This is a genomic window from Streptosporangium nondiastaticum, from assembly GCF_003011965.1.
Taxonomy (GTDB): Bacteria; Actinomycetota; Actinomycetes; order Streptomycetales; family Streptomycetaceae; genus Streptomyces; species Streptomyces nondiastaticus.
This window is the reverse complement of the sequence record NZ_PXWG01000009.1, coordinates 1-56,558: the sequence shown is the minus strand read 5'-3', so window position 1 is coordinate 56,558 and position 56,558 is coordinate 1. Positions and strand designations below refer to the sequence as shown.

Below are 56,558 nucleotides of genomic sequence, written 5' to 3'. Positions count from 1 at the left end.
CTGGGAGATCTACAAGGACACGGTCATCGAGCAGGCCGAACAGGGCGTCGACTACATGACCGTGCACGCGGGCGTCCTGCTGCGCTACGTCCCGCTCACGGCCCGCCGCAAGACCGGCATCGTCTCCCGCGGCGGTTCGATCATGGCCGCGTGGTGCCTGGCCCACCACAAGGAATCGTTCCTCTACGAGAACTTCGAGGAGCTCTGCGAGATCCTCGCGGCCTACGACGTGACGTACTCGCTCGGCGACGGCCTGCGCCCCGGCTCCATCGCGGACGCCAACGACGAGGCGCAGTTCGCCGAGCTGAAGACGCTCGGCGAGCTCAACACCATCGCCAAGCGGCACAACGTCCAGACGATGATCGAGGGCCCGGGCCACGTCCCGATGCACAAGATCAAGGAGAACATCGACCTCCAGCAGGAGATCTGCGAGGAGGCGCCGTTCTACACCCTCGGCCCGCTGACGACGGACGTCGCACCCGCGTACGACCACATCACCTCCGGCATCGGTGCCGCGATGATCGCGTGGTGGGGCACGGCGATGCTCTGCTACGTCACGCCCAAGGAGCACCTGGGCCTGCCGGACCGGGACGACGTCAAGACCGGTGTGATCACCTACAAGATCGCCGCGCATGCCGCGGACCTCGCCAAGGGGCACCCGGGGGCGCAGGAGTGGGACGACGCGCTGTCGGACGCCCGCTTCGAGTTCCGCTGGGAGGACCAGTTCAACCTGGCCCTCGACCCGGAGACGGCGCGGGCCTTCCACGACGAGACGCTGCCCGCCGAGCCGGCGAAGACCGCGCACTTCTGCTCGATGTGCGGGCCGAAGTTCTGCAGCATGAAGATCTCGCAGGACATCCGGCGCGAGCACGGCGGTGACCTGGCCGTCGACGCCGAGGCGGGCATGGCGGAGAAGTCGAAGGAGTTCGCGGCGGCGGGCAACCGCGTCTACCTGCCGATCGCGGACTGACCGCAGGCACCCGGAACCCCCGGACCACCGCCCGGACCCTCACTCCGGGTGGTGGTCCGGGCCGCCGTAGTCGGGGCTGGTGAAGTCGGGGCTCGTGTAGCCGGCCCGGCGGCCGGCGGACGAATCGCCGTCGGGGCTGGTGAAGCCGGGCCGGGAGTACCCCAGCTGCGGCGTACGGCCGTTGCCCTCCCGGCGTCCGGGGACGAACGAGGCGGACGGATCGTGGCCGGCACCCGGGCGGGGGCCCGGGCCCTCAGGAGCATGGGCCAGGGCATCGCGGACAAAGGGCAGCAGCCCGCGGTGGATCAGGGCCTGCCGCCACGCCTCTCTGGCACGGTCGGCATCCTCCTGGACGTGCACCCCTCGCGCATCACTCCCCTCGGAGGAACCGTTGCGCACCGCCGTGAGGACGATGCCGACCATGGCGATGAACACGCCGGCGGCCGTGAGCCCGGCGAACCACCAGCCCACACTGATCATCGGGTCCGCGACGGCGGTGTCCGATCCGATGGACCGCAGGACGTAGCCGATGGCCAGGAAGATCAGTGCGGCGATCCCGGCGAGGACCGGCGCCAGCACGGCGAGCACCGCTCCGGCGCCCGCGCCCGAGGACTCCTCCGGATCGTCGTCCGGTGCGGCGGGGGCGGCCGCACCGGAGGGAGCGCTTTCATCATCCGGAGCGCCCCCGGCGCCTACGGTTTGGGGGCGTGCCGTGGCGGAGAGCGCGCGCAGTGCGTCGCGCGCCCTTACGTAGTTCTGGTATTCGACCGCCGCGCAAGCCGTGATGGCGGACATGGAGCCGAGCGCCATCTCGCGCAGCTGTTCTGTATTGAGCCGCTGTCCTATCGCAGCGGCAAGTTCCGGGTCATGGTTCGCGGTACGCAGCGCCTGGTCGAGAACCCGCTCGAATTCCGGGCGGTCCTCGGCCAGCAGATGCGGAGCGCTGTTCATGTGCATCCCCCGATGCTCCGTAGGGCCGTGTAGCCGGCTTACACCGGGCAGTGGGCGGAAACGGAGGAGAGCCTGCTACGGATAAGCCGATGGTAGAGCCGTACCGGCGCGGGGTGACAGCGTGTTTCCCGAATTACCCCCGCGGCGGTGGAACTCCCTACCTGCCCCTCCGCCTGCCCGCTGAACCCTCAGTCAGCCAGCGGAAGTTGCACGACCAGCAGTTTTCCGGCCATCGTGACGCCGCCGTCCATGGCGAGGGCGAGCCCGTCCGCGTACAGGTGCGGGCCGCTCACCAGCGGCGCTCCGTCGTCCTCGGCGTCCGCGTCCTCCGTGCCGACCTCTCCCAGGAGGTAGGGGATGGGGCTGTGGCCGTGCACGATCCGGCCACCGCCGTAGGTGTCCAGCAGCTCGCGCACGGCCATCGGGCCGGCCGCCTCGTCACGGAAGGCGAAGCGCTTGGTGAACTTCCGGAAGAGGTCCCAGACCTCGTCCGGGTCGTTGCGCTGCAGGGCCTCGGTGATCGCGTCGTTGACGTCCTCGATGGAGTCGCCGAACTCCAGGTAGGCGGTGGTGTCGGAGTGCACCAGCAGGTGCCCGTCCTCCTTCGCCATGGCGTCGAGCCGCGACATCCACTGCAGGTGGTGGTCCTCCAGGCGCTCCATGTCGGAGCGCTGGCCGCCGTTGAGCAGCCAGGCGGCCTGGAAGGAGGCCGTACCGGCGCCGGAGTTGACCGGCGTGTCGGCGAACCGCTTCGCGCCGATGATCAGCAGCTCGTGGTTGCCCATGAGGGCCTTGCAGTAGCCGCCGGCGGCCGCGGCCTCGGCCGACAGGCGCATGACGAGGTCGATCACGCCGACGCCGTCGGGGCCGCGGTCGGTGAAGTCGCCGAGGAACCACAGGCGGGCGTTGCCGGCCGCCCAGTGCCCGGTCTCGTCGATCAGCCCCTCGGCCTGGAGGGCCTCGTAGAGCTCGTCCAGATAGCCGTGGACGTCGCCCACGACGTAGAGCGGGCCCAGGGCGGGGTGCTGCGGGGCCGGCGGGTGCGGGTCGGCGAGCGGGGTCAGCTCGACCGTCGGGACGTCCTGGGGGAGCGTCCGGCGGGCGCTATGGCCGATCACCGGCAGGTCGCGCGCGGTCGGGGTGTAGCCGTCGGGAGCGTCCATGGGCGGCTGCACGGGGGGCGCGGACTGGGCGTACGGCGACACGGGGCCGGAGGCCGCGGGAGGCGCCGCGTAGCCGGGGAAGGGCGGGATGCCCGCCGTGTGCCGTGCCGCGGGTCCTTGACCGGCCCCCTGAGTCATCGACCCCTCCACCATTGCGCCGCCGTGCACCTTGTGGACCTTGCCTGGTCGACGGCGGTCCGTGGTGTCGTGCGCCCATCATAGGAATGACCGTCGCGGCTTGTGACGCACCAGGGGCCGCGAATCGGGGCAGGAGAGTGCGCACGACGGGTTTTTCTCCCCAATTGAGCCATTCGCCCGGGGGCTGTGCGCCCCCCGAGCGCCCTCCCGGCGGCCGGTTGAAGGCGGTGGAGGCGGCGAACGGCGCGTTGACCGCCCGGGAGCGGGCACCGCACGCCCGCCCGGCGGACCCCGTCGTGTCGTGCCGGCCGCCGCGGCACCGGGATCTCCGGTGCCGCGACGCGCCGGGGATCAGCCGGAGGGGCCGCGCGGCGCGCTGACCGTGGTGCGTGGCGGGCGGCGCTGCGAGGAGGTCCGGACGATCAGCTCGGTCGGTATCACCTGCTCGACCGGCCGGCCGCTGTCCAGCCCCTCGATGGCGTCGATGAGGAGCTGGACGACCGCGGTGCCGATGCGCCGCGGCTTGAGGGAGAGCGTGGTGATGGGCGGCTCGGTGGTGGCGTAGACCGTGGACTCGCTGCAGCAGACGAGCAGCAGGTCGTCCGGGACGCGCAGCCCGTAGCGGCGGGCGGCGGCCAGCAGGTCGGTGCCGTTGGGGTCGAAGAGGCCGTAGACGGCGTCGGGGCGGTCGGGGCGGGCGAGCAGCCGGTCGGCGGCGACGGCGCCGGCGCAGGGGTCGTGGGCGGGGTACTTCTCGTAGACCGGATCCTGGCCGACCCGCTCGCACCAGTGCAGGTAGGCGTGGGTGGACAGACGGGTGTACGTGTCGGTGCTGGTGCCGGTCAGCAGGCCGATCCGGCGGGCGCCGGCGGCGGCGAGGTGGTCGAGGATGCCCAGGACGGCGGCCTCGTGGTCGTTGTCCACCCAGGCGGTGACGGGCAGCGTGCCGGCGGGGCGCCCGTCCGAGACGACGGGGATGCCCTGGCGGACGAGGTCGGAGACCACGGGGTCGTGGTCGGAGGGGTCGATGACGACGGTGCCGTCGAGCGCCACGTTGGACCAGACGTCGTGGCGTGAGGTGGCCGGGAGGATGACCAGGGCGTAGCCGCGGGCCAGCGCGGCGGAGGTGGCGGCTCGCGCCATCTCGGCGAAGTAGGCGAACTCGGTGAAGGTGAAAGGTTCATCCCCGTACGTGGTCACGGTCAGGCCGATGAGCCCCGACTTGCCCGTACGGAGGGTGCGGGCCGCGGCGGACGGGCGATAGCCCAGCCGGTCGGCGACCTCGCGGACATGGCGGCGGGTCGCGTCCGGTAGCCGGCCCTTGCCGTTGAGCGCGTCGGAGACGGTCGTGATCGAAACCCCGGCGGCGGCGGCCACGTCGCGGATGCCCGCGCGTCCATGCCGGCTGCCCCTGCGGGATGGTTCCGCCCGGCTCACCTGATGCTTCCCTGCTGCTGTCATGGCGAGCCGATAGTAGGGCTCGGGTGGTCCGTTGGCAGGGCGGCATATTTGACTGTTGACAGAGACGTTTCTGCAAGAGGAATTACCTTCAATGACCATGGAAACGCAGCCAGTTGTGGGTGCCGGCGGTAGGCCGTTGGCCTGTGGCATATCCGCACCTGGTGAATGGTCCAGGTCTCGAAGAGGTCTCAACTCACCTTCATGGGGGATGCGCGCCACGGCGCCCGCCACCGGCGTGCGGCTTTTCCGGAAGCGCCCCCCCTGCTTCCGCGGGAGACTTCCGACTGCTTCCGCGGGAGGCTTCCGGCTGGTTCCCCGGGGGAGCTTCCGGCGCGGGTGTGATCCACGGCTTCGGTGAGCGGGCGGCGGGAAGCCGGGTGGGCGGGCTCACTCCCGTCTCTGGACGCGGCCCGGGTTAATCCTCTTAAGGTGTGCAGTATTCATGTCCGCTATTCGTGGAGGACCTGCGGTGACCGAGAAGACCCCGAAGCTGCGTGCCGCGCTGGACGACGTGCCCACCTACAAGCCGGGCAAGCCCGCCGCCGCCGACGGCCCGGTCGCGTTCAAGCTGTCCTCCAACGAGAACCCGTATCCGCCGCTGCCGGGCGTGCTGGAGCAGGCCGTCGCCGCGGCCGGCTCGCTCAACCGCTACCCCGACATGGCGTGCGCCGGGCTGATGGCCGAGCTGGCCGAGCGCTTCTCCGTGCCCCTGACGCACCTCGCCACCGGCACCGGCTCGGTGGGCGTGGCCCAGCAGCTGGTGCAGGCCACGGCCGGCCCCGGCGACGAGGTGATCTACGCCTGGCGGTCCTTCGAGGCGTACCCGATCATCACCCAGGTCTCCGGGGCCACGCCGGTGCAGGTCCCGCTGACCGGTGACGAGGTCCACGACCTGGAGGCGATGCTGGCGGCGATCACCGACCGGACCCGGCTGATCTTCGTCTGCAACCCCAACAACCCCACGGGCACCGTGGTGCACCGGGCCGAGCTGGAGTCCTTCCTGGACCGGGTGCCCTCCGGCATCCTGGTGGTGCTCGACGAGGCGTACATCGAGTTCGTGCGCGACCCGGAGTTCCCCAACGGCCTGGAGCTCTACCGCGACCGGCCCAACGTCTGCGTGCTGCGCACCTTCTCCAAGGCGTACGGCCTCGCGGGGCTCCGGGTGGGCTTCGCCGTGGCGCACGAGCCGGTGGCCGCGGCGCTCCGCAAGACGGCCGTGCCGTTCGGCGTGAGCCAGATCGCGCAGGAGGCGGCGGTCGCCTCGCTGCGCAGCGAGGACGCCCTGCGCGAGCGGGTCGACGCGCTGGTGGCGGAGCGGGCGCGGGTCGTCGAGGGGCTGACGGGCCAGGGCTGGACGCCGGCGGTGACCCAGGCGAACTTCGTGTGGCTGCGGCTGGGCGAGCGGACGCTCGACTTCGCGGGGGCGTGCGAGCGGGCCGGTGTGATCGTGCGGCCGTTCGCGGGCGAAGGCGTACGGGTGACCATCGGTGAGACCGAGGCGAACGACATCTTCCTGCGGGTGGCGGAGGAGTTCCGCAAGGAGCTCTGACCGGCGGCCGGCCCGGCGGCCGGCAGGCAATTGCGCGTCGAACGCCGCATGTCCCTGACGGGGACGTGCGGCGTTCGTGCGTCAGGGCGGGGCGGGGCGGGGTGCAGGCGCGGCCGGGGGACCGGGGGCCGGGCCGCACTAGGGCCGAAGGGGGTACCCCCCTGAGTTGTCCGAAAAGCTGGTGCGCCATAATGCTTGTGAATGTGAACGCGTTCACAAGCGCGCCCTATTGCCCTGCTTTACCTGGGGCATACAGGTGCATAACGCCGGGGACCTGTGTTGCCGGCGATGCGAGAGGCAAGGAGAGACCGAGTGAATCTGGCTTTGGCTCCTGAGACGCTGGCCCGCTGGCAGTTCGGCATCACGACCGTCTACCACTTTCTCTTCGTCCCGCTCACGATCAGCCTCGCCGCGATCACCGCCGGGCTGGAGACCGCCTGGGTCCGCACGGGCAAGGACAAGTACTTCCACGCGACGAAGTTCTGGGGAAAGCTCTTCCTGATCAACATCGCGATGGGTGTGGTCACCGGCATCGTGCAGGAGTTCCAGTTCGGCATGAACTGGTCGGACTACTCACGCTTCGTCGGTGACGTCTTCGGCGCCCCGCTCGCGATGGAGGCCCTGCTGGCCTTCTTCTTCGAGTCGACCTTCATCGGCCTGTGGATCTTCGGCTGGGACAAGCTGCCGAAGAAGATCCACTGTGCGTGCATCTGGATCGTCGCCGTCGGCACGCTGCTGTCCTCGTACTTCATCCTGGCCGCGAACTCCTGGATGCAGCACCCCATCGGCTACGCCGTCGACAAGGCGACCGGCAAGGCGCACCTGACGGACATCTGGGCCGTGCTCACCCAGAACACCACCCTCGTCGTCGTCTTCCACACCCTCACCGCGGCCTTCCTCACCGGCGGCGCCTTCATCGTCGGCATCGCCTCCTTCCACCTGTGGCGCGCCAAGCGCAAGCAGCTGCGCGGCGAGGAGCTCGGCGAGAAGCAGCGCAACCAGGTCGGCGCGATGCGGGCCTCGCTGCGCACCGGCCTCGTCGTCGCGGTGATCGCCGGTCTGGGCACCGCGGTCAGCGGCGACGAGCTCGGCAAGGTGATGTTCGAGCAGCAGCCGATGAAGATGGCCGCTGCCGAGGCCCTGTGGGAGACCAAGGCACCGGCGCCGTTCTCGGTCTTCGCGGTCGGCGACGTCTCCAAGGGCCACAACAGCGTCGAGATAGAGATCCCGGGCCTGCTCTCCTTCCTCGCCCACAACAACTTCTCCGAGGCCGTCCCCGGCATCAACGACATCGCCGCCCGCGAGGCCGCCCAGTACGGCGGCAAGCCGGAGGACTACATCCCCAGCATCTTCATGACCTTCTGGGGCTTCCGGCTCATGATCGGCTTCGGGATGACCTCCTTCGTCGCCGCGCTGATCGGGCTGTGGACCACGCGCAAGAAGTTCTGGCTCGCGCCCGAGTACCGCACGGGCGAGAACGAGGTCCCGCGGCTGATGCTGACCAAGAACCGCGAGATGAGCCCGTTCTTCACCACCTGGTCGTGGCGGATCGGCATCCTCACCATGGGCTTCCCGCTGATCGCCAACTCCTTCGGATGGATCTTCACCGAGATGGGCCGCCAGCCCTGGGGTGTCTACGGCCTGATGAAGACCGCCGACGCGGTGTCGCCCGGCGTCAGCCAGGCCGAGGTGCTCACCTCCATGGGTGTCTTCACCCTGCTGTACGGGGTGCTGGCCGTGGTCGAGGTCAAGCTGCTCGTGAAGTACGGCAAGGCCGGACCGGACACCGACGAGAAGCCGCCCGCGAAGGACCCCCGGCTGCGGCTGCCCTCCGGCGGCGCGGCCGAGCACCCCGAGGACGCCGACAAGCCGATGACCTTCGCCTACTGACGCGCCGACCGACGATTTCGTCCGACGCCCTCGTCTGCCGACGCGGCGGAACGGAACGGAGAACCGACCATGCACCTCCACGACTTCTGGTTCCTGCTGATCGCCGTCCTGTGGACCGGCTACTTCTTCCTCGAAGGGTTCGACTTCGGCATAGGCGTGCTGACCAAGCTGCTGGCCCGCGACCGCACCGAGCGCCGGGTGCTGATCAACACGATCGGCCCCGTCTGGGACGGCAACGAGGTCTGGCTGATCACGGCGGCCGGCGCGACCTTCGCGGCGTTCCCCGACTGGTACGCGACCCTGTTCAGCGGCTTCTACCTGCCCCTCCTGGCCATCCTGGTCTGCCTGATCGTGCGCGGCGTCGCCTTCGAGTACCGCCACAAGCGCAGCGGTGAGCGCTGGCAGCGCAACTGGGAGCACGCGATCTTCTGGTGCTCGCTCCTGCCGGCCTTCCTGTGGGGCGTCGTCTTCGCGAACATCGTGCGCGGGGTGCCGATCGGGCCGGACAAGAACTTCACCGGGACCCTCGCCGACCTCTTCGGCCCGTACGCGCTCCTGGGCGGCCTCCTGACCCTCGTGCTGTTCACCTTCCACGGCGCGGTCTTCGCCGCGCTGAAGACGGTGGGCGACATCCGCGACCGGGCCCGCTCCAGGGCCACCGTGCTGGGGATGACCTCGGGCGTCCTCGCCGTGGCCTTCCTCGGCTGGACGCAGATCGAGTCCGGCAACGGACGCAGCCTGCCCGCCCTGATCGTCTCCCTGGCGGCGCTGGCAGCCGCGCTGGTCATGAACCACTACGGGCGCGAGGGCTGGGCCTTCGCGTGCTCCGGCGTGGCGGTCGCCGCGGCCTTCGCGCTGGTCTTCCTCGCGCTCTTCCCGGACGTCATGCCCTCCTCGGCCAACCCGGCCTGGAGCCTGACCGCCGCAAGCGCGGCCTCCAGCCCGTACACGCTGAAGATCATGACCTGGGTCGCGGTGCCCATGACGCCCCTGATCATCGGCTACCAGGCGTGGACGTACTGGGTCTTCCGCAAGCGGATCGGCACGCAGCACATTCCGGCACCCGCCGCCCACTAGGGCGCACGGACCCCCAGCGACGACGGACGGAGGACAGGCAGCCATGAAGCCCGTCGACCCCCGACTGCTCAGGTACGCCACGGCGACCCGCCTCTTCCTGGCCGCCTCCGTCGCGCTGGGGCTGGCGGGCGCCGGCCTCGTCATCGCCCAGGCGATGCTCGTCGCGGAGATCGTCACCGGCGCCTTCCGGCACGGGCGGTCCGCCGGGGACCTGGGCACGGCCCTCGCGCTGCTGGCCGCCGTGGCCGCCGGCCGCGCCGCCGTGTCCTGGCTCACCGAACTCGCCGCGCACCGCGCGAGCGCGGCGGTCAAGTCCGAGCTGCGCGACCGCCTGCTGACCCGCGCCACCCGGCTCGGCCCCGCCTGGCTGGACGCGCGCCGGACCGGCGAGCTCACCACGCTCGCCACCCGCGGCGTCGACGCGCTCGACGACTACTTCGCCCGTTACCTGCCCCAGCTGGGCCTCGCGGTCGTCGTCCCCGTCGCCGTCCTCGCCCGTATCGTCTCCGCGGACTGGGTCTCCGCGCTGATCATCGTCCTCACGCTGCCGCTCATCCCCCTCTTCATGGTCCTCATCGGCTGGGCCACCCAGTCGCGGATGGACCGCCAATGGCGGCTGCTGTCACGGCTGTCCGGGCACTTCCTCGACGTCGTCGCCGGGCTGCCCACGCTCAAGGTCTTCGGCCGGGCCAAGGCGCAGGCCGAGTCGATCCGGGCGATCACCGCCGACTACCGGCGGGCCACGCTGCGGACCCTGCGCATCGCCTTCCTCTCCTCCTTCGCCCTCGAACTCCTCGCGACCGTGTCGGTGGCCCTCGTCGCCGTCGGCATCGGCATGCGGCTCGTGCACGGTGAACTCGACCTGTACACCGGGCTGATGGTGCTGGTGCTCGCGCCCGAGGCGTATCTGCCGCTGAGGCAGGTGGGCGCGCAGTACCACGCGGCGGCCGAGGGCCTGGCGGCCGCCGACGAGGTCTTCGCCGTCCTGGAGACCGAGCCGGCCCCGGCGGGGACCGCTCCGGCCCCCGACGCCCGGCGCGCCGGTGTGACCGTCGACCGGCTGGTGGTGCGCCACGCGGGCCGCTCCGAACCCGCCCTGCCCGAGACGTCGTTCGAGGTCCGGGCCGGGGAGACGGTCGCGCTCGTGGGCCCCAGCGGCTGCGGCAAGACCACCCTGCTGAACGTGCTCCTCGGCTTCGCCCGCCCGGCCGCCGGCCGGGTGCTCGTGGGCGGTACGGACCTGGCATCGCTCTCCCCCGAAAGCTGGCGGGACCAGGTGGCCTGGGTCCCGCAACGACCCCGTCTCTTCGCCGGGACGGTCGCCGAGAACGTACGGCTGGCGCGGCCCGGCGCCACGGACGCACAGGTGCGCGACGCACTGCGCGCTGCCGGTGCGCTCGACTTCGTGTCCATGCTGCACCACGGCACTGACACCCGGCTCGGCGAGAACGGAGCCGGGCTCTCCGCCGGGCAGCGCCAACGCCTCGCGCTGGCAAGGGCGTTCCTTGCCGACCGGCCGGTCCTGCTGCTCGACGAGCCGACGGCGAACCTGGACGGCGAGACCGAGGCCTCGGTCGTCGAAGCGATCCGGAGGCTCGCCGCCGGCCGCACCGTGATCATGGTCGTGCACCGGCCGGCGCTGCTCGCCGTGGCCGACCGGACGGTACGGGTGGCCGGGCCGATCCCGGGTCCGGCCTCCGGCCCCGCCCCCGGCCCGGACGCGGTGCCGGCGCAGCGGGCCGGCGAGCCGGAACCGCATGCGGCTCCGCAGCAGGCTGCCGATGCCCGAGGCGGCGCCCCGGAGCCGAAGGGCCCGGGCGGGCAGGAGCCGGAGAGCCAGGGCCCGGGCGGGCCGCGCCCGGCACCGGGGGCCTCGGAGACGGCCGCCGGCGAGCGGGCCGGAGTCCTGAGCGGTCGGCGGACTCCCGGCGTCCTGCGGCGCGTGCGCGCCGCCGGGCGCCCCCTGCGGGCGCGGTTCGCCCTGGCACTGCTGCTGGGCGCTCTCGCCCTCGGCAGCGCCGTGGGGCTGATGGCCGTGTCCGGCTGGCTCATCTCGCGCGCCTCGCAGCAGCCGCCCGTGCTCTATCTGATGGTCGCCGTCACCGCGACCCGCACGTTCGGCATCGGGCGCGCCGTCTTCCGCTACGCCGAGCGCCTGGTCTCCCACGACGCCGTCCTGCGGGCCCTGGCCGGCCTGCGCGTCGGGGTGTACCGACGGCTGGAGCGCCTGGCGCCCGCCGGGCTGCGCGACACCCACCGGGGCGACCTGCTGTCCCGGCTCGTGGCGGACGTGGACGCCCTGCAGGACTACTTCCTGCGCTGGCTGCTGCCGGTCGGTTCGGCCGTCCTCGTGAGCGGCGCGGCCGTCGGCTTCACGGCCTGGCTGCTCCCGGAGGCCGGCCTCGTGCTCGCCCTCGGGCTGCTGGTCGCGGGCGTGGCCGTGCCGCTGCTGTCCGGGGCGGTCGCCCGGCGAGCTGAGCGGCAGTCCGCGCCCGCCCGCGGCGAGTTGTCCGTCCAGGTGGTCGATGTCCTCGCCGGCACGGACGAGTTGACCGTGGCCGGCGCCCTGCCGGAGCGGCTGGCCGGACTGCGTGCGGCCGACGGCCGGCTCACCCGTATCGCCCGGCGCGCCGCGGCGGCCACGGCGCTCGGCTCGGGCCTCTCCGTCCTCGCGTGCGGTCTGACGGTGGCTGCTGCCGCCTGGACGGGAGTGACGGCTGTGTCCACAGGCCGCCTGGACGGCCTGTGGCTGGCCGTGGTGGTGCTGACCCCGCTGGCTGCGTTCGAGGCGGTGGCCGGTCTCCCGCTCGCGGTGCAGTACCGGCAGCGCGTACGGCGCTCCGCGGAGCGCGTGTACGAGGTGCTGGACGCGCCTCCGCCCGTACGGGAGGGGACGGCCGACGCGCCCGGAACACCCTTCCCGCTGCGGCTGACCGGCCTGACGGCGCGCTACCCGGGGCAGCCCGCACCCGCCCTGGAGGAGTTCGGCCTGGAGCTCGGAGCGGGCCGCAGGGTGGCCGTGGTGGGCCGGTCCGGAGCCGGTAAGACGACGCTCGCGCAGGTGCTGCTGCGCTTCCTGGACGCGGAGTCCGGCGCGTACACCCTGGCCGGCAAGGACACGGCGCCCATGGCGGGCGAAGCGGTGCGCGGGCTGGTGGGGCTGTGCGCCCAGGACGCGCACATCTTCGACAGCTCCCTGCGCGAGAACCTGCGCCTTGCCCGCCTGGACGCGAGTGAGGCCGATCTGCGCGAAGCCCTGCGGTCGGCGCGTCTCCTGGAGTGGGTCGACGGCCTTCCGCAGGGGCTCGACACGCTCGTGGGGGAGCACGGGGCGCGTCTGTCCGGCGGGCAGCGGCAGCGGCTCGCGCTCGCCCGCGCGCTGCTCGCGGACTTCCCCGTGCTGGTGCTCGACGAGCCGGCCGAGCACCTCGACCTGCCGACCGCGGACGCGCTGACCGCGGACCTGCTGGCGGCCACGGAGGGCCGCACGACCGTGCTCATCACGCACCGGCTGACGGGTCTGGAGGCCGTCGACGAGGTGATCGTGCTGGAGCGGGGCCGGACGGTCCAGCGAGGCCCGTACGGGGCGCTGGCGGGCGCGGAGGGGCCGTTCCGCCGGATGCTGGAGCGCGAGGCCGAGGCGGAGACCGGGGCGGACACCCGCCCGCAAGCGCTTTCCCTGACAAATGGGGCTTACTAGGCTCTTGGGTATGGCAGCCACGGCAGACGCCCCCCGCCCGCGGGACGCCGCCGGCCCCGGACGGGCCGGCGCGCCCGGACGCGGGCCGGGCCCGATGGACCCCCTGGCCATCGCCACGGAGGCCACCCGCAGCCTCCAGGGCATGTCCACGGAGCTCACCGCGCGCATCCCGCAGCTGCTGGAGGCCATGCGCTCGGTCGGCACGGGCCTGGAGCTGCACAGCACCCTCGACCGGATCACACGGATCGCGGCCGAGCTCACCGACGCCCGCTACGCGGCCATCGGCATCATCGACTCCACCGGTAAGGGCCTGGCCGACTTCATCACGTACGGCGTGACGAAGGAGCAGCACGAGCGCATCGGCGCGCTCCCCGACGGCCACCACGGGCTGCTCGGGGCGCTCATCCACCAGCCCGCGCCCGTGATGCTCACCGACCTCTCGTCGGACCCGCGCTCGGCCGGCTTCCCGCCGGAACACCCGCCCATGCGCACCTTCCTGGGCGTGCCCATCCGTGTGGGCGCCGAGATCTTCGGCAACCTCTACCTCACCGAGAAGCGGGACGGCCGCGAGTTCAGCCTCGCCGACCTGAACATGGTGAAGATCCTGGCGACGGAGGCCGGCATCGCGATCGGCAACGCGCGCGTGCACGACGAGGAGCGCCAGCGCATGCGCTGGATCGACGGTTCGGTGGCCGTCACGACGGCCCTGCTGTCGCGCGGTGACGCCGAGGACGCCCTGTCGGTCGTCGCCGAGCAGGCGCGCCGCCTCGCGGACTCGGCCGCGGGCATCGTGCTGCTGCCGGACGGCGACGGCGGGCTGGAGATGGTGGCCGTCTCCGCCGACGACCCGTCCGGCCTGCTGGGGACGGTGATACCGCCGCACAGCCCGGTGGTCTCGCACCTGCTCGCCGGCGAACCCGTCTTCATCGACGACTCGGCCACCGACCCCCGCATGATCACGGAGGTGGCGCCCCGCTTCGGCCCGAGCATGCTGCTGCCGCTCAAGAGCGGCGACCGGGTGCTGGGGACGCTCGCGACGCCGCGGGCGCGCGGGGCCCGCAGGTTCACGCCGGCCGAGCGCACGCTCGCCGCCCAGTTCGCCGCCCAGGCCGCCCTCGCGCTCGTCATGGCCGAGGCGCAGCGCGACCGCGAGCGGCTGGCCGTCTACGAGGACCGCGACCGGATCGCCCGCGACCTGCACGACCTGGTCATCCAGCGGCTGTTCGCCACCGGGCTGATGCTGGAGAGCGCCCAGCGCAACGCCGTCGTCCCCGACGTGAAGGTGAAGGTCGGGCAGGCCGTCGACGAGCTGGACGTGACCATCCAGGAGATCCGTACGGCCATCTTCGCGCTGCAGCAGGGGCCCGCCGAGGCGCCCGCGGGGCTCCGTACGCGCGTCCTGCGCGAGCTGGGAACGGCAGCGGTGCCGCTGGGCTTCCAGCCGTCCGCGAACTTCGTCGGCCCCGTCGACGCGAAGGTCGGGGAGCTCACCGGCAAGAACCTCATCGCGGCGCTGCGCGAGGCCCTCTCCAACGCGTTCCGGCACGCCCGCGCGTCCCGGATGGAGGTGGTCGTCGATGCCACGGTCACTCTTCCGGACGGCAGGCCGGCGGTGCGGCTGACCGTTGCGGACGACGGGGTCGGCATCCCGGAGGGCGGCCGGCGCAGCGGGCTGAGGAACCTCGCCAAGCGCGCCGAGTCGCTGGGCGGCTCCAGCTCGTACGGGCCCGGGCTCGGGGAGGACGGGGGCGGCACCCGGGTGGTGTGGGAAGCGCCTCTGTAGAGGCCCGGTCGCCCGTCCGGCCGCAGCGGGTCCACCGAACGGACCTCAGCGGGCGCGCGCGCCCTGGACCCGCGACAAGATCGCGTCCATGCGACGCCTGTGCCTACCGATACGCGGGCCGCGCCTGCTGCCGAAGGCCGGTGCTGCGGCCCTCGCCGTCCTGTGCGTGCTGTGCAGCGTGTGCGCGCTCGGATTTCCGTCACTCCGCTCCGGACCGCCGGAAGCGGTGCGCGTGCCGGACCGCGCGAGCCGGGTCACCTCCGAGGTGCTCCGGCTGACCGTGGAGGCCGAGGAGGCGCGGCACCGGTACGAGGAGGCGCAGCATGTGGCCCGGGCGCACAAGGTGCGGGCCCAGGAGATAGACCGCCGGCTGCAGGGCCGGAGGGCCGTCTCGGACACGTTGCGCGAGGATCTGGGGTCGGCCGCCCGGGCGCAGTACCGCACCGGGGGCTTCACGACCGTCCCTGCCGACGATGCAGAGGCCGACGATCCGTTCGAGCTGATGGCCCTGCAGCTGCCGGACGCGCGCCGCCGCGCCCGGCTGGCCTGGATGCTGGACGAGGACGACCGCAAGAGCCGGAGCCTGGTCGCGGAGGAGCAGGAACTGATCGCCGAACAGGTCAGTGCCGACAAGGACAGGGCCCAGCTGCAGGCGCACGTGCGGGCCGTCGAGGCCCGCCTCACGGCGGCCCGGGCGGACCTCGACACCATGGCGCAGGGAGCGGTCGAGAGCGGCCGCTGCACCCCGCTCCCGCTCGACCGCGCGGCCGCCGGCGGCGGGACGGCCAAGGACCAGGCCGTGGCGCAGGCGAACGGGCGCTGGACCCGCCCGGTGACCTCGTACCAGCTGACCGCGGGCTTCGGCGGCGTGGGCGCCAACTGGGCGAGCACGCACAGCGGCCAGGACTTCGCCGTGCCCTCCGGGACCCCTGTCCGGTCGATCGGCGCGGGGACGGTGGTCGCGACCGGCTGCGGAGGGGCGTTCGGCATCAGCCTGGTCGTGCAGCACGACGACGGCTGGTACTCGCAGTACGCGCACCTGGCGGCGATGTTCGTGACGCCCGGGCAGCAGGTGCGCGCCGGCCAGTGGATCGGGATGTCGGGGACGACCGGCAACTCCACGGGGCCGCACCTGCACTTCGAGATCCGCACCTCGCCCGAGTTCGGATCGGCGGTCGATCCGGTGCCGTGGCTGAACGCGCGCGGGGTGCGGCTGTAGGCCGCCCCCGGGCACCGGCCGGGAGAGCCCTAGCGGAGCTCTTCTGCGGCCCGGGCCTCCAGGATCCGCTCGATGACGGCGGCGACGCCGTCCTCGGTGTTGGCCGCGGTGTGGTGCGTGGTGACCGCCAGCACGTCGGGGTGTGCGTTCGCCATGGCGTACGCCGTGCCGGCCCAGCCGAGCATCTCCAGGTCGTTGGGCATGTCGCCGAACGCCACGACCTCCTCCGGGGAGATGCCGCGCTCCGCGCAGCACTGCGCCAGGGTGCTGGCCTTGCTGACCCCCGGGCCGCTGATCTCCAGCAGCGCGGTCGGGCTGGACCGGGTGAAGGAGCCGTGCTCCCCCGCCGCGGCGCGGGCGATCGTGAGGAACTCGTCCGGGCCGAGGTCGGGGTGGCTGGCCAGCAGCTTGAGGATCGGCTCGGTGTAGCCGCTGTCCTCGGCCAGCAGCTTCTCCGCCGGGGCGACGACGGCGCCCGGGTCGAGGAAGAACGGCGGGTACTCGGGCTCGTAGTGGATGCCCGTGGTGCGCTCCACGGCGAACGAGGAGCCCGGTGCGGCGGCGCGCACGGCGTGCACGACGGCGAGGGCGTCGGCGCGCTCCAGAGGGCGGACGTCGACGAAGCGGGCGCCGTCGCGCAGGTCGACGACCGCGGCGCCGTTGGCGCATATCGCCAGGCCGTGACCGTGGACGTGGTCGCTGACCACGTCCATCCAGCGGGCCGGGCGGCCGGTGACGAAGAAGACCTCGATGCCCGCCGCCTCGGCGGCGGCGAGGGCCGCCACCGTGCGCTCGGAGACCGTCTTGTCGTCCCGCAGCAGGGTGCCGTCCAGGTCGGTGGCGATCAGGCGGGGCACGGCGGCGGGCCGCCGTGCGGCGGAGGTCTCGGGCTGCTCGGTAGCTGAAGTCACGGATTCCATTGTGAGCCACCGGCATATGCGGTGCACGGGTGTGCGCAAAGTCGCGCATGCGTTCAAGCCGGGGGTGTGTCCGTTGTCACGGGGGGTGTGCCGGTCCCACGGCCTAGGCTCGGTGTCATGCGACTGAGCACCGTGATCCTTCCCGACCGCCGCTGGTCCGAGGGCGGCCGGGCCGCCTGGCAGCGTGCGGAGGAACTGGGCTTCCACACCGCCTACACCTACGACCACCTGTCCTGGCGGACCTTCCGGGACGGCCCGTGGTTCGGCGCGATCCCCACGCTGACGGCGGCCGCGACCGCCACCTCCCGGATGCGCCTGGGCACGCTCGTCACCTCGCCCAACTTCCGGCACCCGGTCACTCTGGCCAAGGAGCTCATCTCCCTGGACGACATCTCGGACGGCCGCATCACGCTCGGCATCGGGGCCGGCGGCTCCGGCTTCGACGCCACCGCGCTGCTGAAGGACGGGCAGGAGCCGTGGACGCCGCGGGAGCGGGCCGACCGCTTCGGCGAGTTCGTCCCGCTGCTGGACCGCCTGCTCACCCAGGACGTCGTCACGCACGAGGGCGAGCACTACTCCGCCTTCGAGGTGCGCAACATCCCCGGCTGCGCGCAGCGCCCCCGGCTGCCCTTCGCCGTGGCGGCCACGGGCCCGCGCGGCATGAAGCTGGCCGCCCGGTACGGGCAGGCGTGGGTGACCACGGGCGACCCGAAGCTCTTCGAGACCGGCACGCCGGAGCAGTCCCGGGCGGCCGTGGCGGGCCAGATCGAGCGCCTGGGAGCGGCCTGTGAGGAGCTGGGCAGGGACGTCTCGGAGCTGGGGAAGACGATGCTGACGGGCTTCAGCCCGGACCGCCCGCTGGACTCCGTCGACGCCTTCGTCGACTTCGCCGGTTCGCACGCGGAGCTCGGCATCGACGAGATCGTGGTGCACTGGCCCATCGCCGACTCGGTCTTCGCGGCGGACGTCGCGGTCTTCGAGAAGATCGCCACGGACGGGCTCGCCCAGCTCGCCGGCTGAGCGGTGCGGTGATCGCGCAGGGGTCTCCGGGCTGCGGGCATCCCTCCGCGGCCGGGAACCCTCCGCAGCGGGATCCCTCCCCCGCAACCGGTGCACCCTCCGTAGGCGGTGCTCCCCTCCGTAGCCGGTGCCCTCCGCGCGCCCGGGGATTCCCCGCACGATCGGTGAAGAGGGAGAATCGGGGCATAGGCAACCACCGGGGACGCGTTCCCCGGAGAGCCGGCCCGGGAGGTTTCCCATGCACTCTTCGAAGAGCACCCGATTCGCTCCGGACCGCGGGCTGACCACCCGCATGGTGAGCACGATGTTCTTCATCGGGCTGCTCTACGTGGTCTTCGTGGGAGTGCTCCTGGCGCTGCTGCGCGGCGCCTGGCCGCTCATCCTGCTCCTCGCGGGAGGCCTGTTCGTCGCGCAGTTCTGGTTCAGCGACCGGATCGCCGCCTTCAGCATGGGGGCGCGCGAAGTCACCCCCGAGGAGGCGCCCGAGCTGCACGGTGCCGTCGACCGCCTGTGCGCGCTCGCGGACATGCCCAAGCCGCGCGTGGCGATCGCCGACAGCGACGTGCCGAACGCCTTCGCCACCGGCCGCAACCGGAAGAACTCCCTGGTGTGCGCGACCACGGGCCTGCTGCGCAGGCTGGAGCCCGAGGAACTGGAGGGCGTGCTCGCCCACGAGCTCTCCCACGTCGCCCACCGCGACGTCGCTGTCATGACCATCGCCTCCTTCCTGGGCGTGCTGGCCGGGATCATCACGCGCGTCGGCCTGTGGGGCGGCTTCCGCCGCGTGGGCGGGCGCGACAGCAACACGGCCGTCCTGGTCGTGCTGATCCCGCTGATCAGCGCCGTCGTCTACGCGATCAGCTTCCTGCTCACCCGCCTGCTGTCGCGCTACCGGGAACTGTCCGCCGACCGCGCGGGAGCCCTGCTGACCGGCCGGCCGTCCGCGCTGGCCGCCGCCCTGACCAAGGTCACCGGTGAGATGGCGCGGATCCCCACACGCGACCTCCGGCAGGCCGAGCCGTTCAACGCCTTCTACTTCGCGCCGGCGTTCTCCAAGGAGAGCTTCAGCCGCCTGCTGTCCTCCCACCCGACGCTGGAACAGCGGCTGGAGCAGCTCGGCCGGATCTCGGCTCAGCTCGGCCGCCCCTGACCGCCCTCCGCCGGCCTCCGCCGACCGCCTTCACCCGCCCGGAAGGAGCGCGTGCCCGTGGGCTTCCTGGACGTCATCCTCGGCCGCAGCAAGCCGGTCCGCCCGGACCTCGACCAGCTCTTCGCCCTGCCGTCCGCCGCCATCACCCTCCAGGCGGGCGCCGGCCTCACCCCCACCGGGCTGGGCTCGGTCTGCTTCGCGAGCGTGGAGGGCGGGGCCTTCGGTCAGCTCCAGCAGGACGTACGGGCCTTGCTGGACGCGGACACGGAGCGCGGCGGGCAGCCCGTCGAGTTCAGCCGGGACGCGTACGGCTACACGTGGCTGCTCGCGAGGCAGCCGCCCGAGGACACGGCCGCACTGGTCAACGACCTGCACGCGGTCAACACCCTCCTCCAGGAGGGCGGGTTCGGGCCCCAGCTGCTCTGTTCCCTGATGGGCTTCCGCGGTGCGGACGGGCGCTCCCTGGCGCTGGTCTACCTCTACAAGCGCGGCACTTTCTACCCCTTCGCGCCCGTGGCGGGCGCGGGGGACAAGCGGGACAACGGCCTGGAACTGCAGGTGCGGGCGCTGCTGGCGAACGACCTGCGGATCGAGGAGGACCTGGCCCGGTGGTTTCCGGTGTGGGGCGCGCCCGGCCTGTGAGCGGCGCGGGGCACGCCGACCCCGGGGGTGCCGGGCCCGCCGCCACGGCGGGCCCGGCACGGGAGCGGATCGGCGCCGGGGCTCAGCCGGGGAACCGCAGGAACTCGGCCGGGACGCGCTCCACCAGCCACACCCCGTTCTCGCTCATGCGGAAGACGTGGCCCGCCCGGTGCATCCCGTGCGCGTCCACGGTCAGCACCACCGGCTTGCCGCGGCGGGCGCCCACGCGCATCGCCGTCTCGCGGTCGGGGGACAGGTGGACGGCGTGCCGGGTCATGGGGCGCAGGCCCTCGGCCCGGATGGCCGCGACCGAGCGCGACACCGTGCCGTGGAAGAGCACCGCGGGCGGCTCGGCGACCGGCAGGCCGAGGTCGACCGGCACGGAGTGGCCCTGGTCGGCCCGGATGCGCTCGCCGTCGAGGGTGTAGCGCTGCTTGTCGTTCGAGGCGACGACCTCCTCCAGCTCGGCCCGGCTGAAGGGCAGGCCGTGGGCGGCGCTCGCCTCCAGCAGGGCGTCGACGGACGTCCAGCCCCGGGCGTCCAGGGTGATGCCGATCCGGCCGGGATCGTGCCGCAGGTGCCTGGCCAGGTGCTTCGAGATGCGGGTCGCGCGCTGGACGTCCATTACTTGCGGGTCTTCCCGAGCTCCTCGACGGCCCAGCGGGCCCATTCCTCGCGCATGGCCATGAAGCGCAGCCCGTACTCGAGGGCCAGCCGGCCGTTCACGGACAGCGGGTCGTCGCCCCAGTCCACGTTCCGCTCCACTTCCTCCAGCACCCTGTGCTGTCCCGCGGCGCGCTCGGCCTCGCCCATGAGGTAGGCCGTCGCCTCCACGGGCGTGAGGTGGTTGAGGAAGAAGACCCGCAACAGGACCTCGCTGCGGCGCACCGGGTCGGGCTTGGCTTCGGTGAGCCAGCGGCGCAGCTCGGCGCGGCCCTCGTCGGTGATCGCGTACTCCTTGCGGCCGCGCGGGCCCTCCGCCGCGACCTCCAGCAGGCCGGCCTTCGTGAGCTTGCCCAGCTCGCCGTAGACCTGGCTCTGTGTCGCCGGCCAGACATTGCTGAGCGAGGTCTCGAACCGCTTCATCAGGTCGTACCCGCTGGCCGGCCGGTCGGCCAGCAGGCCCAGCATCGCGTGTCTCAGGCTCATGCGCCCCAGCCTACATTCCACTGTTGACATGTCGGGCGGTGACCTTCTACTTTTGACATGTCAGAGTTGGAATGTCGGCGGGACGGCCGGCACCCGTCCGAGGAGACCTTTCGATGAACTACGTGCGCGGCTTCATTCCCTGGATCGTCTTCGCGGTCGCCTCCCCCGCCGGCTGGCAGTGGACCGCCGTGGCCGGGCTCGTCACCGGCATCGCCCTGCTGATCAAGGACTACAAGTCCGGCGTCGCGGGGGAGTCGCTGATCCTGGAGGCCAGCACGGTCTGCTACTTCGCCGCTCTCACGGCCCTCGCCTTCGCCCTTCCGCACAGCGAGCTGCGGCACTACGGCGGGGCCATGTCCTTCGGCTGGCTGGCGATCACCGCCTGGGCCACGCTGGCCATCGGCCGCCCCTTCACGATCGGCATCGCCAAGCGGCAGACGCCGCCCGAGGTGTGGCACACCGCGATCTTCCGCCGCGTCAACGTCGTGATCACTTCCGTCTGGGCCGCCTCCTTCACCCTGACCGCAGTCCTGATGGCGGCGGTGAGCGTCGAGGGCCTGGGCAACGGGGTGTCCATTCCGGTCCAGGTCGTGACCTTCGCCCTGCCCGCCCTCTTCACCGCCCGCTACCCCGACCGCGTCCGCGCCCGCCACATGCAGGCAGCGCGGTAGGGCCCGCCACCGCCTCCACCGCCCCCGGCCCCCGGCCCCCCGGCCACCAGGCCTCCGCGCCACCACCCATCGCAGTCACCGCAGCCACCGCAGAGGAGCCCCCGCGCCATGACGACGGCCCAGCCCGCCCACCTCGCCGGCAACTTCGCCCCCGTGAAGGAAGAGCTCACTGCGCACGACCTCCCGGTCACCGGAGCGATCCCGCCGGAGCTCACGGGCTGGTATCTGCGCAACGGCCCCAACCCGCAGGACGCCGCCTCCAGCCACTGGTTCTTCGGGGACGGCATGGTCCACGGCGTGCGCCTCGAAAGCGGCCGGGCCACCTCCTACCGCAACCGCTGGGTGCGCACCTCCACCTTCGCCGACGGCGCCCGCATCTACGACGAGCGCGGCAGACGTGACCTGACCGCCGGAGCCGCCAACACCCACGTCGTGCGGCACGCGGGCCGCACCCTGGCCCTGGTCGAGTCCTCCTTCCCGTACGAGCTGGACGCACGGCCGGGCCACGAGCTGGAGACCGTCGGCCCGTACGACTTCGGCGGCCGGCTCACCACGCCGATGACCGCCCACCCCAAGACCTGCCCGGAAACCGGAGAGCTGCACTTCTTCGGCTACGGAGGGCTCTCCGCGCCCTTCCTGACCTACCACCGGGCCGATGCGAGCGGCGAGTTGGCGGTCAGCCGGCCCGTCGAGGTGCCCGGGCACACGATGATGCACGACTTCCACCTCACCCGCTCCCACGTCGTCTTCATGGACCTGCCCGTCGTCTTCGACCTCGACCGCGCCCGAGCGGCCGGCGGCGGCATGCCGTACGCGTGGGACCCCGGCTACGGCGCCCGGCTGGGCGTGCTGCGGCGCGATGACCCCCACGGCGAGGTGCGCTGGTTCACCATCGACCCCTGCTACGTCTTCCACTCCCTCAACGCCCACGACGAGCAGCATGCCGACGGCACGCGCATCGTCCTGTACGTGACCCGCTATCCGCACTACGGCAGCGAGGACGGCCGGAGCCGCGCCCACGCCACCCTCTGGCGCTGGACCCTCGACCTGGCGGCCGGGACGGTGGCCGAGGAGCAATTGGACGACCAGCCCTGCGAGTTCCCCCGAGTGGACGACCGGCTCGCCGGGCTCGCGGCCCGGTACGGCCACGTCACCACCACCCCACTGCCCGGCAGGCCCCTCGACCGCGGCGCCCTGCTCCGCTACGACCTGAGGACGGGGTCCGTCGCCCGCCACGACTTCGGGCCGGGGAGGACCCCGGCCGAGGCGGCGTTCGCCCCCGCCGACGACCGGCCCGGCGGCCCCGGATGGCTGCTGACCTACGTCCACGACGCCGCCACCGACCGCAGCGACCTCGTCATACTCGACGCCGACGACCTCGCCGCGGAGCCGGTCGCCACCATCCACCTGCCGCAGCGGGTGCCCTACGGCTTCCACGGCAACTGGCTCGCGGACCGCTGAGCGGACGGGCCTATCCGGCCGTCTGCCCGGCCTCGGGCCCGATGACCAGCGCGTCCATGGTGCGGGCCTGCACCTCGCGCTCCACCGCGGCGGCGACGAAGGCGGCGACGCTCTCCGGCCCGACGAGCGCTTCCACGGCCCGGAAGGTCCGGTCGGGGAGCCGGACGGATCCGGGGCGGGGGAGGGAGTGGTCAGGCGCGTCCGCCGGGACGGCCTCCTCCGCGGCCATGGCGCCGACAGCACCGGAAGCCTCGACGGCTCCGGCATCAGCGGCTCCGGCATCAACGACCTCGGCGTCCAGGTGCCGGCGGAGGTGGCGGGTGGCCATCGTGCGCATGGCGCGGGCGAGTTCGACGTCGATGGCCTGCTGGGCCAGCGGCCGCAGCCGGCGCACCAGCGAGGCGGCCTCGGTGGCCTCTTCCTCGGTGGGCGGGTGGTCGAGGTACTGCTGGAAGACGTGTTCGGTGGTGAAGTCCAGGAACCGGCCCGCTATGTGCTCGACCTTCGTGCGCAGTTCGCGCAGGTGGCCGGTGATGGCGAGCAGGGGCACCCCGGCGGCGTGGAGCTCCGCGGCGACGGCCAGTTCCTGCGGGCTCGGCACGAGGAACTCCTCGGGCGCGTCCGGCACGCGCACGAGGACGCCGAGCTTCACCGCCTCCTCGATTGCGTCGTCGTCCTGGGCGCCGCCGAAGCGGTCGCCGAGCTCCGCGCGGGTGATCCGGCCCGCCTCCTCGTCCGACCACGGCGCGGTCACCTCGGCGACCAGCCCGAGGACGCCGCCCAAGCCGCGGCCGGTGTCCCAGGCGTCCAGGAGCTCCTTGATGCTCGCGAGGGTGTAGCCGCGGTCGAGGAGCCCGGCGATCTGGTGCAGGCGCTCCAGATGGGTGTCCCGGTAGACGTTGGCCCGCCCGCGCCGCTCAGGCTTGGGGAGCAGCCCGCGGTCCTGGTAGGCGCGGATCGTGCGGACCGTGGCGCCGCTGTGGTGGGCGAGGGCCTCGATGCGGTATTCGCGCTCGCGGCCGGGCCGGCCGGCCTCGCCGTGCCGACGGGGGTGACCGGGATGACCGGGCTGCTCGGACAAGTGTGTCGCTCCTTACGAAAGGGCCGCGCGGCCTATCGCGCCCGCCGCGGTCCGTGCCGCGGGTGAGGTCGCCAGATAGTCGACGGCCCTGCGCAGCGATCCCTCCTTCGAGGGATGGTACGACCGCCGGAGGTAGCGCGGGACGGCTGCGCCCAGCTCGCCCCAGCTCGGCAGCAGACCTTTGGCCACGGCCCGGTTGTGCTCGCGCAGCGAGTAGCGCATCCGTCTCGCGAGCCGCGGGTCGTTGCGTATGAGGAAGCGGGCGCCCCGGTCCCAGAGGTGGAACAGCACGGGCGCCGTGACGGCCATGCCGAGGACGCGGCGGGCGTAGCGCCCGGGGTCCTCGCCGCCGCAGTGCTCGTACATGTCGAAGGCTACGGAGCGGTGTTCGACCTCCTCGGCGCCGTGCCAGCGCAGCAGGTCCAGCATCACCGGGTCGGGAGCGGCCCGGTCCAGGCCGTCCGCCTCCAGCACCCAGTTGCCCAGGACGGCTGTGAACTGCTCGATCGCGGCGATCAGCGAGAGGCGGAAGCGGAGCCACTCCCGCGCCGTCACCGGCGCGCCGAACGGCGGCTTCTCGCCCAGCAGGACGTCGAAGAGGTAGTCGACGTGGCGGGTGTACGTGGTGGTGTCCAGGTCCTGTGCGGCGAGGTGGCCGAGCACGTAGGCGTGCTGCACGCTGTGCGTGGCCTCCTGGCCCATGAACCCCTTGACGTCCTTGAGCAGCACGGGGTCCCGCACCAGCGGCAGGGCCTCCTTGAACACCTTGACGAACCACCGCTCCCCGGCCGGCAGCAGCAGGTGCAGGACGTTGATGACGTGGGTGGCGGTGGGCTCGTCCGGTATCCAGTGCAGGGGCGTCGCGTCCCAGTCGAAGGAGACGCGGCGGGGGGCTATCGCGTGCGCGCCCCGGTGGCCGTCGGTCATTTCTGCTTCTCCTCCGCCGTCCGCTGGAGCGGCGGCTCGATCCTGGCGAGGGCGCGCCGCGCCCATGGGGTGAAGCGGGACATGAAGCGGAGGCCGTGGGCCTCGGGGGTGACGGGCACGACCGCCTGGTTGCGCGCCACGGCCCGCAGGACGGCCTCGGCGACCTTCTCCGGCGGGTAGTTCCGCCGGCCGTAGGCCCGGCCGGCCTGGGTGCGCCGCCGCCGCTGCTCCTCCTCGGAGACGCCGGCGAAGCGCGTGGCCCTGGTGATGGGGGTGTTGACGATGCCGGGGCAGATCGCGGAGACGCCGATCCCCTGTCCGGCCAGCTCCGCGCGCAGGCACTCGCTGAGCATCAGCACCGCCGCCTTGGAGGTGCTGTAGGCCGGGAGGGCCCTGGAGGGCTGGAAGGCGGCGGCGGAGGCGGTGTTGACGATGTGGCCGCCCTGGCCGCGCTCGGCCATCTGCTTGCCGAAGAGGCGGCAGCCGTGGATCACGCCCCACAGATTGACGTCGAGGGTCTTGCGCCAGTCCTCCGCGGTGGTGTCCATGAAGGATCCGGCGACTCCGATGCCGGCGTTGTTGACCAGCACGTCCACCACGCCGTACTCGGCGGCGACCTTGGCGGCCAGCTTCTCCATCGCCTGCTCGTCCGAGACGTCCGTGCACTCGCCCCAGGCCTCGGGGGCGCCGATCAGCCGGGCCATGTCGGCCGTGCGGGCCGCGCCCTCCGGGTCGCGGTCCACGGCGACGACTCGGGCGCCCGCCTCCGCGAAGGCGAACGCGGTGGCCCGGCCGATGCCGCTGGCCGCGCCCGTCACCAGCACCAGCCGGCCGGCGAACCAGCGCGCGTACGGGTTGGCGGGTGCGCTCTCGTGCGGCCTCGCCCCCTCCTGCCGGGCCGTCGCGAACTCGGCGATCCACGCCGCGACCTGATCGGGCCGGGTGCGCGGCACCCAGTGCTTGGCGGCGAGGTTGCGCCGCACCAGGCCGGGGGCCCACTGCTCCAGGTCGTCGTAGAGCCGCTCGGAGAGATAGGCGTCCCCGGTCGGGGTGATGAGCTGGACGGGCACGTGGGCGTAGGCATCGGTGCGCGGCCGGCGCAGCCGGGCGAGGATGTTGTCGCGGTAGAGCCAGGCGCCGTGCGCGGCGTCGGCCGGCAGGGACGCCGTCGGATAGCCGGAGACCGGCAGCTTCTCCGCCCGCGCGAGCATCTTGGGCCACTGCCTGCCCAGCGGGCCGCGCCAGGCCGCCTCCGGCAGCCCTGGGGTGTGCAGCAGGTACACGTACCAGGACCGGGCGCCCTGGCCCAGCAGCTGGGCCATCCGCCGCGGCGTGGGCCGGGCGGCCCGCTTGCGGAACCACAGCGCGAGGTGGTCGAGGGACGGGCCGGAGATCGACGTGAAGGAGGCGATGCGCCCCTCGGTGCGCGCGACGGTGGCGAACTCCCACGCCTGCACCGACCCCCAGTCGTGCCCGACCAGGTGCACCGGGGCGTCCGGGCTCACCGCATCGGCGACGGCCAGGAAGTCGTCGGTGAGCTTCTCCAGGGTGAAGCCGCCGCGCAGCGGCTTCGGCGCCGTGGACCGGCCGCAGCCGCGCACGTCGTACAGCACCACGTGGAAGCGGTCGCTCAGCCGCTCCGCGACCTCCGACCAGACCTCCTTGCTGTCCGGATAGCCGTGCACCAGCACCACGGTGGGCAGGGAGGCGTCGCCCAGCTCGGCCACGCACAATTCGATCCCGCCCGTGCGGATCCGGCGCTCGCGCGCGCCCTCCGGCCCGGCGCCGTTCCCGGCGTGCTCGCTCATGCGGCCCTCTCCTCCTGCCTGCGCCGCACATGCGGCAGATCGTCGTCCAGCCAGAACGCGCTCTCCTCCGGGTCCCGGGAGTCGGTGACCACGAGGAGCTCCTCGAACTTCGCGCCCGTGCCCCGGAATCCGAGGTGGGGCTCGACCGCCCACAGGCCCGGCCGGGGCGGGTGGTCGGAGAAGTGGTACGGGCTCCAGAGGGGCGACCAGCCCTCGCGGTGCCCGTGGAGGGCGTCGGAGGCGAGCCCCCGGAGCGCCCTGGTGCCGAACCCGAAGACATGGGGTGACCAGCGGCGCTCGCGGACCCGGCCCACCTTGTGCGCGATCACGCCGAACGGATAGGCGCGGTGCCGGTTCGCGTAGCCCTGGCGGGCCATCAGCCGGTCCACGTCCTCGTATATCTCGCGCAGCGAGCGGCGCTCGCGGACCTCGCGCAGGACCAGCTCCCGGTGCTCGCCGAGGTCGGCGAGCAGGCGGTCGTGCAGCGGGTTCGGGCCGAGGCAGCCGGAATAGCCGATGTCGGCCGTGAAGCCGCGGTGGACCGGCGCCATGTCGAGGATGAAGGGCATCCCCGGCTCCAGCCGCCGGTCGGTGGGGAAGAACTGCAGGGGCACCCGGAAGCCCGCGAAGGCCGTGCGGTCCCCGAACCAGGCGAACGGCAGGTGGAACCAGTCCCGCACGCCGCGGGCGCGCAGCCACTCCCGCTGCATCCGGGCCGCCTCGCGCTCGGTGACACCAGGTCTGAGCTGGGCGGCGACGGCCTCCGCGCAGTCGTACGCCAGGCGCTGGACCCGCCTGAAGCCCTGCAACTCGCCGTCCGCCTCCCGGGGCGTGGAGCCCCGGGGCACTGCTGAGGTCATGGCCATTCGTCCGTCCCGTGTGCCCGCTCCGGTACGCGTCCGTAACTTGACACTGATGAATGTGACAATGCCCGGCGGCTGCGTCAAGAGCCGTGCACCGCCTGTGGAAAACCTTCTCTCCTCACCCACCCTGCCCCGGCCGTCCCGGCCCGGGCCCTCCTTCCGGGCCGGTTCCCCTACGGGAACGTCAGACCTGAGGAGTACACGGAAGCAGTCATCCGGTCTGACGCCTGCTGTGGCACGCGCCACTACCGTCGAAGGTGTGACTGTGATCGCTACCGAAAGCCTCAGCAAGCGGTTCCCCCGGGTGACCGCTCTTGACCGGCTGTCCGTCGACATCACGCCGGGCGTGACCGGCCTGGTGGGCGCCAACGGGGCCGGCAAGTCCACGCTGATCAAGATCCTGCTCGGGCTGTCCCCCGCCACCGAGGGCCGCGCCACCGTGCTCGGCCTCGACGTCGCGACCGAGGGCGCCGCCATCCGCGAGCGCGTCGGCTACATGCCCGAGCACGACTGCCTGCCGCCCGACGTGTCGGCCACCGAGTTCGTCGTCCACATGGCGCGGATGTCCGGCCTGCCCGTCACCGCCGCCCGTGAGCGCACCGCCGACACGCTGCGGCACGTCGGCCTCTACGAGGAGCGGTACCGCCCCATGGGCGGCTATTCGACGGGCATGAAGCAGCGGGTCAAGCTGGCCCAGGCCCTCGTCCACGACCCGAAGCTCGTCCTGCTGGACGAGCCGACCAACGGACTCGACCCCGTCGGCCGCGACGAGATGCTCGGACTGATCCGCCGCATCCACACCGACTTCGGCATCTCGGTGCTGGTCACGTCACACCTGCTCGGCGAGCTGGAGCGCACCTGCGACCACGTCGTCGTCATCGACGGCGGCAAGCTGCTGCGCTCCTCCTCCACCAGCGACTTCACCCAGGCCACGGCCTCCCTCGCGGTCGAGGTCACCGACTCCGACGCCCACCCGGACGGCACGGCGGCCCTCGCCGCCGCGCTCACCGCGGCCGGCCTCACCGTCCAGCCCGCCGGCCGTGCCGCCGAGTTCGCCGCGGCCGGCTCCGGCCACGTCCTCCTCGTCGACGTCACCGGCGACGACACCTACGACACCGTGCGCGACGCGGTCGCCGGCCTCGGCCTCGGCCTCGTCCGCATGGAGCAGCGCCGCCACCGCATCGCGGAGGTCTTCCAGAGCGCAGAAAGGGACAGCGCCCATGCCGCCTGAGACCGCCTCCGCGCCCGCGCAGGACGTCATCCACAACATCGGCTACCGCAACTACTCCGGCGCCCGCCTCGGCCGCTCCTACGCCCGCCGCTCGCTCTTCTCGCAGAGCCTGCGCGGCGCGTACGGCCTCGGCCGGTCGGCGAAGTCCAAGGTGCTGCCGATGATCCTGTTCGGCGTGATGTGCCTGCCCGCCGCCATCATGGTGGCCGTCGCGGTCTCCGCCAAGCTCAGCAAGCTGCCGGTGGAGTACACGCGTTACGCGATCATCATGCAGGTCGTCATCGCCCTCTTCCTCGCGGCGCAGGCCCCGCAGTCCGTCTCGCGCGACCTGCGCTTCCGGACCGTGCCCCTGTACTTCTCGCGCCCCATCGAGCGAGTCGACTACGTGACGGCGAAGTTCGCCGCGATGTTCTCCGCCCTGTTCATCCTCACCGCAACGCCCCTGCTGATCCTGTACGTCGGCGCCCTGCTCGCGAAGCTCGACTTCGCCGACCAGACGAAGGGGTTCGCACAAGGACTGGTCTCCGTGGCACTGCTGTCCCTGCTCTTCGCCGGCATCGGCCTGGTGGTCGCCGCGCTCACCCCGCGCCGCGGCTTCGGCGTCGCCGCGGTCATCGCCGTGCTGACCATCTCCTACGGCGTGGTGAGCACCGTCCAGGGCATCGCCCTGCAGCGCGACAGCGTCGACGCGATCGGCTGGATGGGCCTCTTCTCCCCCATCACCCTCGTCGACGGCGTGCAGACGGCGTTCCTCTCCGCGAGCTCCGCCTTCCCCGAAGGCCACGGCCCCAGCACCGCGGCGGGCTTCGTCTACCTGCTCGTGCTCCTCGCCGTGATCGCAGGCTCGTACGGGCTGCTGATGCGCCGCTACCGGAAGGTCGGCCTGTGACCCCGGCCCTCCCGTCACCCGACCACCACCCCTCAAGGAACGGGCTGCGCCCATGAGCAGCATTCGTATTGACAGCGTCTCGCGCTGGTTCGGCAACGTCGTCGCCGTGAACGACGTCTCCATGACCGTCGGCCCGGGTGTCACCGGCCTCCTCGGCCCCAACGGCGCGGGCAAGTCCACGCTCATCAACATGATGGGCGGCTTCCTCGCCCCCTCCACCGGCACCGTCACCCTCGACGGCGCCGCCATCTGGCGCAACGAGCAGATCTACCGCCACATCGGCATCGTCCCCGAGCGGGAGGCGATGTACGACTTCCTCACCGGACTGGAGTTCGTCCGCGCCAACGCCGAACTGCACGGGCTGGGCGCGGCCGAGGCGCAGAAGGCGCTCGCCACCGTCGAGATGGAGTACGCCCAGGACCGCGCGATCAGCACGTACAGCAAGGGCATGCGGCAGCGCGTGAAGATGGCCTCCGCGCTCGTCCACGAGCCCTCCGTGCTCCTCCTCGACGAGCCCTTCAACGGCATGGACCCGCGCCAGCGCATGCAGCTGATGGACCTGCTCCGCAGGATGGGCGCCGAGGGCCGCACCGTGCTCTTCTCCTCGCACATCCTGGAGGAGGTCGAGCAGCTCGCCACCCACATCGAGGTCGTCGTCGCGGGCCGGCACGCCGCCTCCGGCGACTTCCGCAAGATCCGCCGGCTGATGACGGACCGCCCGCACCGCTACCTGGTCCGCTCCAGCGACGACCGCGCCCTGGCCGCCGCCCTCATCGCCGACCCGTCGACGGCGGGCATCGAAGTGGACGTCCAGGAAGGCGCCCTGCGCATCCAGGCCGTCGACTTCGGCCGCTTCACCGCCCTGCTGCCCCAGGTGGCCCGGGAGCACGGCATCCGGCTCCTCACGGTCTCGCCCTCGGACGAGTCCCTGGAATCGGTCTTCTCCTACCTCGTCGCGGCCTGAAAGGAGCCCAGCGCCATGTACAACGCCACCGTCGCACGGCTCACCTACCGGGGCCTCCTGGGTCGCCGCCGCGCCTTCATCCTCTTCGGGCTGCCCGCCCTGCTGCTCGGCGTCTCCGTCGTCGTCCGCGTGCTCGTCGGCGCGGACGACGGCACCGCGAGCAGCGTCCTGGGCGGCCTCGCCCTGGCCACCATGGTCCCGCTGATCGGCGTCGTTGCCGGCACCGGCGCGATCGGCCCGGAGATCGACGACGGCTCGGTCGTCTACCTCCTCTCCAAGCCGGTCAAACGGCCCACGATCATCTTCACCAAGCTGATCGTCGCGATCGCCGTCACCGTCGCCTTCTCGGCCGTCCCGACGCTCGTCGCGGGCTTCATCCTCAACGGCAACAGCCAGCAGATCGCGGTCGCCTACGCCGCCGCGGCGGCCGTCGCCTCCGTCGCCTACAGCGCGGTGTTCCTGCTGCTGGGCACGGTCACCCGGCACGCCGTCGTGGCGGGCCTGGTCTACGCCCTGGTGTGGGAGTCGCTCTTCGGCAGCCTCGTCCCCGGCGCGCGCACCCTGAGCGTCCAGCAGTGGTCCCTCGCCCTCGCCCAGCGCATCGGCGCGGAGGGCGCTGTCTCCTCGGACGTGGGACTGCCGCTGGCTCTCGTCCTGCTCGCCGGCGTGACGGTGGCGGCGACGTGGTTCGCGGGCCGGAAGCTGCGCTCCCTCACTCTCGCCGGGGAGGAGTGAACCTCATTCCGTGAAACCTCGATCCGCGAGGCTCGACCCGCGAGGCTCGCGGACCGAGGTTCACTCCGCGGGGCTCAGCCCCGTATGACGCACCGCTGCAGCGCCCGGGCGATCTCCACCTGCTCGGGCGCGAGCGCGTCCTCGCCGTCCTCGACGTCCCACAGGGCGTTCTGCAGCACCCTGCCCAGCGTCCAGCGGGCCGCGCGCTGCCGGTCCAGGCCCAGCACCTCGGTCATCAGGTCGAAGCGGCGCAGCACGGCCCGTTCCACGTTCCCGGTCGCGGTGATGTCGTCCCACCGGTCGTGCAGCGCGGGCAGCAGTTCGAAACCGGCGTCGCCCGTCAGCGGCTTGGGGTCGATGGCGAGCCACGGCTCGCGGGCGGAGCCCGGCACGGGTGCGAGGACGTTGTCGTAGTGGAGGTCCCAGTGCAGCAGCTGGTGACCGGGCTCGCCGATGACCTCCCGCACGGCCGCGGCACACGACTCCACCAGCCGCCGCTCCGAGGCGTCCCGCAGCTCCGGCAGGGCCGCGGGCACCTCCTTGAGCATGGCCCCGGCGACGTCCGCGAGGGACCGCAGCCCCGCGGGCACGGGAGCCGTCAGCAGCCGGGCCAGCAGTTCGGAGAGCGTCTGCAGCGACGCCTCGGCATCGCGTATGGACAAGAGTGAACGGTTTGCGTCCAACCGCTCCAGCAGCATCGTGCCGGTCGCCTCGTCGTGGTCGAGGAGCGCGACCGCCCCGTCGCCGTCCCAGGCCCGCAGCGCCGCCGGCTCGCCGACGCTCTCGTCGGTGACGGGCTGGAGCTTGAGCGCCGCCCGGGTGCCGTCCTCGCGCAGCACGGGCAGGACGAGCGCGACCATGCCGTGCGAGGCGGGCCCGTCGAGCCGCAGGCCCCAGTGGTCGAGGAACCGGCCGGCCAGCTCCGGCAGCGCGGCGATCCAGGAGCGGCCCTCCTCCCCGTCGTAGTTCTCGTGGAAGCCGACGAGTTCGGCCGGGACGGTGATGCGGTGAGCGGCGTGCATGGGCAGCGGTCTCCTCACGACGGGTGGGGAGGCCCCGGAGGGCCTCCTGCCCACCCAACGTCTCAGATCTTCCGATCGCGCCCGGCGCCCATCGCGAGAAGCAGCAGCGCCGCACAGGCGACGAGCAGCAGGGCGATCGGAAGCGTCCAGCTGTCCGTCGCCTGGTGGACCGCACCGATCGCGAACGGGCCGACGGAGGCGAGCAGATAGCCCCACGTCTGCGCCATGCCCGACAGCCGGGACGCCGTGTGGGCGTCCCGCGTGCGCAGCACCATCAGTGTCAGGGCGAGGCCCAGCAGACCGCCCTGCGCCACGCCCATCAGCGTCGCCCAGACCCAGGCGCCCTCCACGGGGGCGGTGAGCAGACCGGTCACTCCGGCGGCCATGAGGACGACTACACCCGCGCCGAGCGCCCGCTGGTCGCGCAGCCGCCCGGCCACCATGGGCACCACGAACGAACCGGCCATCTGCACCAGCGTGTAGAAGGCGTAGACCATGCCGGCCTCGCTCTTGCTCATGCCGTGGTCGGTGAACACCGTCGGCATCCAGGCGATGCACACGTACGCGACCAGCGACTGGGTGCCCATCATCAGCGTGACCTGCCAGGCGATGGGCGACCGGGTCAGCTTCGGCCCGCTCTGCGCCGCCGGCACGGGGGTTGCGGCCGCCCGGCCGTGCCGGGTGCCGCGGCGCGCGATGACGGCCTGCGGGATCCAGACGACGGCCGCCACGGCGGCGAGCAGCGCCCAGGAGGCCAGGGAGCCCCGCCAGCCGCCCAGGGCGTCCTCCAGCGGCACGGACAGGGCGGCCGAACCGGTGGCGCCGAGGATCAGCGTGGTCGAGTACAGCGCGGTCATGCTCGCGGCGCGGTCCGGGAAGTCGCGCTTCACGAGGCCGGGCATCAGGACGTTGAGCAGGGCGATGGCCGTGCCGACGAGCGCGCAGCCGGCGAACAGGGCCACGACCGGGGGCGCGACGCGCAGCAGGATGCCGCCGCACAGCAGCAGGAGGGCGCCGCACAGGACGGCCTCCGTGCCCCAGCGGCGGGCGAGCTTCGGCGCGGCGATCGAGCCCAGGCCCATGAAGATCAGGGGAATGGTGGTGACCAGGCTGCTCGCTGCCGCCGCCAGGTGGAAGTGGTCGCCGATCTCGCCCATCAGGGGCGAGACCCCTGCGAGGGCGGCCCGCATGTTGAGCGAGGCGAGGACGATGCCCGCCATGAGGAGCGCCGGGTGGGCGCGCAGGGTGCGGCGGGCGGCGGCCACGGCCGGCGCGGGAGCGAGGTCCGCTTCCGCGTCTATCAGGGGGTCGAGTGTGTCCGGCCTCGTTTCCGACATGGGGTGCCTTTCCAGGGTCGTGCGATGGGGCTGGGGCGAGCTGGGGTCAGCTCTCGGCGAGGAGGCTCTCCACGGCCTGCTTCGGGCGCTCCAGGAGCTCCCTGGCGGCCCGCGCGGCGGCCTCGGGGTCGCCGGAGGCGATGGCGTCCATGAGGGCGTGGTGGTCGCCGTGGATGATGCGCGGCATGTCGCGGTCGCCGAGCGCGGTGACCAGCGCCTCGCGGACGGAGCTGCTGAACCAGGCGTAGGTCGCGGTCAGCGCGGTGTTGTGCGCGGCCTCCACGACCGCGCGGTGGAACTCGACGTCGTGGTCGGCGTAGAGCTCCAGGTTTCCGGAGTCGGGCTGGCCCTCGGGGTCCTCGAAGGCGGTCTGGGCGTCCAGGGCGGCCTTCATCCGGGCGAGGTCGGCGGGTTCGTGGCGCAGGGCGGCGAGCCGCGCGGCCTCGGCCTCCAGGGCGATGCGCAGCTCCAGCACGTCGCGCACGCCCGCGCGCTGCACGCCGCGCATGATCTCGGCCGGGTCGGCCATGGAGACCACGAAGGTGCCCTCGCCCTGCCGCGAGCGCAGCATTCCGGCGTGCACGAGGACGCGGACGGCTTCGCGGACGGTGTTGCGGCCCACCTGGAGCTGTTCGGCGAGCGCGTGCTCGGTCGGGATGCGGCTGCCGATCTTCCACTCGCCGGCCGCGACCTGGGCGCGCAACTGTTCCACGACGGTGTCCACGAGGGACTGCCGTCCCGCTGCCCGCAGTGCCATTCGTCCTCCGGTCCCGGCCTCGGCCGCACACGATTCACCCGATTGCCCAGTCATCCTACAACTCCTTCCCCGGGGCGGCCCCGGGACCGAGCGGCTACGGTCGAAGGGTGCGTGGACGGGACGAGCGCCGCGGCTCCGGCGCGTCCGGCCGGTGGCCGGCCGCCGCCGTCCGGGCCGCTTCGCCGGCGTGGTCCGGGCTGCGCTCCTGGATCGCCTCCTCGCCAGGGACGCACATCTGGCTGCTCGTCATCGGCATCACCAGCCTCGTGATCGCCGCGGCCGGCCAGGACCTGGAGACGTTCCTGCTGCACCGCAACAGCAGCAACATCCACCAGCTCACCAAGCACCCGCTGCAGTCGCTCCTGATCAGCGGGTTCTGGATCGAGAACCCCTCGTCGTTCCTGCTCTACGCGGCGCTCTTCGAGGTGCTGCACGCGAACGTCGAGCGCTGGACCGGCACCGCCCGCTGGCTGTTCACCGTGGGCTTCGCGCACATCGCGGCCACTCTCATCAGCCAGGAGATCGTGCTGCTGTCGATAGAGGACCACTCACTGCCGCGGTCGATGAAGAGAGTGGTCGACATAGGCGTCTCGTACGGGCTCGCGGCGGCCGCCGGGATCCTCACGTACCGGATGCCGCGGCCGTGGCGGTGGGTCTACCTCGCCGGCGTGGTGCTGTTCTTCGCCGTCCCGCTGGTCACGGGAGGCACCTTCACGGACGTGGGGCACGCGGTCGCCGCCGCGATCGGGCTGGGCTGCCGGCAGTTCACGCACGGCCGCCCGCCGTGGGACTTCCGGTGCGTTCCCGGAGCCCTGCGGCGGGCGGCGGTCGTCGTCGGACGCGGCTCCGGCCGGGCGGGCCGGAGCGGCCTCAGCCGTACAGGCGCTCCAGGACCACGGCGATCCCGTCGTCCTCGTTCGAAGCGGTGACCTCGTCGGCGACGGCCCGCAGCTCCGGGTGGGCGTTGGCCATGGCCACGCCGTGCGCCGCCCAGCCGAACATCGGTATGTCGTTGGGCATGTCGCCGAAGGCGATCGTCTCGGCGGCCTTCATCCCGAGCCGGCGCGCGGCCAGGGACAGCCCGGTGGCCTTGCTCAGGCCCAGCGGCAGCAGCTCCACGACGCCCTCGCCCGCCATCGTCACCCCGACCAGGTCACCCGCGGCCGCACGGGCGGCGGCGGCCAGGTCGTCGTCGCCGAGCTCGGGGTGCTGCAGATAGAGCTTGTTGAGCGGCTCGGCCAGGAGCTCGTCCCGGTCGTGCGTCAGGACGGCCGGGAGCGGGCCCTCCTGGACGCGGTAGCCCGGGGTGACCAGCACCTCGCCGTCGAGGCCGTCGCGGCCCGCGGCGAGGTGCAGCGGACCGGTCTCGGCCTCGATCTTGGCGACGGCCAGCCCGGCGATCCGCCGGTCCAGCGTCACCGACGTCAGCAGCCGGTGCTCGCCCGCGTGGTAGACCTGCGCGCCCTGTCCGCACACCGCCAGGCCCTGGTAGTCCAGCTCCTGGAGGATGTGCCGCGTCCACGGGACGGCCCGCCCGGTCACGACGATGTGCGCGGCGCCCGCCTCCGTGGCCAGCTTCAGGGCGGCCCGGGTGCGCTCCGAGACGCTCTCGTCGGAGCGCAGCAGGGTGCCGTCGAGGTCGGTCGCGACGAGGCGGTACGGCAGCTCGGCCGCGGCGGGGTTCACTTGGCGACCGGCTCCAGCACCTCGCGCCCGCCCAGGTACGGACGGAGCACCTCGGGGACGCGCACCGAGCCGTCGGCCTGCTGGTGGTTCTCCAGCAGCGCCACGATCGTGCGCGGCACCGCGCACAGGGTGCCGTTGAGCGTTGCCAGCGGCTTGACGGTCTTGCCGTCGCGCATCCGGACGGACAGGCGGCGGGCCTGGAACTCGTCGCAGTTGGACGTCGACGTCAGCTCGCGGTACTTGCCCTGGGTGGGGATCCACGCCTCGCAGTCGAACTTGCGCGAGGCCGAGGCGCCGAGGTCACCCGTGGCGGTGTCGATGACCTGGAAGGGCAGCTCCAGGCTCGTCAGCCACTGCTTCTCCCATTCCAGCAGGCGGTCGTGCTCCGCCTCGGCGTCCTCCGGCGCGATGTAGGAGAACATCTCGACCTTGTCGAACTGGTGGACGCGGAAGATGCCGCGGGTGTCCTTGCCGTACGTGCCGGCCTCGCGGCGGAAGCACGGCGAGAAGCCGGCGTAGCGCAGCGGCAGCTGGTCGGCGTCGAGGATCTCGTCCATGTGGTACGCCGCGAGCGGCACCTCGGACGTGCCCACCAGGTAGAAGTCGTCCTTCTCCAAGTGGTAGACGTCCTGGGCGGCCTGGCCGAGGAAGCCCGTGCCCTCCATGGCGCGCGGCTTGACCAGCGCGGGCGTGAGCATCGGGGTGAAGCCGGCGGCCGTGGCCTGGGCGATGGCGGCGTTGACGAGCGCGAGCTCCAGCAGCGCGCCGACACCCGTCAGGTAGTAGAAGCGCGAGCCGGAGACCTTGGCGCCGCGCTCGACGTCGATCGCGCCGAGCAGCTGGCCGAGCTCCAGGTGGTCCTTGGGCTCGAAGCCCTCGGCGGCGAAGTCGCGCGGGGTGCCCACGGTGTCCAGGACGACGAAGTCGTCCTCGCCGCCGAGCGGCACGTCGGGGTGGACCAGATTGCCGATCTGCAGCAGCAGGCGCTGCGCCTCGGCGGCGGCCTCGTCCTGCTCGGCGTCGGCGGCCTTCACGGCGGCGGACAGCTCGCCGGCCTTCTTCAGCAGCGCGGCCTTCTCGTCGCCGGAGGCCTTGGGGATGAGCTTGCCGAGCGCCTTCTGCTCGGAGCGGAGTTCGTCGAAGCGGACGCTGGACGACCTGCGCCGTTCGTCGGCGGAGAGAAGAGCGTCGACGACGTCGACATCCTCTCCACGGGCGCGCTGGGAGGCGCGCACACGGTCGGGGTCCTCACGAAGCAGGCGAAGGTCAATCACCCCTCCAGGCTACCGTTGCGCACGCGATCACTCGACGGCATATTCCTTTTGGTGGCGGTTTGCCCTATTTTGGGCGATCAGAAAAGGCTGTGCATAATCAGCAGCCCGGGTGATCGTGAAGTGCCGGAAAGGGTTCCGGGGGAGTGGTGACGAGAATGGGTGCGCTTTTGCTGAAAAGCGGGCATAGCGGTGCCGCGAGCCGCTGATCGGCTTGTGGGCGGCCGGAGTTGGCCCGGTTCTTGTCCACAGGAGGAGATCCCTCCGCTTTCTTTGTCCACAGGCTGTGCGTGAAATCTGTGGACGCCGGAATCGAACGTTCCGTCCGCTTCTGTCCCGCGCCGTGTATTCCTTGGTCAAACCTCGCTCGGCCACTCATTCGGGTGGTATTGCCTCGCCCCAAAGGGTTATTCGCAGACATTCCGCTGACGAATGGCGAGGGCGCAGCTCGATCGGGTGGACCTAGGTGCTGTGGATGACGGCCCTGTGGCTAGAGCGATTTGTCGACCTTGACCGATTCGCGGGACCGTTGCCCCGCCTCAATCTGTCGACTTATCCCCAGGTCGAGAACCGCCTGTGGATAACTCTGGGGATGTCGGCGCCGACGGCTACCGTCGAAGCGTGGACAACGAAGCCCCGATCTCCTCAGGCACGGCCGTCGACTCCTTAGGCGCGGCCGTCCTGGCAGCGCGCCAGCCAGTCCGCCGCCGTGACGAACTCCTCGTCGGACGTGCCGTAGCGCGTGGGACCGACCTCCGCCGGAGTCGCGTCCGCGCGGGGATAGGAGCCGAGGAACCGCACCTGCGGGCAGATCCGGTGCAGGCCCATCAGCGCCTCGCCGACGCGCCGGTCGGCGATGTGCCCCTCCGCGTCGATCGCGAAGCAGTAGTTGCCGATGCCCTCGCCCGTCGGCCGCGACTGGATGAGCATCAGGTTCACCCCCCGCGTCGCGAACTCCTGCAGCAACTCCAGCAGGGCGCCCGGGTGGTCCTCGCGCAGCCACACCACGACCGACGTCTTGTCCGCGCCCGTCCGCGCCGCCGGCCGGGCCGGACGGCCCACCAGCACGAACCGGGTCTGCGCGTTCTGCGCGTCGTGGATGTCGGTGACCAGCGGCTCCAGCCCGTACGTCGCCGCCGCGAACTCCCCGGCGAAGGCCGCGTCGAAGCGCCCCTCCTGCACCAGGCGCGCGCCGTCCGCGTTGGAGGCCGCCGACTCCCACAGCGCGTCCGGCAGGTGCGCGGCGAGCCACTTGCGCACCTGCGGCTGCGCCACGGGATGGCCGGTCACGGTCTTGATGTCCGACAGCCGCGTCCCCGGCCGGACGAGCAGCGCGAACGTGATCTGCAGCAGCACCTCGCGATAGATCATCAGCGGGGAGCCCGTCGTGAGCTGGTCGAGCGTGGCGGTGACGCCGCCCTCCACCGAGTTCTCGATCGGCACGAGGGCGGCCGCCGCCTCGCCGCTGCGCACGGCGTCCAGCGCCGCGGGCACGGACACCATCGGCACCAGCTCCCGCGTCGCCGCCTCCGGCAGCGTCCGCAGGGCGGCCTCGGTGAACGTGCCCTCGGGGCCGAGATAGGTGTAGCGGCTGGCCGACATCACGCTGGCTCCTCGATCGTCCGGTGTCTCGCCACGATACCGAGCGTCCGAGGCCGGGCCGTCAGCCCTCCAGCAGCCGCTGTCCCACGTACTCGCCCGGCTCGCAGCCGCCCGGCACCGCGAAGAGGCCGCTCGCCTCGTGCCGCAGGAAGCGGGACAGGCCGTCTCCGCGGTCCAGCTTCCGCTGCACCGGCACGAACCCCTTCATCGGGTCCGCCTGCCAGGCCACGAACAGCAGACCCGCGTCCGGAGCCCCGTCGTCGAGGAAGCCGTCATGGTAGGAGAACGCCCGCCGCAGCATCGTCGCGCCACGGTTCGACGCCGGCGACGCGACGCGGATGTGCGCGTCGCCGGCGATCGCCAGCGACCCGTCCGGCTGGACCTTGTTGAGATCCGGCCGGGTCGTCTCCGTGCCGCCGGACAGCGGAGCGCCGTCCGACTTCCGGCGCCCGACCACCTTCTCCTGGCGCTCCAGGGAGAGGTGGTCCCAGCTGTCGAGCAGCATGCGGATGCGCCGGACCACCGCGTACGAGCCGCCCGCCATCCACTCGTCCGCGCCGCTGCGGTCCTGCGGCACGTAGATCTTGGCCGCGAAGCCCGCCTCCGACGGCTTGGGGTTGTTCGTGCCGTCGATCTGGCCCATCAGGTTCCGGCCGGTCATCGGCTGGGCGGTGGCACCCGGCGTCCGGTTGAAGCCGTTCATCTGCCAGCGCAGCCGCGCGGTGCTCCCGGCCTGCTGCTGGAGCAGCCGCAGCGCGTGGAAGGCGACGAGCGCGTCGTCGGCGCCGATCTGCACCCACAGGTCGCCGTTGCTGCGCTTGGAGTCGAGCGCGTCGGCGGTGAAGTCGGGCAGCGGCTCCAGCGCCTCGGGCCTCTTGGCGGTGAGGTCGGTCCGGTCGAAGAACGTCCGGCCGAAGCCGAAGGTGACGGTCAGCGAGGAGGGGCCCGCGTCGAGCGCCACCCCGGAGTCGTCCCCCTTGGGCGTCTTTCCGGCCATGAGGTCGGCCGCGGTGTCCGACCACCGGCGCAGCAGCGCGGCGGCGGCCTTGCGGTCCGCCCCGGGCGCGAGGTCGAACGCGATGAGGTGACCGCACGCCTGTGCGGGGTCGGCGATGCCGGCCTGGTGCTCGCCGTGGAAGGGTCTGCTCGCGGAGCCGACGCCGTCGAGCGGTGCCGGGTCCTTGCGGACGGTCTCCGCGGCGAATGCCCCGGCCGCGCCGCCCGCGACGAGCCCGGCCGCGCCCGCGGCGCCGGCCGTGCAGAGCAGCCGGCGGCGGCTGACGCCGCCTGCCTTCGAGGGCTCACCCTTCGAAGACGGCTCCGCCTTCGGGGGCCGCTGCGCGCCCTGCTGTGTGTCCTGGGAATCCTGGGATCGTTCAGCCATCAGTTGATCTTCACGTTCCTGATCTCCGTGATCTGGTCGATGTCGGAGGTCCGTACGGTCAGGGTGAGCTGCCACGTGCCGGCCATGGGCAGCTGGAAGCCGGTGGCCTGCCAGCGCCCGGCGGACGTGCGTTTGAGGGCCGTGCGCAGCGGGCCGATGTTCTTCTGCTTCTCGGTGAAGGACACCTCCAGCTCCGGTACGTCCACGGCCTTGCCGGCCGGGTCGGTCACGGAGACGTCGATGGAGTTGTTGCCCGAGCGGGCCGGGTCGATACGTATGAGGGCCGTGCCTCGCCCGTTCGTGCCACCCGTGTCGTACGGGATCCGGGTCTCGGCCGGGCCCGAAGCGGCCGGGGCCGTGGTGCGGGCTCCGCCGGATGCCGCCGATTGGCGCTGTTCGGTCTCGGCCCGGCCCGGCTGGGTGCCGGTGAGCAGGGTGGTGACGGCGAGCAGGACGACGGCGACCCCGGCCTCGGCCAGGACGGCGCGGCGCAGTCCGCTGCGGCCCTCGTCGGCGTCGCGCTGCCGCCGCCCGGCGGCCTTCTCCAGGGCCTCGCGCTGGCGCGCGAGCTGGGCGGCCCGTTCGGGAGAGGCGTCCTTGTCCTTCCGGGACGGCCTCGCCGCCTTGGCCGCACCCGTGGCCGCCTGGACCGCCCTGACCGCCGGGGCCTGCTTCTTCGGAGCCGGGCGGCCGTCGGTGAGACGGCCCGTCCAGCGCCGCGAGAAGGAGGCGAGGACGACCATGCCCGCCACGAGCGCGACCTTGAGGAGGAGCCAGCGGCCGTACTCCGTACCGGTGAGCGCGCCCCACGAGCCGACCTGGCGCCAGGACTGGTAGAGCCCGGTCGCCACCAGGACGCACACCGAGGCGAAGGCGAGCCGGGAGAAGCGCTGCACCTCCGCGCGGCGCACCGGCTCTCCCGACCACAGTGCGGCGAGCAGCGCGGCGAGGCCGCCGAGCCACACCGCGACGCCCAGCAGGTGCAGGACGTCGACCGGCATGGCGAGCCACGATTGGAGGCCTGCCGAAGCGTGCTCGGCCATCGCCCAGGTCGCCGCGAGCCCGACGGCGACGACGGTGCCGCCGATCGCGAGCCCGTAGGCGACGTCGCGGCGCTCCATGCGGGTGCGGTCGCCGTCCTCACGGGCGTACGAACCGAACAGCACGGCCAGGAACACAGCCGCGGCGCTCAGCAGCAGCAGGCGCGACAGCAGTGCCGCGCCCGGTTTGGTGGCCAGCACGTCGCCGAGGAGGGTGAGGTCGAAGGCCGAGCCGAGCCCCTTGCCGCCGGCGTAGGGGCCGCGCAGCAGCAGGAGCGCCGACGTCGCGGCGAAGAGGGTGATCCAGCCGCCGACCGCGATCCGCTGCACGGGCCGGGAGGAGCGGCACACGCCCGCGAAGACGCAGCCGCCCACGAGCAGGAGGTAGCCGGCGTAGGCCGCGTACCTGCCGGTCGTGTAGAGCGCGTCGACGACCGGGCCGGCCTCGGCGGTCGTCACTTCGGCCACCGTCTTCGACGGCGCGCCTATCGAGAAGGTGAAGGCCCCGGCCACCGGGTGGCTGTCCGCGGAGACGGCCTGCCAGGCCACCGTGTAGGTGCCGTCGGCGATCCCGCCGGCGAGCCCGACAACGGCCGTGTTCGACTTGCCGTCGGCGTGGGCGGGCTTGCTCTCGTCGACGCGCCTGCCCTGCGGGTCCAGGACCCGCACCGAGTCCGCGCTCAGCAGGACGCCTTCGGAGAAGGTGAGCTTCACCTGCCGGGGCGCGGCCGGCACCACGGAGCCCGAGGCCGGGTCGGTCGAGGTCAGCGCGGCGTGTGCCGAGGCGCTGCCCGCGCCGGGCCCGAGCGCGCACAGCAGCGCGGCGAGCAGTGTGCCGAGGACAGGCAGCAGCCGCCCGGCGGTCAGGGTCTTCATCGCACGTCAGTCCTTCGTCAGTCCTTGGGACGGAACGTCGTGGACTCCACGGGCACCTGGACCTTGACCGGCCCGGCGGTGGCGAAGTGCAGCGTGAACTCGACCTTCTCGCCGACGTTCGGCTTGTGGTCGAGCTTGCCGAGCATCAGGTGCGTGCCGCCGCGGGTGAGCTTGAGCTCGCCCTTGGCCGGCACGTCGAGCGAGGTCGCGTGCTTCATCTGCGAGCCCTCGGTGGTGTGCATGGTGATGTCGCCGGAGAGCGGGCTGGTGACCTTGGTGAGCCGGTCGGCCTTGGCGCCGTCGTTGGTGACGGTGAGGTAGGCCGCGGCCATGTCGGTCATCGCGGGCTGCGGCAGGTAGGCGCCGCTGACGGACAGCCCGGGCTTGTCCGAGGCCAGGGCGTCCTTCTCGGACTGGCAGCCGGTGAGCAGCAGGAGCCCTCCGGCGAGGACGAGCGGCAGGGCGGCGGCGGTGGCGGCGGTGATCTTGCGCATTACGGGTTCTCCCCCTTGATGATCTTCGGGAGATCCTTGGAGTACTGGTCCTTGGTGGTTTCGGTCGTGTAGATCCAGTGGCCGCCGTCGTCCTTCGGCGAGAAGCCGACGACCTCGGCCCCGTGGCTGACGGTGATGGAGCCGTCCTTCTCCTTCTTCGGCTTCTCGACGAAGATGCCGATGCCCTTCGCCGCCGCCTGGATGGTGTCGAAGTCGCCGGTGAGCCCGACTATGTCCTGGCCGCCCTGGGCGTCCAGCCACTCGCGGATCCGCTTGGGCGTGTCGCGCTCCGGGTCGGTGGTGACGAAGACGACCCGGAGCTTCTCCCGGTCCTCCTTCGGCAGGGTCTTCTCGGCCGCGGCGACATCGGCGACGACGGTGGAGCAGACGTCGGGGCAGTAGGTGTAGCCGAAGTAGAGCAGGAGCGGCCGCCCCTTGGTCTCGTTGACCAGCTCGTACTTCTTGTCGTTCGTGTCCGTGAGGACCAGGTCCGGCTTGGCCTTCGGACTGTCCAGCGTGATCGCGGCCTTCTTGGGCGTGGCGGAGACGTCGGCGACGGGCTTGTCGCCGCCGTCGTCCGAGCCGCCGCCGCAGGCGGTCAGCGTGAGCGCGGCGGCCGTGGCCAGCGCCGCGCCCAGGATTCTGGTGCGCATGGAGCTCTTCTCCAGGGGTGGGTCGGTGGTGCGGGGCGGGGTGCGGGCTCGCTCGGAGGCGGGCCCGCACCCGGCCGTTCCGTACGTGGGGCGGCCGTCCGGCAGGCGGCTGTGTGCGGGGCGCCCGTAGGACAGGCGGCTGTGTGCCGGGTGGCCGTGCGTCACACGGCCGTGCGCCGGGTGGCCGTGCGTCAGGCCGAGCGGCGGCGTCCGGCGATCAGGCCGAAGGCGACGCCCGCCGCGCCGACGACGATGCCGACGACGCCGAGGACGCGCGCGGTGGTGTCGCTGCCGCCGTCACCCTTGTCCGACGCGGCGGAGGCGCTCTCGGTCTTGCCGTCCGCGTCCTTCTTGCCGCTGGTCTTGTCGTCGTCGTGGTGGTCGTCGTCGCCCTTGCCGGCGGCGGCGCCCTTGGCGACGAGCTTCAGCGTGGGAGCCGGGTGCTCGGCCTCGCCGCCGCCCGGCTTGGACGGGTCGATCCAGCGGACGACGTCGTCGTCGGAGTACGTCTGGAGCGCCTTGAAGACCAGCTCGTCGGCGTCGTCGGGCAGCTTGCCGACGGACAGCGGGAACTGCTGGAACTGGCCCGGCTCGATCTTGCCGCCGGTCCAGGTGATCTTGCTGACGGCCTCTTCGATGGTCTTGCCGTGCATCTGCAGCGGCTTGTCCAGCTTGGCCTTCTCGACCTTCACCTCCCAGCCGGGGACCGGCTGGGGCATCACCGAGGCGAGCGGGTGCTTGGGGTCGAGGGTGACCTCCAGCTTCACGGTCGAGGCGTTGTCCTTCTCGTTCGGCACCTTGAAGGCGATGGTGCTGTAGCCGCCCTTCTCGGCGGTGCCGGGCTGCACGCTGACGTGCGCGGAGGCGGGGACGGCGAGCAGCAGGACGGCGCCGGCGGCGACGGCGCCGATGACGGGGAGGCGGCGCAGGCGAGCGGAGGCGTTCATGGGGACACTCCAGGGGCAGGAGGGATCAAAGGGATCACAAGGGGAGGGGTGGCACGCGTGCGGTGGTGACGACAACGGTGCGACCGCCCTCCTGCCCGGGACGTCTCCCTGCCCGGCCCGCCGGAACGCGGGCAGGCGCAGCCGTACGCGAGCGCGCTCGGAGGAACCGGGGCGCTCATCGGCTGGAGGAAGGGAACGTCGGGGACGCCGGAGATACGGCGGTGGTGCGTCGTCAGGCCGCGAGGGCGAGGACCGGCGGACCCCGCCTGATCACGGAGTGCTGGAGCGCGGGCTCCGCCGCGGGGCGCTCCTCGGCCGTGTCCGTACGAGCAAGGGCGGCCGCCGGCTTCCCGGCGGACAGCTCGTGCAGGGCACCGGCGAGCGCGAAGGCGGTGCGCAGGGCCTGGACGATCGCGGTCTCCGCGACCTCGCGCGCCGACTGCTCCGAGAGCGCGACCACCCGCCACAGCGCCACTTCGCCGCGGCGCAGCAGCCAGCCCGCGGCCAGGGCCGCGAGGAGGTGGCCGAGGAGCATCGGCAGCGAGAGGGGGAGCGCGTCGAGCAGTGAGCCGGAGGCCATGCCGCCGTGCATTCCCGTGGCCGGGCCGGCGGCCGCGGCCGCGGCGCCCGGCTGCAGGGGGTGGACGGCCGGGTCGAGGCCGGCGTCGGTGATGACCCGGCGAGCCGCGGAGGCGGACATCAGCTGCGGCTGGTTGCAGACCAGCTTCGCGGCGAAGTCGATCATCCGGCCTTCGCCGGAGGTCTGCCGCGGCGCCGCGCCGGCCGTCTGCTGGCCGACGGCGAAGAGCGTGTGCAGCGCGAGCTGACCGGCTGCCAGGCCGGCCGCGATCGACGGCAGCGAGCGCTCCCGCCCCGCCAGCGGCACGGCCAGGGCGAACACGGCCAGGAAACCGGCCGCGAGGGTCCACAGCGGCACCCGCGCACAGGAAGCCAGCACATGCCCGCCCGCGGACAGCAGAACGCAGACCGCGGTGAACACCGCGGCCCGGATCAGTCGCAGATCGGCGCCGACACGCCCGACGGGGTGAGACATGGCTGCGCCATCATCCCACCGGGCTTACTCCTCCCCTACGGCAGGGGGCGCTCGATCTCCACCCGGAGGGGGCGCACCGGCGCACTCCCGTACGCCGCCATACACCGATGCATCCGCCGGGCGCGTCGTCCGAATGAGCGGTCTCACACACTCGGGAGGCTTACGGGGCGTCAGTGCTGGCTATACGTATCGGTATGTCGAGCCGCGGCCAGGAGGCTGAGCATGAGCATTTGGTGGTCACTCCATCTGCGGCGCGAGGCCGCGAGCGTTCCGCTCGCGCGGCGGTTGCTCGTGGGCGCCATGGAGACGGCCGGCGTCGACCCGGACATCTCGTATGATCTCTCGCTCGCGCTGAGCGAGGCGTGTGCGAACGCCGTCGAACACGGCGGCGATTCCTCGACCGGCTACCTCGTCACGGCGTTCATCGACGGCGACACCTGCCGCATCGAGGTCACCGACTCGGGCCCCGGCTTCCCGGAGCAGCCCCGCTCGCACGAGCGCCGCAGCCGGCTCCCGCAGCCTCCCAGGCCCCTCGCCCCCGCCGAGGACGAGCACGGCAGAGGCCTCTTCCTCATCGAGTCGCTCACCGACCACGTCCGCGTCCGCAACCGCCCGGGCCGGCAGGGAGCCGTCGTCACCTTCGACAAGATCCTCAAGTGGAGAGAGGACGCGGCGCTGCTCCGCGCGTCGTGACCCGCACGTTGTGACTTGCGCGGCGTGACCCGCGCGGCGTGAGCGCCCGGAGCCCCGGCTCCGGTCAGGAGACCGTCAGCGACACCTCGTGGACCTCCGTGACCGGATGGCCCGCCTGGGCGTGTACCCGCTTGACCGCGTCCGCCGACGGCGCGTCGGACAGGCAGTAGACCGTGCCCGATTTCGGGTCCGCCCACGCCTGCTCGAAGTGCACGCCTTCCTCCGCCTCGATGGCCAGGTCCCTGCGGTGCGCTTCCTTGAGCTGATCTGCGGTGATGCCCTGCATGCCGTGATGGACGTCCATGAACTTGCCCATGGCCCTCACACCTCCCTGGGTGCGCCTCTTCTGGCCATGATGCGCTCACAGGCCTCCGGCGTACCACCGCAGGAGGCGAAGCGGAGCGTGCCGTGGCCCCGCGCCGAGCGGGACCACGGCACACGCCGGGGCGTCAGCCCTTCAGGGACGCCATCCACGCCTCGACGTCCGACGCCGCCCGCGGCAGCGCCGCGGAGAGGTTCCGGTTGCCGTCCTCGGTCACCAGGATGTCGTCCTCGATGCGGACGCCGATGCCGCGGTACTCCTCGGGGACGGTCGTGTCGTCCGCCTGGAAGTACAGCCCGGGCTCCACGGTGAGCACCATGCCCGGCTCCAGGACGCCGTCCACGTACGACTCGGTGCGGGCGACCGCGCAGTCGTGGACGTCCAGGCCGAGCATGTGGCCGGTGCCGTGCAGGGTCCAGCGGCGCTGCAGGCCCAGCTCCAGGACGCGCTCCGCCGGGCCCTCCACCAGGCCCCACTCGACGAGCTTCTCGGCGAGGACCCGCTGGGCGGCGTCGTGGAAGTCGCGGTACTTGGCGCCCGGCTTCACCGCCGCGATGCCGGCCTCCTGGGCCTCGAACACCGCGTCGTAGATCTTGCGCTGGAGCTCGGTGTACGTGCCGTTGATCGGCAGCGTGCGGGTGATGTCGGCCGTGTAGAGGCTGTTCGTCTCCACGCCCGCGTCCAGCAGGAGCAGGTCGCCGGAGCGGACGGCACCGTCGTTGCGCACCCAGTGCAGGGTCGTGGCGTGCGGGCCGGCGGCGCAGATCGAGCCGTAGCCGACGTCGTTGCCCTCGACGCGGGCGCGCAGGAAGAACGTGCCCTCGATGTAGCGCTCGGAGGTCGCCTCGGCCTTGTCGAGGACCTTCACGACGTCCTCGAAGCCGCGCGCCGTGGAGTCGACGGCCTTCTGCAGCTCGCCGATCTCGAAGGCGTCCTTCACGAGCCGCTGCTCGCTGACGAAGACGCGCAGCTCCTCGTCGCGCTCGGCGGTGACCTTGTCGGTCAGGGCCTCCTCGACGCCGGCGTCGTGGCCGCGGACCACGCGCACCGGGCCGGTGGCCTCGCGCAGCGCGGCGGGGAGCTCGCGGACGTCCGCGGCGGGCAGGCCCAGCAGCTGCTCGGCCTCGGAGAGGCTGTGGCGGCGGCCGACCCACAGCTCGCCCTGGCCGTCGAGCCAGAACTCGCCGTTCTCGCGGTTGGAGCGGGGCAGGAGGTGGATCGTCGCCCGGTGGCCCTCGGCGCCGGTGGGCTCCAGGACGAGGACGCCGTCCTGGCTCTGGTCGCCGGTGAGGTACACGTACTCCGTGGAGGCGCGGAAGGCGTACTCGGTGTCGTTCGAGCGGGTCTTCAGGTTTCCGGCGGGGATCACCAGGCGCTCCCCGGGGAAGCGCGCGGAGAGCGCGGCGCGGCGGCGGGCCGTGTGCGGGGCCTGCTCCACGGGCTGCAGGTCGTGCAGCTCGGTGTCGGCCCAGCCGGTCTTCATGTTGGCGGCCAGCTCGTCGGAGACGGCCGGGTAGAGGCCGTTCTTCCGCTGCTTGATCGGCTCGTCGCCTTCGGGGTTCTCGGGCGCGGGCTGCTGCTCGGTCACTGCTTTTCCTCCTCGGACGGGGCGCTTTCCATCGTATGTGCGACCGAAATACGAGGAAACTGTGGGGAAAATCAGAGGAAGGGGAGAGGGGCCGAGTAAAGAGAGGGAGGGGGTAGAGAGGGCGGCGGACGAAGGGGCACGGCATCAGTCGAAGCCGAAGGGTCACGGCATCAGTCGAAGGTGGCACGGCAATCAGTCGAAGTGGGCCGCGAGCAGGACGACGTCCTCGCTTCCCTCCCACTCTCCGTGGTCCTCCTGCGGCAGCACGGTACGCAGCACGTGGTCCACGACGGCGTCCGGGTCCCTGCGCGCCGCCTTCGGGACGCCGGCGGCGGCCGTGCGCAGCCGGGCGAAGGCGCGGTCCATCGGCTGACCGGTGCGGTGCAGCAGTCCGTCGCTGTAGAAGAGGAGCGTTTCTCCGGGCGCCGGTTCGATCTCCACGCTGGGCGCCTCCCAGCAGGCCAGCATCCCGAGCGGCGCGGACAGCGAGGTCTCGACGAACTCGGCGCGGTGGTCGCCGATGATCAGCGGGGGGCAGTGGCCCGCGCCCGCCAGGACGACCTTGCGGTCGGGCGGCTCGCAGTACGCGAAGATCGCCGTCGCGGCGCGGGAGGGCTCGGTGAGCCGCAGCAGGAGTTCGAGGTCGGAGAGGACCGCGACCGGGTCCTCCCCCTCCATGACGGCGTACGCGCGGAGGGAGGCCCGCATCCGCCCCATGGCGGCCACGGCACCCGGGCCGGAACCGCTCACTCCGCCCACGGTGAGGCCGAGCGCGCCCTCGGGCAGCGGCAGCGCGTCGTACCAGTCGCCGCCGCCGAGCGGCCCGGTGCGGTGCCGGACGGCCAGCCGGATGCCGGGCGTCCGCGGCAGCCGGCTCGGCAGCAGCTCCTCGCGGAGGGTCGCCACGGTCCGCCGGGCCTCGGCCAGTTCGAGCTGGCGGGCGAGGTGTTCGGTGGCGTGGTCGCGGTAGAGGCCGACGAGGTGGCGCTGCCGCTCGCTGGGCTCGGCCGGTTCGTCGTAGAGCCAGACGGCCGCCCCGATCCGGCCCGCGTGCTCGGTCTCCAGCGGTACGGCGTAGCTCGCGCCGTAGCCGAGGCGGGCGGCGACCTCGCGGTGGCGGGGGTCGAGGGCCTCGTCGGCGGCGATGTCGGGGTGGGCGGTGCCGCTGCGGGAGCCGGCCGGCGGGAGGTCGTCGAACAGCCGGCCGTAGGCGGGCTGCGGAGGGGAAGCCTCCGGGTGCGGCGCCACGGTGCGGCGGGTGCGGCGGCCGGTCTCCGGCGGGCCCGGGTCGGCGGACCGGGCGCCGCCCGCGCGGCCGGCCTCCGGAATGGTCTCGATGTGGCCGAGGTCCGCGTGGTCCAGGCCGAAGCCGACGGTGACGGGGCGGTCGTGGCCGGGGCCCGTGGCCGGGTGCAGGGTGACCAGGCCGCGGCGGGCGCCGACGAGCGCCGCGCCCGCCCGCAGCGCCTCGTGCAGGGCGGCGTCGAGGCCGGCGGTGCGGGTGAGCTGCTCGGTGAGGTCCTGGAGCGTGGTGAGGTCGGAGATCCAGCCCGCGAGGCGGTCCTGGACGAGGGCGTTGGGGGCGGGGAGGAGCGGCCCGCACAGGGCGGCGGAGCCGGCGGCGGAGACCGTCCCGGAAGGGCCGGCGGGGGCACCGGTGCCGGCCGGTGCGCCTGCTCCGTCCGGGCCCCCTGATCCCTCTGCTCCCTCCGAGCCTTCCGTTCCGGACGTACCGGGCGCGGCGGGGGAGAGGGGATCTGCGGAGGAGGCTGCGGATGTGGGGGCCGGAGTCTGCGCGGGGGGCGTGACCGGAGGATTGATTCCGGCCACTTTCGGCAGGTGGGGCGTGGTCATGGCCGGCTGCCCGGACCGGTCTGCGGCGCGGTGCTCGGGGCGGCCGTGCGCACCAGGGCCCGCGGCACTTCGCCGCTCCCTCTTGACCACCGTCTTGACCTGTGTTTTCTCATGAATAGCATCGCAAACCCCCTGTCGCGTTGCGCGCTATCGGTGCTCCACATGTACACGCCCGGGCAAGGAGATGTCCAGCATTGAACCGGTGGGATTGGTGGTGTCTATGGGGTTTCAAACTTGGCCGGAAAATGGTCCCGAGGCCATGGATTTGCGGTCGACTGACGTTGCTCGACAGCGCGTCATGTCCACCCCGGTGGGTACGTACACGGAGAAGGGCAGGGGCAGTTGGGGCCGCCCCGGAACCCGGCGGCGGGCCCGAGCGTCTTAACCGGCGACGGCCGCGCCCGCACCCGAGGGCGATGGGGAGACGCCGTCGGCGAGGGGCGACAGGCTCAGCACGAAGCGCCATGCGCGCGCCACCCCCCGCCATGTTTCACGCTCGGCCCGTGGCGTGATGCGCTGCGTTGTACAAGCAGTGACTTGTGATCCACCACGTGGTGTGCCGGCTTGGTGAGAGCCACGGCGTGTTGAGCGGCGCGCCATGTCGGGCCGTAGTGCCATGGAGTCCGGACGCGGCCCGGAAGCAGTTCAGGTGCAGTTCCAGCAGGCAGTCCCGCAGTGCCGTGCACGAACACGCGGGGCTGTGCGGGAGCCCGGTACGGCCCCGCTCCATCGCACTACCCGTACGGCTCGCTCCGTACGCAGCTCGGATCACCATCAGCGCGATACGGCTCTTGCTCACCGGCAGGGGTCCCCGACTTCGGCGTTCACGGAAAGGAACGAGCGCTCATGCGCGAGATCCTCGGAAGGCGACGCAAGCTCTCGCTCAGGCGAGGCGACCGGTCAGCGGTCCTCTCCGCGGCCCTGGCCTATGCGACCGAATGGCAGTGGCCCGTGCTGCCCGGCGCGGGCCTGCGGGCCGACGGCGGGCGCGTGCGCCGGTGCAGCTGCCCGCAGCCCGACTGCGCGGCCCCCGGCGCCCACCCCTTCGACCCGGGGCTGCTGGCGGCCACCACGGACGCCAGGATGGTCCGCTGGTGGTGGACCAACCGGCCCGACGCACCGGTGGTGCTCGCCACGGGCGGCCGCGCGCCGTGCGCCGTGAGCCTGCCCGCGGTGGCCGGCGCCCGCGCCCTCGCCGCGTTCGACCGCGCGGGCATCCGCCTCGGGCCCGTGGTCGCCACCCCCACCCGGTGGGCGCTGCTCGTGGCCCCCTACTCCCTGGAGGTCCTCGGCGAGCTGCTCCACCGCCAGGACTGGGTGCCCGGTTCGCTGCTCTTCCACGGGGAGGGCGGCTTCGTGGCGCTGCCGCCCTCGCCCACGGGGGCGGGCCGGGTGCGCTGGGAGCGGGCTCCGCAGCCGGGCAGCAGCACCGAACTTGTCAAGGGCGCCTTCGGTGGCGGAATCCGTACGTTCCGCGCTGATCGAGCGGGGCGCGGGGAGCGTAAGGAACGTACGACCGGGCCCGCGCGGCCGTGGCTGCCGGACGTGTCTTCTCTGGTCGACGTGCTCGTCGAGGAGACCGCCGGCACGGGGACGGCGGGCGGTGGCAGCCGGCTCGCGTTCTGATCTCGGTGACTGCCCGCACGGGGAACCCCGCGCGCTGCTGCGGGAGACGGGCACGACGCCGAGCACGTTGAGCGCGACGGGCGCGACGAGTGCGTGAGGCGATCGCGTAGGGCGTGACGGGCGCGGCAGGCGCACCGGCACACCGGGAGCACGACGAGCACGACGAGCACGACGAGCACATGGAGAGCGCGTACGGACGGGAGACGCACGCGCTCTCACTCGTACGGGTGTAAGCCCGTCCGAGTTCTGCGGGATTCCACCGCGCGGCCCCGGGGACAGCCCTGTTCTGACCGCTATGTTCGGGTGAGGACCTGGACCGGATGGTGCCGGCCGGGTCCCGTCGATCAGGCCGGGGCGTCCCGCAGGGCGGGGTGCTCCGAGCCGTCCCAGCCGTCCCCGCGATCCATTCAGCGTCCGCGCGGCGAGTCTCAGGTGGTCCCCATGGTGCGTGCGTCTGCGTCCGGTGTGCCCAAAGTGCCCGGTGGGTCGAGGGTGCCCGCGGAGCCGGGCGATGCGCGGGGGGCCAACCTCCGTATGGTCGCGCTCGCGAGCGTCGTGGCGCTGGCCGTCGTCCTGCCGCTGGCGGCCGCCACGGCCGGGCCCGTGGGCCTGTCGGGCCCCGAGGCCGCCCGGGGGGAGAGCTCCGGGAAACGGTCGGGCGCCGACAGCGGACTACGCCTGGAGCCGGGTAAAGGGCTGGGCAAGAGCTCGGCCGCGGAGGCCGGCAAGCAGCCGGGCGGGGAAGCCGGTCCGGAGCTCGGCCGGGACCGGGGCGAGGGCCTCGGGAAGGGCCTGGACAAGGATCTCGGCCGAGACCTGAACAGCGGCCCGGACGGTACGGCCGGCGGGTGGCCGTCGGCTTCGCCGCCGCTGGCGGGGCCCGGGCGCGGCCCGGCGGTCTCGGCGACGGCGCGGTGCGGTCCCGAACTCACCTCGCCGGAGGGCGTGGAGGCCCAGACGTGCGTCCTGGAGCAGGGGAACGAGACCTGGGCCCGTACGTACTACCGCAACGCGACAGGCGCCCCCCTGCGGGCCGTTCTGACCCTCATGGGCCCTGACGGCCGGACCGTGCAGGTGCACTGCCGCACGACCGCCTCGGACGACCCCGACGGGTGTGAGACGCCCCGTGCGCGGACGGTGCGGGGCGCGGACGCGGCGCGGGCGGAGGCGCGTGGAGAGGATCTGTACACGGCCGTTGCGGAGATCGCCTCGGAGGACACTTCCGGGGACGGGAAGCTGCTGCTGCGTTCGGGGAGCAACTCGACGGAGGAGACCGGCTGATGGCCTCGGCCGCTCACCGTGGAGCCGGCCGGCGGTTCCGGCGGCGTTTCCGGCGGGGTTCCGGGCATGGAAACGCCCGGTCGCTGGCGACGGGGGATGCACCAGCGACCGGGCTCCTAGAACGGTAACAAGAGATTGGCCGTTCGCAAATTCGATCGTGGATTTCCGGACGCGTATTTCCGGGCTGACAGCGGGAGTTGTGACAGGAGTCACGTAAACAGCTCCTGATTAGCCCCCGGAATCAACTACTCCGCTGCCTGGAAGGTGGCGCTCCGCACCCGGTCACGGCGCGGTCCGGGGACCGCGCCGGCCGACCGGCGTCAGTTCAGGGTGATCTGACGGCTGGTGAGCCCGCTGCGCGCCCGGCGCTCGTCGCCCGAGAGCGGAGAGGTGTCGGCGAGGGCCGTGGCCAGCCGCTCCGCGAAGGCGGCGGCCGGCTTCTCGGTGTCCTCCGCGCGCATCGTGCCCGGCAGGTCCCACACGGGCACGGTCAGCCCGTGCGCCCGGAACGAGCCGACCAGACGCGTGTCCTCCCCGAGCGAGGAGGTGCCCGCGGCGTGCAGCCGGGCCAGAGCGTCCAGAAGCTGCTCCTCGGGGTGGGTCATCACCCAGCGGAGGTGGTTCTTCTCCGGGGTCTCGCACCAGTACGCGGCGTCGACGCCGGAGAGGCGGACCGTCGGGATGGCGGCGGCGTTGGCGCGATCCAGGGAGGCGGCGACCTCACCGGTGGCGTTCTCGGCGTTCTCGACCCAGAACTCGAAGCCCGTGTGCACGATCGGCTCGAACGGGCCCTCGGGGTCCAGCAGATCCTGCAGGCGCGGCCCGTCGGCCTCGGCGCGGCCGGCGGTCACCGGGCTGCCCGGCGCGGCGGTCAGGGCGCGCCGGAGGGTGTCCGCGAGGTCGCGGCTGAGGTCGCCGGAGGCGGTGTCGTTCTGCAGGCCCAGCAGGACGGCGCCGTTGTCGCGGCGCAGGGCGGGCCAGGCCATCGGCAGGACGGTGGCCAGCGTCACCGACGGGACGCCCTCCGGCAGCCCGCCCTTGAGGGTGAGCTCGACCGTCGCGGCGGGCACGAGCTCGCGCAGCGCGACCCAGTCGGCCTCGCCGGGCAGCCCCTCGAAGGGCCGCTGGACGAGCTCGGTGGCGGCGTGCGCGGCCGCACGGCCGTGGCAGGCCTTGTAGCGCCGGCCCGAACCGCACGGGCAGGACTCACGGGCGCCGACGACGGGGATCGGACCGTCGACGGCCTGCGGCGTTGCGGCCTTGGTCTGGGGGCGGCGCTTCTTGGCCATGGCGTGCGTGTCTCCCGATCGGTGCAGCAGGTGCGTACAGCTCGTTGCGTACGGCTGCGTGCGTACGGTTCGGACCGTACGGCTCGTACAGCTCGTACGGGCGCGAGCCTAGCGCTCGGTGCTGCGGCCGGAACGGGCACGCGCGGGGCGTCGGGAGGAGTGCGGCACGGCCGGCCGGTGGTGGGGTGCCGCTCGCCCGCGGAGACCCGGCTCCGGGGTACGGGGCCCACCGGCCCTGGAGGTCAGGGCGGTACGCGGGCGCTGTCCCGTCTTGCGCGGGGGTCTACGCGCGTCACGCCGCCGTCATGTCAGCTCGTCGATGTCTGCGAATGCCAGCCGGGGGCCTGCGCCCGTCTTCGCGCTCGTCTTGGCGCTTGTGTTCGCGCCTGCTTTCGCGCTTGTCTTCGCGCCTGTCGTCACGTCCGGCTCCGTCTCAACGCGCGTAGCGAAGCTGTCGTGAGCCGAGAGCGCTGCCCACACTGTCACCTCACCGGCCGCGTCACGGACGCCCCAGTCCAGGGAGAGGGCACTGATGATGTTGAGCCCGCGGCCTCCGCGGGCGGTCACCGAAGGCGTGGCCGGAACCGGGCGGGTCGGGCCCCCGCCGTCCGTCACCTCGACCGTGAGCCGGCCGTGGGCGTCCACTCTCCACGCGGCACGTATTCCCCCGTCGTTCTCCCCCTCGTCCTCGTCTCTGCGGATGCCTCCCGCGGCGCTCAGCGGGCGTCCGTGCCGGTACGCATTGCTGAGCAGCTCCGAGAGGATCAGTACTGCGTCGTCGATGACCGAATCCGGTACCCCGATGATGCGCAGATCCTTGCGCATCCGGTGTCTTGCCTGGCCCACACCGGTTGGACCATGGGGTACGGCCATGATCGACGACGTGGGCACCTCCTGTGCCACCACCAACGCCACCCCCGAGACCTCCTTTGCCCCACGTCAGGGGATGGATGCCCCAATGGACTGGACCGGAAACCGGCCATCCCGCACCCGCCGGGGGCACTCGGGCGACTCGAACACGCACCGAACGCGCCGGTGCACTCCATGTAATGGGGCGGAATGCGATCGGCTTAGCGGAGTGCGATCGGCTTGCGGGGCTTATGGGTGGCTTACGGGTGGCCTACGAGCGGCCGAGCTGGGTGAGCACGCGCTTGGGCCGGTTCGTGATCAGGGCGTCGACGCCGAGGCGCGCGCAGAGCTCCACGTCCTCGGGCTCGTTCACCGTCCAGACGTGCACCTCGTTGCCCGCGTCGTGCAGCCGGGCGACGTAGCCGGGGTCCTTGCGGATGATGCGGATGCTCGGGCCGGCGATGCGGACGCCCGCGGGCAGGCGCCCGTCCCGGTGGCGCGGCGACACGAACTGCATCAGATAGACGGTCGGCAGGGTGGGGGAAGCGAGCTGGACGCGGTGCAGGGAGCGCGCGGAGAAGCTCATGACCCGTACGGGCGAGGGGGCGCCGGCCGGGGGATCGGCGAGGCCGAAGCGGCCCAGCAGCTCCAGCAGCTTCTGCTCCACCTGACCGGCCCAGCGGGTGGGGTGCTTGGTCTCGATGGCGAGCTCGACGCGGCGCCCCGCGTCGGCGACGAGCTCCAGCAGGCGCTCCAGGGTGAGCACGGACGTCGCGTCGAGGTCCGGGGCCTCGGTGGCCGAGACGTCGGCCTTCCAGGAGCCGAAGTCCAGGGTGGCGAGATCGGCGAGCTCCAGGGCGGAGACGGCGCCGCGGCCGTTGGAGGTGCGGTTGACGCGGCGGTCGTGCACGCAGACGAGGTGGCCGTCGGAGGTGAGCCGCACGTCGCACTCCAGCGCGTCCGCGCCGTCCTCGATCGCTTTCCGGTACGCGGCCAGGGTGTGCTCCGGGGCGTCCTCGGAGGCGCCGCGGTGGGCGACGACGGCGAGCGGGCGGCGCTCGGGGCCGAGGTCCCGGGCCGGGTGCGCATAGGTCACCGCGTTATCGTGCCATCGCTCGGCACCCTCACGCATGCGGTCCTTTTTGACGGGGAGTGCCCGGAGTAAAGGTCTGCTGCCGTGGGGCACAGGGTCCGCTTACGGTGGTCTGACGCGTGTTGGGAAAAGCTGGTTGTGGGGCGACGTGGACTCCACCACACCGAACTGATGTGCACTGATGAGGAGAGAGCTGTGAGCACCGAGAACGAGGGCGCAGCGGGCGCGCCTGCGGAGGGCGTTCCGGATGTTCCGGGCGGCTCGTCGGGCATCTCGATGGAGAAGGGCGGCGAGGCGGCTCCGGCAGCCGGTCAGCAGGAGCCGGGCAAGGCAGCGGAGGCCGCACCGGCACCCGCACCTGCCCCGGCGCCGCTCGCGGCGGATGCGCCCGCCCCCGCGCCGCTCGCCGCGGACGCGCCCGCAGCCCC

General features: G+C 72.6%; 49 protein-coding genes (1 of these 49 running past the window's edge). 21 read left to right on the top strand and 28 right to left on the bottom strand.

The annotated features are described in order from the left end of the window. On the top strand, window positions 1–970 hold the 3' portion of the coding sequence (gene thiC, locus B7P34_RS06565) for a phosphomethylpyrimidine synthase ThiC (RefSeq protein ID WP_106674847.1). 791 nt of this gene lie to the left of the window's left edge; 970 of the gene's 1,761 nt are visible here — the last part of the coding sequence; the start codon falls outside the window, past its left edge; its stop codon occupies window positions 968–970. Window positions 971–1,009: 39 nt separating this feature from the next. Here thiC and B7P34_RS06560 read toward each other — a convergent pair whose 3' ends face one another. The 3 genes from B7P34_RS06560 to B7P34_RS06550 form a co-directional block, all read right to left on the bottom strand. Continuing rightward, complete coding sequence (locus B7P34_RS06560; RefSeq protein WP_106674846.1) at window positions 1,010–1,927, bottom strand: hypothetical protein; 918 nt, start codon at window positions 1,925–1,927, stop codon at window positions 1,010–1,012. Between the two features lie 182 nt (window positions 1,928–2,109). Next, window positions 2,110–3,222 carry a metallophosphoesterase gene (locus B7P34_RS06555; RefSeq protein WP_223267567.1) on the bottom strand — a complete coding sequence of 371 codons (1,113 nt, stop codon included), beginning with the start codon at window positions 3,220–3,222 and terminating at the stop codon, window positions 2,110–2,112. Window positions 3,223–3,573: 351 nt separating this feature from the next. Then, window positions 3,574–4,599 carry a LacI family DNA-binding transcriptional regulator gene (locus B7P34_RS06550; RefSeq protein ID WP_286157451.1) on the bottom strand — a complete coding sequence of 342 codons (1,026 nt, stop codon included), beginning with the start codon at window positions 4,597–4,599 and terminating at the stop codon, window positions 3,574–3,576. A 526-nt stretch (window positions 4,600–5,125) separates the two neighbouring features. On the opposite strand from B7P34_RS06550, the gene hisC reads away from it, so the two are divergent. The 6 genes from hisC (at window position 5,126) to B7P34_RS06520 (ending at window position 15,901) form a co-directional block, all read left to right on the top strand. After that, window positions 5,126–6,232 (top strand): histidinol-phosphate transaminase, encoded by a 1,107-nt coding sequence (hisC, locus tag B7P34_RS06545; RefSeq protein ID WP_435693951.1) that lies wholly within the window; start codon window positions 5,126–5,128, stop codon window positions 6,230–6,232. 312 nt (window positions 6,233–6,544) lie between these two features. After that, window positions 6,545–8,122 carry a cytochrome ubiquinol oxidase subunit I gene (locus B7P34_RS06540; RefSeq protein ID WP_106674842.1) on the top strand — a complete coding sequence of 526 codons (1,578 nt, stop codon included), beginning with the start codon at window positions 6,545–6,547 and terminating at the stop codon, window positions 8,120–8,122. Window positions 8,123–8,191: 69 nt separating this feature from the next. After that, the gene (gene cydB / locus B7P34_RS06535; protein WP_106674841.1) at window positions 8,192–9,199 is read left to right on the top strand and encodes a cytochrome d ubiquinol oxidase subunit II; all 1,008 of its coding nucleotides are present in this window, start codon (window positions 8,192–8,194) and stop codon (window positions 9,197–9,199) included. Between the two features lie 43 nt (window positions 9,200–9,242). Beyond that, complete coding sequence (gene cydD, locus B7P34_RS06530; RefSeq protein WP_106674840.1) at window positions 9,243–12,899, top strand: thiol reductant ABC exporter subunit CydD; 3,657 nt, start codon at window positions 9,243–9,245, stop codon at window positions 12,897–12,899. Window positions 12,900–12,909: 10 nt separating this feature from the next. Beyond that, on the top strand, window positions 12,910–14,682 hold the full coding sequence (locus B7P34_RS06525) for a GAF domain-containing sensor histidine kinase (RefSeq protein ID WP_223267566.1): 1,773 nt from the start codon (window positions 12,910–12,912) through the stop codon (window positions 14,680–14,682). 88 nt (window positions 14,683–14,770) lie between these two features. Beyond that, a complete protein-coding gene (locus B7P34_RS06520; RefSeq protein WP_106674838.1) occupies window positions 14,771–15,901 on the top strand; it encodes a M23 family metallopeptidase in 1,131 nt (376 codons plus the stop codon). A 29-nt stretch (window positions 15,902–15,930) separates the two neighbouring features. On the opposite strand, the gene B7P34_RS06515 is transcribed toward B7P34_RS06520, so the two are convergent. Beyond that, window positions 15,931–16,812: a Cof-type HAD-IIB family hydrolase gene (locus B7P34_RS06515; RefSeq protein ID WP_223267565.1), complete on the bottom strand. Its 882-nt coding sequence runs from the start codon at window positions 16,810–16,812 to the stop codon at window positions 15,931–15,933. Between the two features lie 126 nt (window positions 16,813–16,938). On the opposite strand from B7P34_RS06515, the gene B7P34_RS06510 reads away from it, so the two are divergent. The 3 genes from B7P34_RS06510 to pspAB all read left to right on the top strand — a co-directional run bounded on the left by B7P34_RS06510 (window position 16,939) and on the right by pspAB (window position 19,633). Then, window positions 16,939–17,841, top strand: coding sequence for an LLM class flavin-dependent oxidoreductase (locus B7P34_RS06510; RefSeq protein WP_106674836.1), 903 nt, complete (start codon window positions 16,939–16,941; stop codon window positions 17,839–17,841). Between the two features lie 238 nt (window positions 17,842–18,079). Beyond that, window positions 18,080–18,991, top strand: coding sequence for a zinc metalloprotease HtpX (gene htpX / locus B7P34_RS06505; RefSeq protein WP_106674835.1), 912 nt, complete (start codon window positions 18,080–18,082; stop codon window positions 18,989–18,991). A 57-nt stretch (window positions 18,992–19,048) separates the two neighbouring features. Continuing rightward, the gene (pspAB, locus tag B7P34_RS06500) at window positions 19,049–19,633 is read left to right on the top strand and encodes a PspA-associated protein PspAB (protein WP_106674834.1); all 585 of its coding nucleotides are present in this window, start codon (window positions 19,049–19,051) and stop codon (window positions 19,631–19,633) included. 82 nt (window positions 19,634–19,715) lie between these two features. Here the strand turns inward: pspAB and B7P34_RS06495 are convergent, their stop codons facing one another. Continuing rightward, window positions 19,716–20,258 carry an RNA 2'-phosphotransferase gene (locus tag B7P34_RS06495; protein WP_106674833.1) on the bottom strand — a complete coding sequence of 181 codons (543 nt, stop codon included), beginning with the start codon at window positions 20,256–20,258 and terminating at the stop codon, window positions 19,716–19,718. Beyond that, on the bottom strand, window positions 20,258–20,782 hold the full coding sequence (locus B7P34_RS06490; protein ID WP_106674832.1) for a PadR family transcriptional regulator: 525 nt from the start codon (window positions 20,780–20,782) through the stop codon (window positions 20,258–20,260). Before B7P34_RS06490 ends, B7P34_RS06495 begins: the two co-directional genes overlap by 1 nt. A 113-nt stretch (window positions 20,783–20,895) precedes the next feature. Here B7P34_RS06490 and B7P34_RS06485 point away from each other — a divergent pair, with 113 nt between their 5' ends. Then, window positions 20,896–21,453, top strand: a complete 558-nt coding sequence (locus B7P34_RS06485; RefSeq protein ID WP_106674831.1) for a hypothetical protein — start codon at window positions 20,896–20,898, stop codon at window positions 21,451–21,453. Between the two features lie 108 nt (window positions 21,454–21,561). Then, complete coding sequence (locus B7P34_RS06480) at window positions 21,562–22,914, top strand: carotenoid oxygenase family protein (protein ID WP_106674830.1); 1,353 nt, start codon at window positions 21,562–21,564, stop codon at window positions 22,912–22,914. A gap of 10 nt (window positions 22,915–22,924) precedes the next feature. On the opposite strand, the gene B7P34_RS06475 is transcribed toward B7P34_RS06480, so the two are convergent. From B7P34_RS06475 to B7P34_RS06460, 4 genes are read right to left on the bottom strand one after another with little or no spacing between them, the layout of a single operon-like run. Continuing rightward, window positions 22,925–23,995: a MerR family transcriptional regulator gene (locus B7P34_RS06475; RefSeq protein ID WP_106674829.1), complete on the bottom strand. Its 1,071-nt coding sequence runs from the start codon at window positions 23,993–23,995 to the stop codon at window positions 22,925–22,927. A 12-nt stretch (window positions 23,996–24,007) separates the two neighbouring features. Further along, window positions 24,008–24,922, bottom strand: coding sequence for a metal-dependent hydrolase (locus B7P34_RS06470; protein WP_106674828.1), 915 nt, complete (start codon window positions 24,920–24,922; stop codon window positions 24,008–24,010). Then, the gene (locus B7P34_RS06465) at window positions 24,919–26,730 is read right to left on the bottom strand and encodes an SDR family oxidoreductase (RefSeq protein ID WP_106674827.1); all 1,812 of its coding nucleotides are present in this window, start codon (window positions 26,728–26,730) and stop codon (window positions 24,919–24,921) included. The genes B7P34_RS06470 and B7P34_RS06465 overlap by 4 nt, the downstream gene beginning before the upstream one ends. Next, window positions 26,727–27,590: a M24 family metallopeptidase gene (locus B7P34_RS06460; protein WP_106674902.1), complete on the bottom strand. Its 864-nt coding sequence runs from the start codon at window positions 27,588–27,590 to the stop codon at window positions 26,727–26,729. The genes B7P34_RS06465 and B7P34_RS06460 overlap by 4 nt, the downstream gene beginning before the upstream one ends. Before the next feature lie 268 nt (window positions 27,591–27,858). On the opposite strand from B7P34_RS06460, the gene B7P34_RS06455 reads away from it, so the two are divergent. The 4 genes from B7P34_RS06455 to B7P34_RS06440 are packed head-to-tail and all read left to right on the top strand — an operon-like array spanning window position 27,859 to window position 31,412. Then, entirely contained in the window at window positions 27,859–28,824 is a 966-nt protein-coding gene (locus tag B7P34_RS06455) for an ABC transporter ATP-binding protein (RefSeq protein ID WP_223267564.1), read from the top strand. Beyond that, window positions 28,814–29,713 carry an ABC transporter permease subunit gene (locus tag B7P34_RS06450; protein ID WP_106674825.1) on the top strand — a complete coding sequence of 300 codons (900 nt, stop codon included), beginning with the start codon at window positions 28,814–28,816 and terminating at the stop codon, window positions 29,711–29,713. The genes B7P34_RS06455 and B7P34_RS06450 overlap by 11 nt, the downstream gene beginning before the upstream one ends. A 52-nt stretch (window positions 29,714–29,765) precedes the next feature. Then, window positions 29,766–30,677 carry an ABC transporter ATP-binding protein gene (locus B7P34_RS06445; protein WP_106674824.1) on the top strand — a complete coding sequence of 304 codons (912 nt, stop codon included), beginning with the start codon at window positions 29,766–29,768 and terminating at the stop codon, window positions 30,675–30,677. A gap of 15 nt (window positions 30,678–30,692) precedes the next feature. Continuing rightward, window positions 30,693–31,412 (top strand): ABC transporter permease subunit, encoded by a 720-nt coding sequence (locus B7P34_RS06440; protein ID WP_106674823.1) that lies wholly within the window; start codon window positions 30,693–30,695, stop codon window positions 31,410–31,412. Between the two features lie 74 nt (window positions 31,413–31,486). Here the strand turns inward: B7P34_RS06440 and B7P34_RS06435 are convergent, their stop codons facing one another. From B7P34_RS06435 to B7P34_RS06425, 3 genes are all read right to left on the bottom strand, one after another. Then, window positions 31,487–32,434, bottom strand: a complete 948-nt coding sequence (locus B7P34_RS06435; protein ID WP_106674822.1) for an aminoglycoside phosphotransferase family protein — start codon at window positions 32,432–32,434, stop codon at window positions 31,487–31,489. A gap of 62 nt (window positions 32,435–32,496) precedes the next feature. Then, window positions 32,497–33,771, bottom strand: coding sequence for a CynX/NimT family MFS transporter (locus B7P34_RS06430; RefSeq protein ID WP_106674821.1), 1,275 nt, complete (start codon window positions 33,769–33,771; stop codon window positions 32,497–32,499). 46 nt (window positions 33,772–33,817) lie between these two features. Beyond that, the gene (locus tag B7P34_RS06425; RefSeq protein WP_106674820.1) at window positions 33,818–34,528 is read right to left on the bottom strand and encodes a FadR/GntR family transcriptional regulator; all 711 of its coding nucleotides are present in this window, start codon (window positions 34,526–34,528) and stop codon (window positions 33,818–33,820) included. A gap of 107 nt (window positions 34,529–34,635) precedes the next feature. Between B7P34_RS06425 and B7P34_RS06420 the strand changes: the two genes are divergently transcribed. Then, complete coding sequence (locus B7P34_RS06420; RefSeq protein WP_223267563.1) at window positions 34,636–35,457, top strand: rhomboid-like protein; 822 nt, start codon at window positions 34,636–34,638, stop codon at window positions 35,455–35,457. On the opposite strand, the gene B7P34_RS06415 is transcribed toward B7P34_RS06420, so the two are convergent. The 9 genes from B7P34_RS06415 to B7P34_RS06375 form a co-directional block, all read right to left on the bottom strand. After that, window positions 35,399–36,214, bottom strand: a complete 816-nt coding sequence (locus tag B7P34_RS06415) for an HAD family hydrolase (protein ID WP_106674819.1) — start codon at window positions 36,212–36,214, stop codon at window positions 35,399–35,401. The genes B7P34_RS06420 and B7P34_RS06415 overlap by 59 nt on opposite strands. Then, a complete protein-coding gene (gene serS / locus B7P34_RS06410; protein ID WP_106674818.1) occupies window positions 36,211–37,488 on the bottom strand; it encodes a serine--tRNA ligase in 1,278 nt (425 codons plus the stop codon). The genes B7P34_RS06415 and serS overlap by 4 nt, the downstream gene beginning before the upstream one ends. Window positions 37,489–38,151: 663 nt before the next feature. Next, window positions 38,152–39,087, bottom strand: a complete 936-nt coding sequence (gene pheA, locus B7P34_RS06405) for a prephenate dehydratase (protein ID WP_030366763.1) — start codon at window positions 39,085–39,087, stop codon at window positions 38,152–38,154. A gap of 61 nt (window positions 39,088–39,148) precedes the next feature. After that, window positions 39,149–40,471, bottom strand: a complete 1,323-nt coding sequence (gene efeB, locus B7P34_RS06400; RefSeq protein ID WP_106674817.1) for an iron uptake transporter deferrochelatase/peroxidase subunit — start codon at window positions 40,469–40,471, stop codon at window positions 39,149–39,151. Continuing rightward, on the bottom strand, window positions 40,471–42,387 hold the full coding sequence (locus tag B7P34_RS06395) for a copper resistance protein CopC (RefSeq protein WP_106674816.1): 1,917 nt from the start codon (window positions 42,385–42,387) through the stop codon (window positions 40,471–40,473). Before B7P34_RS06395 ends, efeB begins: the two co-directional genes overlap by 1 nt. A gap of 17 nt (window positions 42,388–42,404) precedes the next feature. Continuing rightward, the gene (locus B7P34_RS06390; protein ID WP_106674815.1) at window positions 42,405–42,881 is read right to left on the bottom strand and encodes a copper chaperone PCu(A)C; all 477 of its coding nucleotides are present in this window, start codon (window positions 42,879–42,881) and stop codon (window positions 42,405–42,407) included. Further along, on the bottom strand, window positions 42,881–43,534 hold the full coding sequence (locus tag B7P34_RS06385; protein WP_106674901.1) for an SCO family protein: 654 nt from the start codon (window positions 43,532–43,534) through the stop codon (window positions 42,881–42,883). Before B7P34_RS06385 ends, B7P34_RS06390 begins: the two co-directional genes overlap by 1 nt. A gap of 191 nt (window positions 43,535–43,725) precedes the next feature. Continuing rightward, window positions 43,726–44,481, bottom strand: a complete 756-nt coding sequence (locus B7P34_RS06380) for a YcnI family copper-binding membrane protein (protein WP_106674814.1) — start codon at window positions 44,479–44,481, stop codon at window positions 43,726–43,728. 232 nt (window positions 44,482–44,713) lie between these two features. After that, entirely contained in the window at window positions 44,714–45,535 is an 822-nt protein-coding gene (locus B7P34_RS06375; RefSeq protein WP_189382531.1) for a hypothetical protein, read from the bottom strand. Between the two features lie 222 nt (window positions 45,536–45,757). Between B7P34_RS06375 and B7P34_RS06370 the strand changes: the two genes are divergently transcribed. Next, a complete protein-coding gene (locus B7P34_RS06370) occupies window positions 45,758–46,228 on the top strand; it encodes an ATP-binding protein (protein ID WP_106674813.1) in 471 nt (156 codons plus the stop codon). Between the two features lie 64 nt (window positions 46,229–46,292). Here the strand turns inward: B7P34_RS06370 and B7P34_RS06365 are convergent, their stop codons facing one another. The 3 genes from B7P34_RS06365 to B7P34_RS06355 all read right to left on the bottom strand — a co-directional run bounded on the left by B7P34_RS06365 (window position 46,293) and on the right by B7P34_RS06355 (window position 49,992). Further along, window positions 46,293–46,544: an SCO4226 family nickel-binding protein gene (locus B7P34_RS06365; protein WP_106674812.1), complete on the bottom strand. Its 252-nt coding sequence runs from the start codon at window positions 46,542–46,544 to the stop codon at window positions 46,293–46,295. A gap of 133 nt (window positions 46,545–46,677) precedes the next feature. Further along, window positions 46,678–48,138 (bottom strand): aminopeptidase P family protein, encoded by a 1,461-nt coding sequence (locus B7P34_RS06360; protein WP_106674811.1) that lies wholly within the window; start codon window positions 48,136–48,138, stop codon window positions 46,678–46,680. 192 nt (window positions 48,139–48,330) lie between these two features. Continuing rightward, a complete protein-coding gene (locus B7P34_RS06355; RefSeq protein WP_106674810.1) occupies window positions 48,331–49,992 on the bottom strand; it encodes a PP2C family protein-serine/threonine phosphatase in 1,662 nt (553 codons plus the stop codon). Between the two features lie 846 nt (window positions 49,993–50,838). Between B7P34_RS06355 and B7P34_RS06350 the strand changes: the two genes are divergently transcribed. Together B7P34_RS06350 and B7P34_RS06345 are read left to right on the top strand one after the other, a co-directional pair. Further along, on the top strand, window positions 50,839–51,618 hold the full coding sequence (locus tag B7P34_RS06350; RefSeq protein ID WP_106674809.1) for a bifunctional DNA primase/polymerase: 780 nt from the start codon (window positions 50,839–50,841) through the stop codon (window positions 51,616–51,618). Between the two features lie 534 nt (window positions 51,619–52,152). Next, entirely contained in the window at window positions 52,153–52,899 is a 747-nt protein-coding gene (locus tag B7P34_RS06345) for a hypothetical protein (protein WP_106674808.1), read from the top strand. 320 nt (window positions 52,900–53,219) lie between these two features. On the opposite strand, the gene B7P34_RS06340 is transcribed toward B7P34_RS06345, so the two are convergent. From B7P34_RS06340 to B7P34_RS06330, 3 genes are all read right to left on the bottom strand, one after another. Then, window positions 53,220–54,188: a DUF5926 family protein gene (locus B7P34_RS06340; RefSeq protein WP_106674807.1), complete on the bottom strand. Its 969-nt coding sequence runs from the start codon at window positions 54,186–54,188 to the stop codon at window positions 53,220–53,222. Window positions 54,189–54,491: 303 nt separating this feature from the next. Next, a complete protein-coding gene (locus B7P34_RS06335) occupies window positions 54,492–55,103 on the bottom strand; it encodes an ATP-binding protein (RefSeq protein ID WP_223267562.1) in 612 nt (203 codons plus the stop codon). A 205-nt stretch (window positions 55,104–55,308) separates the two neighbouring features. After that, window positions 55,309–56,133, bottom strand: a complete 825-nt coding sequence (locus B7P34_RS06330; RefSeq protein ID WP_223267561.1) for a glycerophosphodiester phosphodiesterase — start codon at window positions 56,131–56,133, stop codon at window positions 55,309–55,311. A 192-nt stretch (window positions 56,134–56,325) separates the two neighbouring features. On the opposite strand from B7P34_RS06330, the gene B7P34_RS37300 reads away from it, so the two are divergent. Then, window positions 56,326–56,558 (top strand): hypothetical protein (locus tag B7P34_RS37300; protein ID WP_435693950.1); only part of this gene is annotated, 233 nt, incomplete at its 3' end.

Excerpts from the sequence above, each read along its gene's own strand:
- B7P34_RS06430 (WP_106674821.1), bottom strand. The coding sequence starts at position 33,771 with ATGTCGGAAACGAGGCCGGACACACTCGACCCCCTGATAGACGCGGAA.
- B7P34_RS06340 (WP_106674807.1), bottom strand. The coding sequence starts at position 54,188 with ATGGCCAAGAAGCGCCGCCCCCAGACCAAGGCCGCAACGCCGCAGGCC.
- B7P34_RS06365 (WP_106674812.1), bottom strand. The coding sequence starts at position 46,544 with ATGGGCAAGTTCATGGACGTCCATCACGGCATGCAGGGCATCACCGCA.
- B7P34_RS06445 (WP_106674824.1), top strand. The coding sequence starts at position 29,766 with ATGAGCAGCATTCGTATTGACAGCGTCTCGCGCTGGTTCGGCAACGTC.
- cydD (WP_106674840.1), top strand. The coding sequence starts at position 9,243 with ATGAAGCCCGTCGACCCCCGACTGCTCAGGTACGCCACGGCGACCCGC.
- B7P34_RS06345 (WP_106674808.1), top strand. The coding sequence starts at position 52,153 with ATGGTCGCGCTCGCGAGCGTCGTGGCGCTGGCCGTCGTCCTGCCGCTG.
- B7P34_RS06435 (WP_106674822.1), bottom strand. The coding sequence starts at position 32,434 with ATGCACGCCGCTCACCGCATCACCGTCCCGGCCGAACTCGTCGGCTTC.
- B7P34_RS06470 (WP_106674828.1), bottom strand. The coding sequence starts at position 24,922 with ATGACCGACGGCCACCGGGGCGCGCACGCGATAGCCCCCCGCCGCGTC.
- htpX (WP_106674835.1), top strand. The coding sequence starts at position 18,080 with ATGCACTCTTCGAAGAGCACCCGATTCGCTCCGGACCGCGGGCTGACC.
- B7P34_RS06510 (WP_106674836.1), top strand. The coding sequence starts at position 16,939 with ATGCGACTGAGCACCGTGATCCTTCCCGACCGCCGCTGGTCCGAGGGC.
- B7P34_RS06440 (WP_106674823.1), top strand. The coding sequence starts at position 30,693 with ATGTACAACGCCACCGTCGCACGGCTCACCTACCGGGGCCTCCTGGGT.
- B7P34_RS06555 (WP_223267567.1), bottom strand. The coding sequence starts at position 3,222 with ATGACTCAGGGGGCCGGTCAAGGACCCGCGGCACGGCACACGGCGGGC.
- B7P34_RS06395 (WP_106674816.1), bottom strand. The coding sequence starts at position 42,387 with ATGAAGACCCTGACCGCCGGGCGGCTGCTGCCTGTCCTCGGCACACTG.
- B7P34_RS06370 (WP_106674813.1), top strand. The coding sequence starts at position 45,758 with ATGAGCATTTGGTGGTCACTCCATCTGCGGCGCGAGGCCGCGAGCGTT.
- B7P34_RS06520 (WP_106674838.1), top strand. The coding sequence starts at position 14,771 with ATGCGACGCCTGTGCCTACCGATACGCGGGCCGCGCCTGCTGCCGAAG.
- B7P34_RS06460 (WP_106674902.1), bottom strand. The coding sequence starts at position 27,590 with ATGACCTCAGCAGTGCCCCGGGGCTCCACGCCCCGGGAGGCGGACGGC.
- B7P34_RS06495 (WP_106674833.1), bottom strand. The coding sequence starts at position 20,258 with ATGGACGTCCAGCGCGCGACCCGCATCTCGAAGCACCTGGCCAGGCAC.
- B7P34_RS06375 (WP_189382531.1), bottom strand. The coding sequence starts at position 45,535 with ATGTCTCACCCCGTCGGGCGTGTCGGCGCCGATCTGCGACTGATCCGG.
- hisC (WP_435693951.1), top strand. The coding sequence starts at position 5,126 with ATGTCCGCTATTCGTGGAGGACCTGCGGTGACCGAGAAGACCCCGAAG.
- B7P34_RS06485 (WP_106674831.1), top strand. The coding sequence starts at position 20,896 with ATGAACTACGTGCGCGGCTTCATTCCCTGGATCGTCTTCGCGGTCGCC.
- B7P34_RS06390 (WP_106674815.1), bottom strand. The coding sequence starts at position 42,881 with ATGCGCAAGATCACCGCCGCCACCGCCGCCGCCCTGCCGCTCGTCCTC.
- cydB (WP_106674841.1), top strand. The coding sequence starts at position 8,192 with ATGCACCTCCACGACTTCTGGTTCCTGCTGATCGCCGTCCTGTGGACC.
- B7P34_RS06490 (WP_106674832.1), bottom strand. The coding sequence starts at position 20,782 with ATGAGCCTGAGACACGCGATGCTGGGCCTGCTGGCCGACCGGCCGGCC.
- B7P34_RS06355 (WP_106674810.1), bottom strand. The coding sequence starts at position 49,992 with ATGACCACGCCCCACCTGCCGAAAGTGGCCGGAATCAATCCTCCGGTC.
- B7P34_RS06560 (WP_106674846.1), bottom strand. The coding sequence starts at position 1,927 with ATGCACATGAACAGCGCTCCGCATCTGCTGGCCGAGGACCGCCCGGAA.
- B7P34_RS06380 (WP_106674814.1), bottom strand. The coding sequence starts at position 44,481 with ATGAACGCCTCCGCTCGCCTGCGCCGCCTCCCCGTCATCGGCGCCGTC.
- B7P34_RS06350 (WP_106674809.1), top strand. The coding sequence starts at position 50,839 with ATGCGCGAGATCCTCGGAAGGCGACGCAAGCTCTCGCTCAGGCGAGGC.
- efeB (WP_106674817.1), bottom strand. The coding sequence starts at position 40,471 with ATGGCTGAACGATCCCAGGATTCCCAGGACACACAGCAGGGCGCGCAG.
- B7P34_RS06425 (WP_106674820.1), bottom strand. The coding sequence starts at position 34,528 with ATGGCACTGCGGGCAGCGGGACGGCAGTCCCTCGTGGACACCGTCGTG.
- B7P34_RS06525 (WP_223267566.1), top strand. The coding sequence starts at position 12,910 with ATGGCAGCCACGGCAGACGCCCCCCGCCCGCGGGACGCCGCCGGCCCC.
- B7P34_RS06450 (WP_106674825.1), top strand. The coding sequence starts at position 28,814 with ATGCCGCCTGAGACCGCCTCCGCGCCCGCGCAGGACGTCATCCACAAC.
- B7P34_RS06385 (WP_106674901.1), bottom strand. The coding sequence starts at position 43,534 with ATGCGCACCAGAATCCTGGGCGCGGCGCTGGCCACGGCCGCCGCGCTC.
- B7P34_RS06465 (WP_106674827.1), bottom strand. The coding sequence starts at position 26,730 with ATGAGCGAGCACGCCGGGAACGGCGCCGGGCCGGAGGGCGCGCGCGAG.
- pheA (WP_030366763.1), bottom strand. The coding sequence starts at position 39,087 with ATGTCGGCCAGCCGCTACACCTATCTCGGCCCCGAGGGCACGTTCACC.
- B7P34_RS06480 (WP_106674830.1), top strand. The coding sequence starts at position 21,562 with ATGACGACGGCCCAGCCCGCCCACCTCGCCGGCAACTTCGCCCCCGTG.